The organism is Erwinia sp. PPS120, from assembly GCF_047918655.1.
Classification (GTDB): Bacteria; Pseudomonadota; Gammaproteobacteria; order Enterobacterales; family Enterobacteriaceae; genus Erwinia; species Erwinia tasmaniensis_A.
Genome location: NZ_JBLREF010000003.1, coordinates 57088 through 97954, shown reverse-complemented (window position 1 = coordinate 97954; position 40867 = coordinate 57088). Strand labels below are relative to the sequence as shown.

Genomic DNA, 40867 nt, shown 5'->3' with positions numbered 1-40867 from the left:
CGAGCCCCGTCCGTTCCGCCACTTATCATTAGGCCCTGAGTCATCTGACTCAGGGCTTTTTTGTGTGCGAAAAAAAGCCATCACAATACAGAGAGAAGCTTTTCATCAATATTTGTTTACTGACAATCCAGTCTTATTAGCATGCTCCGATTGAAACTAAGCCCCAAAGCCCTTATAACATCTTTACGGCATATATTATTTAGCAGTCATTAAACCAGGCGGGTAGCGTGCGTAAAAAGACCTATGCCATGAGATATGTAGCAGGACAGCCAGCGGAGCGTATATTCCCGCCTGGTGCCATGCTGCATGTCGGAAAGGCATTACCGCCGGGCGCGCCTCTGACCGCAGACTCTTCGCTGCGCGTACTGGTATGGAACATCTTTAAACAGCAGCGCGCTGACTGGCTTTCGGTTCTGCAGAATTTCGGTAAAGATGCCCACCTTGTACTTTTGCAGGAAGCCCAGACCACCCCGGAGCTGGTGCGCTTTGCTACCAGTAATTACCTGGCTGCCGATCAGGTCCCTGCCGTTTCTCTGCCACAGCATCCCTCGGGCGTAATGACGCTGGCATCAGCGCACGCGGTTTACTGCTGCCCACTGCGTGAACGTGAACCTTTACTCCGCTTATCAAAGTCAGCGCTGGTCACCGCTTACCCCTTGCCTGATGAGCAAATGCTGATGGTGGTAAATATACATGCCGTTAACTTCAGCTTAGGTGTGGATGTTTACAGCAAGCAGCTGGGCCCGATAGGTGAACAAATCATCCACCATAAGGGGCCTGTCATCATGGCGGGTGATTTTAATGCCTGGAGCCGTCAGCGTATTTACGCATTGTATAATTTCGCCAGGGACATGGGGCTGAAAGAGGTCAGTTTTACCGACGATCACCGGCGCAAAGCCTTTGGTCGGCCATTAGACTTCGTTTTCTACCGCGACATGAGAGTGACGGAAGCCACTGTGCTGGTCACCCGCGCCTCCGATCATAATCCGCTACTCGTTGAATTCACTCCCAGCAGGCCTGTACTTCTTTAAACGTTCTGCCTGCTATCCGGGAAGGCTCCTACCCGCGTTCTGTCCATCATTCCAAAAATAAAAAGGAAACCCGCTTCATGGCAAAACAGCATCACGATCGCGTCGAAAAGCAATTTGGCGATCAGGCCAGCGCCTATCTGACAAGCACTGTACATGCGAGCGGTAGCGATCTGATCAGGCTTGGTGAACGTTTGTCCGCTGCAGAAAATGCCTCAGTGCTTGATTTAGGCTGTGGTGGTGGGCATGCGAGCTATGCCGCCGCCCGGCATGTTTCAAGCGTGGTTGCTTACGACCTCTCAGAAAAAATGCTTGCGGTGGTAAATGAGGCAGCGAAGGAGCAGGGCTTAACGAACTTAACCACTCAGTGGGGGTATGCAGAACGGCTCCCCTTTGAGGACGAACAGTTTGATATTGTCATCAGTCGCTACTCTGCACATCACTGGCACGACGCAGGAAGTGCAATGCGCGAAGTGAAGCGCGTACTTAAGCCCGGCGGGAAGGTGATCTTTATGGACGTCAGCGCGCCGGGGAACGCCGTACTGGATATCTGGCTGCAAACCGTTGAGGCTCTGCGCGATACGTCTCATGTGCGGGATTACGCGCCGGGGGAGTGGCTCACGATGTTCACCGAGGCTGGCCTTGCTATCACAGCAGTTAGCCATGACCGACTGGAGCTTGAGTTTTCAAGCTGGACAGAACGAATGCGCACGCCGCCGTTGATGATTGAAGCCATCCGCGCTTATCAGCAATCGGCTTCTGAAGATGTGCAGCGCTATTACGCGCTGAAGCCAGATGGAAGCTTCAGCACTGATACTCTCTTTATCGAGGCAGTGAAGCGGTAGTTCAAAGGGCAGGGACCTGGAATCTGTAGCCAGGGAGCAGGAATAAAAAAAAGCCAATCATCAGATTGGCTTTTTTATTGTTGAGTGAGCTTAGCTGTCAGGCGTGGCGCTGTTATTAACAAACAGCGTCAGCTTATCGCCGGGCTGAATGTTTTTACTGCCGCTGCTATTCCAGCGCATCACATCCTGCATTTCAACGCCATGGCGCTTTGCAATGCTGGCCAGAGAATCACCTTTGCGAACCTGATAGGTGATGCTGTTGCCATTATCGGCCAGTTTAGCTGCGTTTCCGCTGCTGCCCAGGCTTAGCGTTTGTCCCGGCTTAATGTTGCCGCCACGGATGTTATTAGCACGCTGTAGGTCCGCCATCGACACGTTCAGGCGCTTTGCAATACCCGACAGGGTATCGCCACTGCGGACTTTGTACGACGCTGTCGTAGTGTTGCTTGCCAGCGCAACGTTCTGAACTGCGGCAATATCGCCGGTTGCCAGAGAGTTACGCAGCTGCGCCACGTTCGATTTTGGCACCATAATATAGTGAGGGCCAGTTGGTCCCGTACTACCGCGCTTATAACCCGCGTTGAAGCTTTTCAACTTACTCAGTGACATGCCAGCCATTTCGGCCGCCTGCGTCAGCTCTATCGGCTGCCCAACGTCAACCCGTGCCAGCGCACGCGTTTCGTTCGGCTTAGGCAACTGGATACCGTACCGCTTATTGTTTTTGAGCAACTCGCCGAGCGCCAGCATTTTAGGCACGTAGATTGTCGTTTCCCTTGGCAGAGAGAGAGACCAGAAATCCGTTGGCTTCCCTCGGGATTTGTTGGCTTTCATCGCCTTCAGAACGCGACCTTCACCACTGTTATAAGCAGCAATGGTCAGTAACCAGTCGCCGCCAAACATGCGGTTCATCCGCTCCATCATATCCAGCGCCACTTTGGTTGAGGCAACGACATCACGTCGTCCATCATACCACTGTGTCTGCTTCAATCCGTAGTTACGCCCCGTCTGCGGTACTATCTGCCAGATGCCCGCGGCATTAGCAGTTGAAGTTGCATGGGGATCAAAAGCGCTCTCCACTATGGGTAGTAGTACCAGTTCCATCGGCATTTTACGTTGCTTAATCTGCTCGACAATCCAGTACATATACGGCTCTGCCCGTAATGTTACATCGTGGAGATAGCTCTTGTTTCTTAAGTATTTTTGTTTTTGTTCGCGTATCCGGGGATTATCCGGAACCTTCATCTTCAGCTCGTCGCCAATGAAATTCCATAGATCCTGATCTTGCGTAAGGCGGGTCCCATCGTCCTGCCAGCGCGGTGATAAAAGTCGATCTGCATCATTTGAATTATCATTCTGACCCGCTGAAGACAAACTCTGTGCATGCTGTTCCGGTACGTTGGCGTCATGCTGTGACGCCTGGCACCCCACCAGCAAGACCGAGGCGAAAAATATCGCTATAGCCTTCATGTGTGTGTCAATTTGTCGCTTAAAAGACGAGCAACTATACGTGCATGGTTAAACCAATACAACCCGAAAATCAAAAATTGTCTTTCTTCTCGCGTAGAGTCGCAAAAACCTGCCATTCATGTTGTGGAGATGTTTCATAACCAATACTTCTTTGTAAATCATTATCTTGAGTGCGTAGAAAAATATTTATTTTCCTCTCATTAGCCAGCGTTACAGGCAAGGTTACCCTGTTTTTCGCCCGTAACTCCTTAATTTGCTGGTAATAGCGACCTATTTCAACATCGTGAGGCAAAACGGTATGCGCAAACTTCATATTAGATAAAGTATACTCATGTGCGCAACATATTTGTGTGTCTTCGGGGAGGTTTTTAAGCTTTTGAAAAGATTCAAACATTTGTTTTGGTGTGCCTTCGAAAAGCCGTCCACAGCCGCCGGAAAATAGTGTGTCCCCACAAAAAAGATAAGGATTGCTGAAGTATGAGATATGTCCTAAAGTATGACCCGGGGTATGATAAACACTAAATTCGCAGCCCAAAATAGCGACCTTATCACCCTCTTCAACCAGCACATTTGCCCCTTTATCCTTCGTTTCCTGTGGACCATACACCAGCAGATCGGGGTATTTTGCCAGGAGTTCTTTTACGCCGCCAACGTGGTCGTAGTGATGATGGGTTAAAAAAATGGCGACTGGCTGCCAGCGGTTTTTTTCCAGCGCCGCCACTACGGGTGCCGCTTCGCCAGGATCCACAATCAGACACTGACCTTCATTGTTACTTAATGACCAGATGTAGTTGTCCTGTAATGCCGGAATGCTGGTAAGATTCATCATCGCCTCGTTTAATGGCCGAAATGGAAAGAAGATGGTAAAGCATGAAGCCTGCTAAAACACGCCAAATTCGTCATGTGCCACACTCCTGGGCGGAAATGCCCTGGGGAGAATTTTATCGTGATGCGCTCACTTCACACCTCCAGCCTTGTCTGGCGCGGATATACGGCTTCCATTTATTAAAGGTGGGCGATCTCAGCGCAGAAATCGATACGAGCCACTGTGCGATATCCCATCAGGTTAATGTCGGAACCTGTGGTGAGCAGCTACAGGTACAGGCCGACCCGATGAGTCTGCCATTTGAATCTAAATCTGTGGATGCCTGTCTGCTGGCGCACTGCCTGGCGTGGAGTCGCGATCCGCACCGCGTTCTGCGGGAGGTGGACAGGGTACTGATTGATGACGGCTGGATAATTATCAGCGGTTTTAACCCGTTCAGCGTGCTGGGCATTGGGAAACTCGTCCCCGGTCTTAGCCGTCGCATTCCCTGGAACAGCCGCATGTTTACACAGGTGCGGCTGATGGACTGGCTAAGCCTGCTGAATTATGAGGTGGTTCAGCGGACGCGGTTCCAGGTACTCCCATGGAACCGTCAGGGAGGAAAAACCATCAGTACGCATTTTCCTGCGCTGGGCTGTTTAAGCATTATCGTGGCGCGCAAGCGCACCTTTCCACTGACGCTGAATCCGGCGAAAAAAGCCGCGGCGGCACGGCGTATCAGCGCCGCTGTCGGGGCAACCCGGCAGTTCCACTCGCGGCATCGCGATCAGGATCCTGACTGATAGCCGATATCCTCGAAGGCCGGACTACCGGCTGCCGCACGCGCCAGTTCATCACAGCGTTCATTTTCGATATGGCCGGCGTGGCCCTTGACCCATTCCCATTTAATCTGGTGATGGCTTAACGCGGCGTCGAGCCTTTTCCACAGATCAACGTTTTTGACCGGCTTTTTATCCGTGGTCTTCCAGCCGCGCTTTTTCCAGTTATGGATCCAACTGGTGATCCCCTGGCGAACATACTGACTGTCCGTACTGAGCACCACTTCACACTGCTCGCTGAGGGCTTCAAGCGCGACGATAGCCGCCATCAACTCCATGCGGTTATTAGTGGTTAAAAAATATCCTGAGCTGAAGGTTTTTTCGTGCTTACCGTAGCGTAAAATAGCGCCATAACCACCCGGGCCGGGGTTGCCCAGGCACGACCCATCGGTGAAAATTTCTACCTGCTTAGGCATCTCTGGTAGACTCCCTGCTGAAAAATGCTAAGTCTGACATAAACGGGTCCTATGAGCACAGTAAATACAACGCGTCAGATCGTTCTCGATACTGAAACCACCGGTATGAACATGATTGGGGTGCACTATGAAGGGCATCGCATCATTGAAATCGGTGCCGTTGAGGTAGTGAACCGTCGTCTTACCGGTAATAACTATCATGTTTACCTCAAGCCGGACCGGCTGGTCGATCCTGAGGCCTTTGGCGTTCACGGTATTGCGGATGAATTCCTCGCCGATAAACCCGCGTTTGCGGATATTGCGGATGAATTCCTCGCCTATATTGATGGCACGGAGCTGGTCATTCATAACGCCTCGTTCGATATCGGCTTTATGGACTATGAGTTTTCAAAGCTTGGCCGCGATATCCCGAAGACCAATACTTTCTGTAAGGTCACGGATAGCCTGGCGATGGCGCGCAAGCTGTTCCCCGGTAAGCGAAACAGCCTTGATGCCCTCTGTTCACGCTATGAAATAGACAATACCCGGCGAACGCTTCACGGCGCACTGCTGGATGCCGAAATTCTCGCCGAAGTCTTCCTGACCATGACCGGCGGGCAGACGTCGCTGACCTTCTCTATGGAAGGAGAGCGTCAGCAGCAGGCCAGCGGCGACACCATCCACCGTATTGCGCGTCCTGCTTCCGGGCTGCGAGTCGTGGCCGCCACGGATGAAGAGATCGCCGCCCATGAGGCGCGTCTCGATTTGGTGATGAAGAAGGGCGGAAGCTGTCTCTGGCGGGCCTGACGCAGGCTAAAAAATTATGCTTGAAAAACGCGCAGTCAGTGGCAGGCCTGTTGAAAAAGCGTTGACGACCGTCGCGCCTCACCGTAATATTCGCTCCGTTCCCGACGGGGAACAAAGCGCGGAGCGGTAGTTCAGTTGGTTAGAATACCTGCCTGTCACGCAGGGGGTCGCGGGTTCGAGCCCCGTCCGTTCCGCCAAGTATCCAGAAAGCCTGATTCAGTAATGAATCAGGCTTTCGTCGTTATAACTGCCCGCTAATGAGTTACTTCTTACCGACGGCAACCTGGCCAGAAAACCCCTCAGCCTGTGATATACGATCTTCACGTGCCAGCCAGCGATAACATCCGGCTGACAGCAGCGCGCCAATAAACCAGCTAAAGTTTGCCGCTTCGTGCAGCGCGGGCGTAAAGCCTATCGCCAGACCTGTCAGCACGGAAGGTATCAGCGCCGCAATGGCTTTCGGATTAAAGCCGCCGCGATACCAGTACTTTCCCTGCGGAGAGTCATCAAACAGATCATCCACCGAAATCTCACCACGCTTAATCACATAGAAATCGCAGAGCAGAATACCAAACAGCGGGCCGATAAAGGCGCCCAGCACGTCCAGCGTATAGTGGATAAGCTCCGGCGACTGAAAAAGGTTCCACGGCGTCAGCAGCACAGATCCTACCGCTGCGATCATTCCACCGGTGCGGAAGCTAATTTTCTGCGGGGAGCAATTGGAGAAATCAAAAGCGGGCGAGACAAAGTTAGCGACAATGTTAATACCAATGGTGGCGGTGATCATCGTGAGCAGCCCAATCGCAACGGCTAAATCGCTACCCACCCGGCTGACGGTTTCGATGGGATCGGTGATCATGCGGCCAAACAGCGACTGGGTGCCGGAGACGATAACCACGGTCACCACCGAGAACAGCAGGAAATTAAACGGCAGACCCCAGCGATTGCCCCGACGGATCTCACCCATACTTTTGCCGTAACGGGAGAAATCACCAAAATTCAGCAGTGGGCCGGAGAAATAGGAAACGACCAGCGCGCTGGCGGTAATCATCTGCCACACCTGTTCACCGACAGAAAGCGGCTTACTCGCGAGCGTCAGCGTAATGCCACTAAAGCCGGTCTTGTACACAATCCAGCCAGCCAGCGACAGCATAACGATATAGACCGCAGGACCGGCGATATCAATGAAGCGCTTAATCGCGCTCATACCGTGCCAGAAGACCAGTGCCTGAGCGAGCCACATAATGCCGAAGCAGCACCAGCCCAGCGTGGAAAGGCCCAGCCAGGCAGTATGGGTTAGCGAGGCCAGAGAAGGCCAGAACTTAAGCGTAACCAGCATCAGGGCATTCGCCGCCAGCCAGGTCTGGATCCCATACCAGGCGAAAGCGATCAGCCCTCGGATCACGGCCGGGATATTCGCGCCGAATACGCCGAAGGCCTGGCGACAAATGACCGCATAGGGTACGCCTGCCATCTGGCTGGGGCGGGCCACCAGGTTGGCAAAAATCTGCACAACGCAAATCCCCACCAGCAGGCATAGCAGCACCTGCCAGCTTGCCAGGCCAAGCGTGAAGAAGCTGGCGGCCACCACATAGCCTCCCATGCTATGCACATCCGACATCCAGAAAGAAAAAATATTGTACCAGCTCCAGTTTTGATCGCGGGTCGGGGCCAGATCTTCGTTACACAGGCGTGGGCTGTAATGCGCCGGACCTGTCGCGCTGGATGTCTTCGTTGCGTTCTGATCGGTTATTGGCATGAAAGCTGCTCCTCTTTATTCGCTCTGCATGTAATCGGAATGAAGAGGTCATTGCAGCTTTCGGGCCAAAGGTGATTTTTGTATACAAAATTTCTTGTAGATGTGTACGATAATTAGCACTGTTTAAAATCTGATGGAGTTGTAAATGAAGAGTGATAGCGGCCTGGAAATAGCCACGGAGCAGCAGGATAAGGATGAATTTATCTATCAGGCGCTGATGTCGGCGATGGTTGAACACCAGCTGCCGCCGGGAAGCAAACTGCCGGAAGAGGCACTTTCAGCGGTTTTTGGCGTCAGCCGTACCGGTATCCGTAAAGTGCTCCAGCGCCTTGCGGCAGTGCATATGATTGTACTGACGCCCCGGCGTGGTGCACAGGTCGTATTACCCTCGGCGGAGGAAGCGAAAGAGATTCTGCGTACGCGATCGCTCATTGAGTGTGCCAATCTGCCTGCGGTACTGGAGCACTGCCAGTCAACGCATCTGGTGGCGCTGGAGAGGATCAATCATGCTGAACAGCAGGCGCATAAGGATCGCGACGGCCCGGCTGCCATTCGTTTTTCCGCTGACTTTCATATTCAGCTACAGGCTATCTCAGGAAATCAGGTACTGACAGACATGGTCACCCGGCTGACTCAGCGATCGTCGCTGGTTATCGCCGCCTGGGGTGCGCCCTGGCAGCAGGGATGCCGCTGCGACGATCACGATCGGCTGATTGAGCTGATGAGGAAAAAAGCGCTGGCTCCGCTTACTGACGCACTACAGCAACATTTTTCGCATATTCTGGACAGCCTGCGCTTTGCGCCCGCGAGCGAAGCGATACTGGATTTCGCCAAAATATTCTCAGTGAAAGGGGATAAATAATGGCGGCACAGCAGATTATCCAGGTTATTAACCCCAATACCAGCGCAGCCATGACCCACACCATCGCTCAGGCTGCAAGGGCAGTAGCGGCTCCTGAGACCACTATTGTAGCGGTTTGCCCCTCGCAGGGCGTGCCTTCGATTGAGGGACATTTTGATGAAGCCGTGGCAGCCATTGGGGTGCTTGAGCAGATCAAAGCTGGCCGCGAACAGGGGGTTTCCGGACACGTAATTGCCTGTTTTGGCGATCCGGGACTGCTGGCCGCACGGGAGCTGGCAAGCGGGCCCGTGGTGGGGATTGCCGAAGCGTCGATGCATATGGCAACGCTGGTCGCCACGCGCTTTTCAATTGTGACGACGCTGCCGAGAACCGTCATTATCGCGCGACATTTGCTGCGTCAGTACGGGTTTGAGCATCACTGTAGCGCGGTGCACGCCATCGATCTGCCGGTCCTCACGCTTGAAGACGGCAGCGGACTTGCGCAGGAAAAGGTGCGTGAACGTTGTATACAGGCGATGCAGCAGGACGGTAGTGGCGCCATTGTGCTGGGCTGCGGCGGCATGAGCAACCTCGCACAGACGCTGACGCGTGAACTGGGGATACCGGTTATCGACGGCGTCAGCGCAGCCGTAAAAATGGTGGAATCGCTGGTGGCACTGGGACTCTCAACCAGCAAACATGGTGATTTAGACTATCCGGTTCAGAAAAACCTGTCGGGTCAGTTTCAGCATCTAAACTAGTTTTACGTCAGCCCGATAACAGGACTCCGACTATGAGTGATGTCAGCGATAAAAAAGAGTACGGTTTTAATAAAAACTATCCTCGCGACCTGCGCGGCTATGCGGGCCATCCTCCGCATGCGGCCTGGCCGGATCAGGCAAAGATCGCCGTACAGTTTGTGCTGAACTACGAAGAAGGCGCGGAAAATAACGTACTGCACGGCGACACCGGTTCCGAGCAGTTTCTCTCGGATATTATTGGTGCGGCGAGCTATCCGGAGCGCCATATGTCGATGGACTCACTTTACGAATATGGCTCACGCGCGGGTTTCTGGCGCATCCATAATGAGTTCCAAAAGCGCGGCCTTCCGCTGACGATATTCGGCGTGGCGATGGCGCTGGCGCGACATCCAGAAATTGTAGAAGCCATCAGGCAGGCGGATTACGACGTGGTCAGCCATGGCTGGCGCTGGATCCATTATCAGGCGATGGATGCCAAAACTGAACGCCAGCATATGCAACAGGCGGTCGAGACGCTGATCGATCTGTTTGGCAAGGCGCCTACCGGCTGGTATACCGGGCGCGACAGCCCCAATACGCGCAGGCTGGTGGTTGAGCAGGGCTGTTTTACCTATGACAGTGATTATTACGGAGACGATCTGCCGTTCTGGACTCAGGTCACCTGCCAGGATGGTACCGTAAAACCCCACCTGGTCATTCCCTATACCCTGGAAACCAATGATATGCGTTTTGCCACGCCGCAGGGATTCAATACGGCAGAACAGTTCTATACCTATCTTAAGGACAGCTTCGATGTGCTGTACGAAGAGGGTGAGACGTCGCCAAAGATGCTCTCCATCGGTATGCACTGTCGCCTGCTGGGGCGGCCCGGGCGCTTCAAAGCGCTACAGCGTTTCCTGGACTATATTCAGCAGCATGAAAGGGTATGGATTTGCACCCGACAGCAGATTGCCGAACACTGGATAACCACGCATCCTCAGCCCTGACTGGCCGCAGCATGGCGAAGCCGCCTGACAATCCGCGACCGATGAGTGCACCCTGTTAACCCCCGATTCCCCCGGCGCCACTTATCGTGCCGGGGAGCAGCAATGCTGGGTGCATACCATTGCACTTAAATTGCATAAATAGGGATTACGGAAAGGTTTTTATTTTGAATGTTTATTAAAGTGTCTTTTAATCAATAGATTGCATCACGACGCATCCGTTACTGAATGCAACCCTATGCTTGAACCTGTAAACGAAAAGTGCCATCATTACGCTAACCCTGTTATCCATCACCATCTGCTCCGGAGGCCCCGCCATGAAAGGTCTTATGCTGAATTCCAGCATCACAACACCTCATTCACCATCATGTGCGTGCCGTTTCGTGAGTCACCCTGCGTTACACACCTCGCTCACCATGCGGTGAAGCTTTTACACGCCTGACTACGGCCATCAGTAAAAACAGGCGTGACCTGATTTTACTCATGTCTGTGGGCCGAAGCGGGATCCGTTCTGCTGACAACCGACCTGACACCTTCGCCGGGCGAAGGCCTTTGCCTTTTCCTATTGCTGTGCCTCTGGCACCCACTCATCCTTGACCCCCGGGGATTTGTGTTATGACACCACTGAAAATTGCTGCCAGCACGACTGTGGCTATTCACCTCCAGACCGGACGCGAAGTCATCACCCTGGATAATACTGACTTTACCGACGTGGCTGCGGTGGTCGTCTCCGTTTCCGATTCGCGCAGCGGCGTGCTGAATCTGCTTAAGCTTACCGGCTTTAACCTGCCGGTATTTATTGCGCTGGATGATGCCGGACAGGCGCAGGATATGCCCGACGTCACGGGTCTTCTTACCGGGGCGGACACCGATGCGTCGCTGCTGGAAGCGGCCGCTGCGGATTATCAGGCACGACTGCTGCCGCCTTTTTTCCAGACGCTGACCAAATATGTCGCGATGGATAACACCACCTTTGCCTGCCCTGGCCATCAGGGCGGCGCATTCTTTAAAAAACACCCCGCAGGACGCCAGTTCTATGACTTTTTCGGCGAAAATCTCTTCCGCGCCGATATGTGCAACGCCGATGTGAAGCTCGGCGATCTGCTGATCCACGAAGGGTCGGCCAAGCATGCGCAGAAGTTTGCCGCCCGCGTATTTAACGCGGATAAAACTTACTTCGTGTTAAACGGCACCTCCAGCGCCAATAAAGTGGTGACCAATGCACTGCTGACCCGGGGCGATTTGGTGCTGTTCGATCGTAATAATCATAAATCGAACCATCATGGTGCGCTGATTCAGGCTGGTGCGACACCGGTATATCTTGAAACGGCCCGCAATCCGTTTGGCTTTATTGGCGGTATTGATGCGCACTGCTTCAGTGAAGACTATCTGCGCAGGCAGATCAAAGAGGCTGCGCCGGAGCGGGAAAATGACGCGCGTCCTTTCCGCCTGGCGGTGATCCAGCTGGGCACCTATGATGGCACCGTTTACAACGCCAGGAAGGTGATCGACAGCATTGGCCACCTGTGCGACTACATCCTTTTCGACTCAGCCTGGGTAGGGTATGAGCAGTTTATTCCGGTTATGGCGGCCTGTTCACCGCTGCTGCTTGAACTGAACGAAAACGATCCCGGCATTTTTGTCACTCAGTCCGTGCATAAACAGCAGGCGGGCTTTTCTCAGACCTCACAGATCCATAAAAAAGATAATCACATTCGCGGGCAGCAGCGCTTTTGCAGCCATAAGCGCCTGAACAATGCCTTTATGCTTCATGCCTCTACCAGCCCATTTTACCCACTGTTTGCGGCGCTGGATATCAATGCAAAAATGCATCAGGGTGAAGCAGGGCGTCGGTTATGGCACGAATGCGTGACGCTGGGGATTGAGGCGCGTAAGGCGATTCTTGCCAGCTGCGAGATGATAAAACCTTTTATTCCCGATGAAGTGGACGGGCGGCCCTGGCAGGATGCACCGACGGAAATCATCGCTAAAGACGTGCGCTATTTTAGCTTTGCACCGCGCGCTGCCTGGCATGGGTTTATGGGATACGAGAAAGATCAGTATCTGGTCGATCCCTGTAAGCTGCTGCTTACTACGCCGGGGATTGACGCCGCCAGCGGGCGCTACGCTGCCTTTGGTATACCCGCCACGATCCTGGCTAACTATCTGCGTGAAAACGGCGTGGTGCCGGAGAAATGCGATCTCAATTCAATTCTGTTTCTGCTTACCCCGGCGGAGAGCCGCGAGAAAATGGCGCGGCTGGTTGCAAAACTGGTGCAGTTTGAACAGCATATCAGGGAGGATGCGCTGCTGCGGGACGTACTGCCGACTATCTACCGTAAAAATGCCGCCCGTTATGAAGGGTATACGCTGCGTCGCCTGTGTCAGGAGATGCACGCGCTTTACGTAAGCCATGAGGTGAAGGACCTGCAGAAAGCCATGTTCCGCCAGGAGAGTCTGCCTGAGGTGGTAATGAATCCGCAGGATGCCAACAGAGAGTTCATTCGCGGCAACGTTGAGCTGGTGCCGATTACCCAGGCCGCAGGGCGAATCGCCGCAGAAGGCGCACTCCCTTATCCCCCGGGGGTGCTGTGTGTCGTTCCGGGCGAGGTGTGGGGTGGGGCGGTACAGCGTTACTTCCTGGCGCTTCAGGAAGGGCTGAATTTACTGCCGGGCTTTTCGCCCGAGCTACAGGGGGTCTATGCTGAAGCGGACGAGCAGGGCATTAAGCATCTTTATGGCTATATGATAAACGCCTGACGTATTAACAGGAGCTGGCTTTACCGGCTCCTGTTACGCGTTAAGAGGCCGTCAGCGTGCCGGATTCTTCGCGTGCCTGGCGGACAATAGCTTTGGCAATCCATTTGCCAATGTCCTCCAGCTGCTTATCATCGCAGCCCCATATGTCCTTCATCACCAGAAAGATCTCCGATCCATAAACCAGCGACAGCGCCTGAATCACGCGCTCCACCATCTCGGGTGGCAGCTCGTCGTTAAGGGGTTCGACCACGTGTGCCAAAAGTGCCTTGCGATTGCCCCTGACCAGCTTCTCCTTGCCAGGCTTGCTGAATGACTGTGACTGCGCCCACTGCGTTAGTGAAAGATGCAGGGCCGCGCGCAGCGTTCCTTCATGCTGTAACATCCGGGGAAAGGCGAAGGTCAGCAATTCATCAATACGCTCGCTGGCTTCCGTACGCGTGGGACGCCAGCTTTTCATCGGACTCAGCGTTTCAGTCACGATGGCCGACACCAGCGCACTCTGCGTCGGAAAATAGCGATAGGCGGTCGCGCGGGAGAGCTGGGCCTCCTGCGCCACTTCCGTAATGGATGGAAAAGCGCCGTTGTCGAACATTCTCATGGCTGTTTCGATTAATAAGCGACGCGTTCTGGCACGTGTGGCGGTCAATGACTTAACACCAGCGGGATCCCTTTGCTCCACAAAAAACCTCATATTTACGGTTAATTCTGCTTGTTATTCAAGCAATTGACAAGAGACGTGCCGGGTATCGACCTCATCTCCCACCTGACCCAGAATACAGGCCCGTTAGTAGTTTAGCTAACATCTTCGTGAGACGCACATTCCATTCAATTGATTTACCATTGATTTAAGTGATACTGTTATCTCATAGCGGCGAATATAACCCTATCTTAGTGGTTATATTCGTTAAATTGTCCTTTAATCAAGTCTTTAATTGAAGTGATAACAGGGTGTTGTTACGACTATGAATAAAATATCAGGTTTTGTCTATGCCGTAGCGACGGCAGATACTAAAGGAAGGGAACTGTTTTACGTCAGCAGGGCCGTGGCTAAAACCGGTGTTAAAGTGGTTACAGTAGATTTGTCGACGCAAACGGGTCATGCCCCGTCGACCGCTGATTTCCCGCCGGAGCTGATTGCTGATTTTCATCCCGATGGCCGGGATGCCGTTTTCTGCGGCGATCGGGGAAAAGCCATAGATGCAATGGCACTGGCATTTACTCGTTTTCTCAGCAAGCGCAGCGACCTGCTGGGCGTTATTGGTCTGGGAGGATCGGGAGGGACGGCATTAATCACGCCGGCGATGCAATCTTTGCCTGTGGGGGTGCCTAAAGTAATGGTCTCCACCATGGCTTCCGGCGATGTCTCTGGCTATATCGGGTCCAGCGACATCAGCATGCTCTATTCGGTTACCGATGTGGCGGGGCTGAACCGCATTTCACGTCGGGTGCTGAGTAATGCCGCCCATCAGATAGCCGGAGCCGTGCTGTTTGATGAAGAGGAGGAGAATGCAGGCAAACCCGCGCTTGGGCTGACGATGTTCGGCGTAACCACCGGGTGTATACAGCAGGTAAGTGATGAGCTGGAGTCGGACTATGATTGTCTGGTTTTCCATGCAACCGGCAGCGGCGGCAATGCGATGGAAAAACTGACCGACAGCCGTATGCTCTCGGGCCTTCTCGATCTGACCACCACCGAAGTGTGCGACCTGCTATTCGGAGGAGTACTGGCGTGTGCCCCGACGCGTTTTGATGCACTGATAAAAACCGGTGTCCCCTGCGTTATGTCCTGTGGGGCACTGGATATGGTTAACTTTGGGCCGGCCCCGACGGTGCCAGACAAATACGCCGACCGGCTTTTTTATCACCATAACGCCCAGGTTACGCTAATGCGTACCACGCCTGCGGAAAACGTGGCGATGGCGAAATGGATCGCGGCGAAATTAAACCGCTGTCAGGGCGATCTGACGTTCCTGATCCCGGCAGGCGGCTTTTCTGCGCTGGATCGGGAAGGAGAGCCGTTCTGGTCTCCGGGGGCCGATCTGGCCTTTACCACGACCCTGGAATCGGAGCTGCAGCAGAATGAACGCCGCAGAATTATCCATCTTCCATGGAATATTAACGATCCACAATTTGCCCGGGCCGCGGTTAAATATTTTCGCGCGCTCTCTGAAAAGGAGTTCTGAGTATGGCTTTTACCCGACAGGAAATACTCACAAAGTTTAACGATATGATTGCGCGCCGCGAGCCAATAGTGGGCGGGGGCGCGGGAACGGGATTATCAGCCAAGTGCGAAGAGGCGGGTGGCATTGATCTGATCGTTATTTACAACTCTGGCCGTTATCGCATGGCCGGGCGGGGTTCGCTGGCGGGCCTGCTTGCGTATGGAAATGCCAATGAGATCGTGGTCGACATGGCGAAGGAGGTCCTGCCGGTGGTGAAGAAAACCCCTGTGCTGGCCGGCGTGAACGGCACCGATCCCTTCTGTCAGTTCGATCGTTTCCTGGACGAGCTGAAGGCGTTGGGCTTTTCAGGTGTACAGAACTTCCCCACCGTCGGCCTGATTGACGGCAACTTTCGCGCTAATCTTGAAGAGACGGGCATGGGTTACGGGCTGGAAGTGGAGATGATCCGCCTTGCGCATCAGAAGGGGATGCTGACCACGCCCTATATCTTCAGCGCGGACGATGCGAGAGCAATGACCGGGGCGGGGGCCGACATTGTGGTTGCCCATATGGGGCTGACGACCGGTGGGAATATCGGCGCGGAAACGGCCTTTACCTTAGCGGACTGCGTACCACTGATTAATCAGTGGGCCGAGGCCGCAAAAGCGGTCAGGCAGGACGTTATCCTGCTGTGTCACGGTGGGCCTATTGCCACGCCTGAGGATGCACAGTACATTCTGCAAAACTGCCCGCAGTGCGACGGTTTTTACGGGGCCAGCTCAATGGAGCGTCTGCCAACAGAAGTGGCGCTGACTGAAACCACCAGGAAATTTAAAGAGCTGGTTCGGTAAGCTTTCGACGTCGGAAACTACGCGGCGGGTGCAAACCACACCGCCGCGCATGTTAGTAGCGGTGATAACCCTTCTGCGCGTTGCTAACCTTATAGAGGTAGCGGCGGGACTCAGCAGAGGGATGATTCGTCGCCAGCGTCTGGTAAACCTGGGAAGGCGACATGCTATTAATCGCGCTGAACGCCCGATTTTTGTCGCTTGAAAATACCCGCAGCACGCTTCCTGCGCCGCCGTTGTAAGCGGTAATCACCGCATAGCGTCGCGAAACAGGATCGTTAATTCCCGCCAGATAGCTTCCCTGTAGCAGCGACAGATAGGCCGTACCGGCATCAATATTGTTCTCCGGATCCAGCAGGTAGCTGCGGCTTGGCTTGCCCCATTTACCCTTCATGCGGAACACGTCCACCCCGGCGGTATGCTGTACTACCTGCATCAGGCCAAGCGCATCAGCGTGGCTCACGGCGTAGGGGTTAAAGCTCGATTCAATCTGCATGATCGCCAGGATCAGCGACTGATCGACGCCATATTTCGCGGCGGCTTCACGCACCAGCGGGAGATATTTGTGCGCGCGCTTATCCAGATGGTTAGGCACCATCGGGATGGTGACCGACCAGATCACATGCAGGCCGGAAGTGCGGCGCTGAAGCTTATTCTGGATCAGGTAGTCGGCGAAGCTGGCTGCGCGTCCCTGCCAGCGTATGGCCTGCCCGGTGTTGTCCAGCACCTGCCCGTAGAGCAGCGGCTCTTTACCGAGCTGAATGTCATTCGCGTCAGAGTAGAGATCGACATTACCCGGATCTTCACCGATCAACAGCGTGGTGATAATTGCCTGACGCAGGCTGGCCATCGGATCGGTTCCGGCGATGGTCTCAATGGTGATGGAACCGGCGTCAAAGTTAATATGGCTGCGCGTGTAATATTGATCGCTGTATTTTACGTAATCCTTTGGACCGGCGATCAGTACCTCGTTAATGCCCCAAATATTTTCAATATTATGGGCAAACTGGCCCATTAAAATATCGAATCCATTCGTGTCCTTAACCCACTCCTCATGAAAAATGGGCTTTTTGTTGCTGGAGCAGGAAATCAACAACGGTGCAAGCACCAGCAGGCCGATCAGTTTCTTATTCATTTTGTCGTGCTACGCCCAAATTGAGAGGGCCTCATCTTTGAGGCCCAACGATTATTCTTCTGGCGGGGTATAACCTTCGATATGCACATCGTGCCCCTCGAACAGGAATTTAACCATCTCCTGCTCAAGCTGCTTGCGGTCTTCCGGGTTCATCATGCTGAGTTTTTTCTCGTTGATCAGCATCGTTTGTTTGCTCATCCACTGCGCCCAGGCTTCTTTAGAAATCTCATTATAAATGCGCTTACCCAGCTCACCCGGATAGAGCTGGAAATCCTGTCCCTCGGCGTCTCGTTGCAGGAACGTACAAAAAATGGTTCTGCTCATTACTCTTCCTCTTCTGTCGCGCGAATGCTCAGCGCTGTGTGTTGTGGCTGACGCAGCTGCTGTAGCAGGCGTTCCACCGGGGCGGCCAGCCCGACGGACGGCGGCTGCGCTAAGTTATACCAGAGACCTGCGCCTTCATCCATTGCTGCGCCTGTGGATGTCACCTCCAGCCATACCGGTACGATATCCAGATGAAAATGGCTGAAGGTGTGGCGGAAGGCGATGCCCTGTTGCAGCCCGCTGCCATCAATGCGGCGTTCGCTCAGCCAGCGCTCCAGCTCGGAGAGCGTGGTAAATTGTGGAAAGCAAAAAAGCCCTCCCCACAGCCCCACCGGCGGGCGCTGCTCAAGCCAGACGCCGCTGCCGCGCTGCATCATTAGCATCCAGCCGGTTCTTTCCGGCAGCGTCTGTTTGGGTTTCTTCCCGGGGTAGCTTGCCCAGCTGCCGTTGGCATACGCCACGCAGCTGAGGTTCAGCGGGCAGATCTCGCATTTAGGTCGCGAGCGGGTGCAGACCGTTGCGCCCAGGTCCATCATCGCCTGATTGAACTGGCTCACTCCTTCCGCTGGCGTGACCTCCTCACTGATCTGCCACAGGCGCTTCTCCACCTCTTTTTTACCCGGCCAGCCCGCAACGGCATAGCAGCGTGCCAGCACGCGCTTGACGTTGCCGTCCAGAATCGGGAAATGTAAACCCAGCGCCAGCGAAAGAATTGCCCCGGCAGTGGAGCGCCCAACGCCGGGCAGCGCCGCGACCTCCTCAAAGGTTTCAGGGAACACGCCCGCGTGCTTTTCTGCCACCATATTGGCGGCTTTGTGCAGGTTTCTGGCTCGCGCATAATAACCGAGGCCGGTCCACAGATGCAGGACTTCATCAAGCGGCGCGTGGGCAAGGTCGGTAATTGTCGGGAAACGCGCCATAAATCGCTGAAAGTACGGGATGACCGTCGCGACCTGGGTCTGCTGTAGCATCACTTCTGAAAGCCACACTTTATAGGGCGTCTTTTCCAGCTGCCACGGCAACGTTTTACGTCCAAAGCGCTGATACCAGTCCAGTACCCTTCGCTCGAACTGCGGCGCTTGCATCATGTTTAACAGTTTTCCCGGATAAGTGAATTCAGGCTGGGATTCCAGCACAGACCAACTATGCTGTAAACCGGAAGTTACCGGGGCTTGCTTAAAGCCTGTAACTTTGCATAATGCCCGTTTTCCAGATATTGCAGACCAGCAGGCAAAAAGATGAATAATGATGTGATTTCACCGGAGTTTGATGAAAACGGTCGGCCAATGCGCCGTATTCGCAGCTTCGTCCGCCGTCAGGGGCGGCTGACCAAAGGGCAGGAGCACGCGCTGGAACATTTCTGGCCTGTTATGGGCGTGGAATATCAGCCAGAACCTATCGATTTGGTGAGCCTGTTTGGTCGCGAGGCACCGGTGGTACTGGAAATTGGCTTCGGCATGGGTTCTTCGCTGGTCGAGATGGCTAAAGCTAATCCACAACAGAATTTCCTCGGAATTGAGGTTCACTCTCCCGGCGTGGGCGCCTGTCTGAGCAGCGCACATGAAGCGGGCGTAGAGAATCTTCGCGTGATGTGCCACGATGCGGTAGAGGTGCTGGAAAAGATGATCCCGGATAATGCATTGCGTATGGTGCAGCTGTTTTTCCCGGATCCCTGGCATAAAGCCCGGCACAACAAGCGCCGCATCGTTCAGGCACCTTTCGCAGAGCTGGTTATGCGTAAGCTGAAGCTGGGCGGCGTGTTCCATATGGCGACCGACTGGGAAGCCTATGCGGAACACATGCTGGAGGTGATGAACAGCATTGCGGGAAGTAAAAACCAGTCTGCAACGGATAACTTTGTGCCGCGTCCTGAGTCGCGTCCGTTAACAAAATTTGAGCAGCGTGGTCAGCGTCTCGGCCACGGTGTTTGGGATCTGATGTTTGAGAGGATTAAATAATGGCTACCCATCGCAGTCGTCGCTTGCGTAAAAAAATGCATATTGATGAGTTTCAGGAACTGGGCTTCTCTGTAGGATTCACCTTTCCCCAGGGGGCTACCGAGCAAACCATTGACTCGACCGTGGATGCACTGATTGAAGAGGCTATCGATCCCAATGGACTGGCCTTTGACGGCAGTGGTTATCTGCAGTGGGAAGGCTTAGTTTGCCTGCAGCAAACCGGCAAATGTACCGAAGCGCACCGCGAGCTGGTACGCAAATGGCTGGACGATCGCAAGCTTGAAAACATCAAGGTTACCGAACTTTTCGACGTATGGTGGGACTAACCTCTGCAGGCTGAACCGCAGGCGATCATCTGCTGACGGATGTTCGTTGGGGCCATTAAGGCGTGGCCATATCAGTATCAGGAGAGAGCAAGATGCGTAAAGCGATAATAATGGGTGCAATGCTGCTGCTGGCGGGCCAGGCACAGGCGGACTACCAGTGCAGCGTAAACCCTCAGGACGATATCGTTATTTCCCCTCAGAATGTTCAGGTCGTGGGTGCCAGCGGCAATCTGCTTATTTCCCCAACGGGCGACGTGCAGCGAAACGGTCAGGCCGCTACGGTGGATGCCGGTACGCGCCAGAAAGCCATTGATTATCAGGCTGCGCTGCGTCGCGATTTACCCTGGGTCGATCTGGGTGCCCACGAGCGTCTCGAGAAAGGCCGCGTCGCGCTGGATAAGGTCATCGTCGATAAGCTGGGGCAGGACAGTAACGTGCGTAATCGTCTGACCACGCTGGATAAACAGCTTAAGCAGCAGATGGCGCGAATTATTGAACACCGCAGCGACGGACTGACCTTTCATCACAAGGCTATCGCCCAGGTCCGTGAGGATGGTGAAAAGCTGGTACAGAGCGCGATGGGTGGGGTGGTGCAGGACAGCCTGAATGAGATGGGCACCCGGCAGGCGGGTAAAAGTGATAATCCCCTGCAGGCGATTATGGGTAATCTCGGCGGGCTTCAGCAGTCCATTCAGGCCGAATGGAGCAATCAGCAGCAGGACTTTCAGAACTTTGGCCACGAAGTCTGTAACCGTGTGACCACGCTTGAAAGTCAGCGCAAGGCGCTGATCGCCGGACTAAAATAGTCCGGCAGTGGCCCGGCCTGATTAAGACAGGCCGGGCCGTGCGACAGGTGACGCGGATCCTCACCTCGATCTCTGTACTACTCTTCCGTCAGGAACAGCTCCAGTAACGAGTTGAGAAACAGCTTGCCTTTATGGGTTACCTGCCATGCCTGCGCCGTTTCAATCAGGTAACCCTTTTCCAGCGCCTCTTCAATTTGTGGCCGGATAATAGCCTGCTGTAAGCCGGTATAGTGGGTGAACTCTTCTCGCGGCGCAGCCTCAAGCAGCCGGAAGCGATTCATAAAAAATTCAAAGGGCTTCTCGCTATCCGCCACCTCATGCTGGCGGTCCATATAATTACCCTCCATAAACCCACGCGGATGACGCGTTTTGCAGGTGCGGATAATCCGTCCATCGGGCTGGGTCAGCTTGCCGTGCGCGCCACAGCCGATACCCAGATAGTCGCCAAAGCGCCAGTAGTTTAGGTTGTGCTCACAGCGATAGCCGGGTTTGGCGTAGGCGGAGGTTTCATATTGCTGATAGCCCGCCGCCGTCAGCAGCTTGTCGCCCTGCTCGAAAATATCCCACAGGGCATCATCGTCGGGAAGGACCGGTGGGCGTGAGGCGAAAAGGGTATTAGGCTCGATGGTTAGCTGATACCACGACAGGTGCGGCGGATTAAGCTCAATGGCCTGGCGCAGATCGTCAAGCGCCTCCTCCAGCGACTGGTCGGGCAGTCCGTGCATCAGATCGAGATTAAAGCTGCGTAGCCCCAGTCCGGCGGCCAGCCTGGCTGCCCGCTTTGCCTCATCTGCGTCGTGGATGCGGCCCAGACGCGTCAGCTTTTGCGGGCTGAAGCTCTGCACTCCAATCGAAATGCGATTCACCCCGGCGCGCTGGTAGCCGCTAAAGCGCTCAGCTTCGACCGTACCTGGATTGGCCTCCATGGTAATTTCTGCATCCGCCGACAGCGGCAGGCGCTGGCGAACGCCATCCAGCAACATCTGCATCGCTTCACTGCTCAACAGACTCGGGGTGCCGCCGCCAATAAAGAGAGTGCTCACCTCGCGTCCGGCAGTGAGCGGCAGATCGGCATCAAGATCGGCCAGAAGATGCCGTACATACTCTTCATGAGGCACCTCGCCCTTGAGCGCATGCGAGTTGAAATCGCAGTAGGGGCATTTCTGCACACACCAGGGGATGTGAATATAGAGGCTGAGCGGAGGAAGCTTAAGCATCACGCAGGGCATCCAGCAGCAGCCTCAGAGCTTTCCCACGGTGCGAAACGGCGCGTTTTTCGTCCCGGCTCAGCGCCGCAGAGGTTTTACCTGCAGCGGGCACGTAGAAGATCGGATCGTAACCGAAGCCGCCTTCACCTGCGGGCTGGCGGGTAATTTCCCCGGCCCAGCTGCCGTGGAAGACCAGCGGCGTTGGATCCTCAGCGTGGCGAAGATAAACCAGCACGCAGTGAAACTGCGCCTGACGCTCGCCGTCGGCAACGTTTTCCAGCGCGGTCAGCAGCTTTTGCAGGTTTTGCGCATCCGAGGCATTCTCTCCGGCATAGCGAGCCGAGTAAATCCCCGGCGCGCCGCCCAGCGCGTCCACTGCCAGACCGGAATCATCAGCGATGGCGGGTAAACCGGTCACCGCAGAGGCGTGACGCGCTTTAAGGATCGCGTTCTCAATAAACGTCAGACCGGTCTCTTCGACTGAAGTGACGCCCAGGTCGGTTTGCGCGACGATAGCCAGTCCAAATTCAGCCAGCAGATCGGCCAGTTCACGAACTTTTCCGGCATTACCGGTAGCGAGTACAACTTTTTGCATAGCAAATCCTGCATTTACTGCGATGAAAACTTACAGCTGTGACCAGCCAGGGATGAAATCCATACCCAGGAAGTTCAGCATATAGAGGATCAGGATCACCGCCATTGCGGAGAAATCGATCCCGCCCATGGCCGGAATAATACGGCGAATGGGGGCCATCAACGGTTCGGTAAGCTGTAAAAGTACCAAATCAACCGGATTGCGGCCCTGGCTGACCCAGCTCAGTAGCGAACGGATAATAATCACCCAAAATACCAGCATTCCCGCGGCTTTAGCGACAGACACCAGGCCAAAGTAGAGGAAGACCGGATCGAAGATAAAGACCCGGCTCTGTAGGGCAAACAGCAGCGTAAACATCAGCACGCTCAGCACCCATGCCAGCAGCAGTGAGGCGGTATCCAGTGGACCAACCGACGGAATCACGCGCCTCAGCGGCTTGATCACCGGCTGGGTGATTTTTACAACAAACTGCGAAAAGGGGTTATAGAAATCGCATCTCGCCCACTGCATCCAGATGCGTAGCAACAACACTTTGACGTACAGGTTAATTACCGTTGTTACCAAAAAAGTCAACGTCAGCATGGGTTTCCTCAGTTATTGTTGTGAGTGGCGCTGTAATCACGCGCGCCAAAAATAGCGGTGCCGATGCGCACCATGGTACTGCCTGCTGCAATCGCAGCGTCCATATCGTCACTCATCCCCATTGAAAGCGTATCGACGCCGGGATGCTTCTTTTTCAGCTCAGCCAACGCTTCTGCCATCTGCCGACATACCGCCAGCTGACGCGAATAATCCGCTTCCGGAGCCGGGATGGCCATCAGGCCCCGCAGCTTCAGACGCGGCAGCCGGGATACCTCATCAGCCAGCGCTTCCAGCTCTTCCAGCATGATGCCAGATTTACTGTTCTCATCGCTGATGTTTATTTGGATAAGCACGTTCAGCGGCGGTAAAGCGTCAGGACGCTGCTCATTCAGGCGCAGCGCAATTTTTAAACGGTCCAGCGTATGGCACCAGTGAAAATGCTCAGCCACCAGGCGGCTCTTGTTGGATTGCAGGGGGCCGATAAAGTGCCATTCCAGTCCCGGATTCTCTAACGCCTGAATTTTATCAACGCCTTCCTGCACGTAGTTTTCACCAAAGCACAGCTGTCCGGCGGCGGCGGCCTCCCGGACCGCGCTCGCAGGTTTGGTTTTACTGACTGCAAGCAGCGTAATTTCTTTTGGATCGCGCCCGCAGCGCGAAGCAGTCGCTGAGATATGCTCAAGGACAAGGTGTAAGTTGTGCTGAATCGAGGTCATAGTCAGGGAAAAATTATGGATATCGAAGACATTGTGGCCCTTAGTGTAAAGCATAATGCGGGGGATCTGCACCTTTGCAGTGGTCAGCCACCCTTCTGGCGACTGAATGGCCGACTGGAAAAAATAAACGGCTGTGCCGCTATCGGTGCGACAGCGCTGGAATCACTGGCGAGCGCCTGGCTGGACTGCGCCCGGCAGGCGCAGCTGGAAAGCGTCGGACAGGCCGATATTGCACTGACTACCGCGGGTGGAACGCGTTTGCGGGCGCATTTTTTCCAGCAAAGGAGTGGATTATCACTGGCTGTCAGGCTGATTGCGAGTGACTGCCCGGCGCTGGACGTGCTGCGGCTACCGTCCGTTGTCGATGGATTGCTGCAGCAGAAGGAGGGGCTGGTGCTGGTAACCGGTGCGACAGGGAGCGGAAAATCGACCACGCTTGCCGCGCTTGTCGACGCGCTCAACAGAAATCAGGATCGCCATATCATTACGCTGGAAGATCCGATCGAATTCCTTCATCGCAGCCAGATATCGCTGATCCAGCAGCGGGAAATAGGGCTGCACTGTGCCTCTTTTAGCGAGGGATTACGGGGAGCGCTGCGTGAAGATCCGGACGTTATCCTGCTTGGCGAACTGCGGGACCCCGACACTATCCAGCTGGCCCTGACGGCGGCAGAAACCGGGCACCTGGTGCTGGCAACACTCCATACCCGTGGGGCAGCACAGGCGGTTGAGCGACTGGTAGACGCGTTTCCCGGCACGGATAAAAGCCTGATCCGCAGCCAGCTCGCTGGCAGCCTGAAGGCGGTGATCTCCCAGAAGCTGGTGGAGGGAAGTCACGGGGGCAGGGTAGCGCTGTTTGAAGTGCTGGTGAATACCCCGGCGGTGGCGAATATGATCCGCGAGGGGAAAACGCATCAGCTACCGGGTCTGCTGCAGACGGGTATGCAATCCGGCATGCAAAGTTTCGAACAAAGCCTGCATGAAAGACGCAAGATGGGCCTGACGAACTGACGAACTGACGAACTGACGAACTGATCAGCTGATGTGATAACGGATCGCTTATCTGCATAGCTCTGCCTTGAGCGCTATTTGGAAACGCTGTTTAGCGGTTTATTTTCGAATTCATCGCTCGCTTGCAGGTCTGTTGAAAGCGTACTGGTGCGTTGTGAAAAAGAGTCTCAAAATTATTTTTTTATTTGTAACATTGCTTATTTTAGGGTTATATTATGTTTCCGCCAGGATATTGCGCGGTGTTAATAAACTAATTTAGTTAAAGGGAATTATATGAGTAAATTAATCAAGAACACTCTTCTTACTGCTGTCATCGCAACATTATCAGGCTGTAGCGGTAGTGTTTCTAATAAAGAAAAAAACTGCGACTATAATTATCTACTCCACCCAGCCATTTCAATTTCCAAAATCATTGGCGGATGTGGCCCAACAGATAAATAAGCCTGCATCAGTTTATCGCTTTAAAGCCGCCCCTGTAAGGGCGGCTTTTACGCAGGGCTGCCTCGTCGTTCGGACACCTTATGCTGCACATTCTCCCCGGTTCATTACCAGCATCAGGGTAACAGGCTTCAATTTTGTTAATTGTCTGGCTGAATGCAAATATTGAGTGATCCAGTGGAGTAATACAGTGCGGTTGGCTAACAATAATAGACAAGGATAATAATTAATTTGCTAATTATTCAGGTTTCTGAGATTCCCTGCCGCGCCCGTTATTCAGCATAGCGCACAGTGCTGTTGCAGCATTATTCACCCCAACGCAATAAGCAGCGCTAAATAACGTTGGGTCAGTGCGGTAGCATTATACTTATGACCAGGCCTGTTCAAACCAGCTTTCAAGGATAATGACCGCTGACAGTGAGTCGACGCTTCCTTTATTCAGTGCGCGAAAGCCGCCCTGAGCAAATAAATCCGCTCTGGCTTCGACGGTGCTAAGACGCTCGTCGTGCAAATCAACCTGGACGCCAAAACGACCATGCAGCCGGTTAGCAAATTTTCGGGCCCGGACGGTCAGTGGCTGCTCGGTGCCATCCATATTCAACGGCAGCCCGACGACAACGCGATCGGGCTGCCACTCCTTAAGCAGCGCTTCGATTTTGCTCCAGTCGGGAATTCCATCCTGAGCCTTGAGCGCATTGAGGGGGCGGGCGGTGCCGGTCAGCTGCTGTCCAATGGCGACGCCGATACTTTTGGTGCCAAAATCGAACGCCAGCAGGGTCATATGTGTCATCAGGCGTGTCCTGCATCGCTGGTTATATTATGTATGTCCACGCCAATGCTTTTTGCCGCCTCGCGCCAGCGATCGGCGATTGGCGTGGTGAACAGGATATTGCTGTTTGCCGGGGTGGTGAGCCAGGCATTTTCCAGCAGTTCACTCTCCAGCTGATCTTTTTCCCAGGCACAGTAGCCCAGAGCGACCAGCACGTTTTTTGGACGTTCCGGCGTGCCCAGCGTCTCCAGCACATCGCGGGAGGTGGTAATAATGGTGTTATCTGACACGCGAATACTCGAGGCAAAGGTGAGATCAGCAGAGTGTAGAATAAATCCGCGATCCTCTGCCAGTGGGCCACCGGCAAACACCGGCTTATCGAGTTTTGCCGCCGGATCGCGCGGGGCTGGCACGATCTTTAGCTTTTTAAGCATACCCTCTACCGTCAGGTTTTCCATCGGCTTGTTAACGATAAGGCCCATTGCCCCTTCGTCATTATGCTCGCAAATATAGACCACCGAGCGTTTAAACAGCGGATCCTGCAGGGTCGGCATCGCAATCAAAAAATGATGCTGTAAATTCATTATCAGGGTTCTGTATTCGGGTTAACCACCCGCAGCCGGGGCCGCAGATGACGTTAACGGGTTAATTACGGGGCCCGCTGACCCCGTATAAAAAGTTATGCCAGGCGTTTCTCAATGGCATCCATCAGCATACCCGTAATTGAAACAGGGAATGCTGCTTCGATCTCACGCACGCAGGTTGGGCTGGTTACGTTAATCTCGGTCAGCTTATCGCCGATGATATCCAGACCCACAAAAATCAGCCCTTTAGCTTTGAGCGTTGGCGCAACACGGCGGGCGATTTCCCAGTCACTGTCGCTGAGCGGGCGGGCTTCACCGCGTCCACCGGCGGCCAGATTACCGCGCGTCTCGCCGGATTTAGGAATGCGTGCAAGACAGTAAGGCACCGGTTCGCCATCCACTACCAGCACGCGCTTGTCACCCTCTTTAATCGCGGGCAGGTAATTTTGCGCCATGCAGTAAAAGCGGCCGTGCTCGGTCAGCGTTTCAATAATCACCGACAGGTTGGGGTCTTCCTGCTTGATACGAAAAATCGAGGCGCCTCCCATTCCGTCCAGCGGCTTAAGGATGATATCGCCATGCGTCTGCCAGAACTCACGGATCTGCTGTGCATTACGTGTGACCAGCGTATCTGGCGTCAGTTCCGCAAACCAGGCGGTAAACAGCTTTTCATTGCAGTCACGCAGGCTCTGCGGCTTATTGACAATCAGCGTCCCTTTTTCCTCTGCGCGCTCAAGGATGTAAGTGGCATAGATGAATTCGGTATCAAATGGTGGATCCTTACGCATCAGCACCACGTTCAGATCGGCCAGCGCAATATCCTGTTCGCTGCCGAACGCAAACCAGCTTTCAGCGTTCTGTTCCACGCTCAGCAGGCGCGTATGCGCGCGGGCTTTTCCGCCGCGCAGGTAAAGATCGCTCATCTCCATGTAATGAATTTCATAACCACGGCGCTGTGCTTCCAGCAACATGGCGAAGCTGGTGTCTTTCTTAATATTGATGGAGGTAATCGGGTCCATCACAATGCCAAGCTTAATCATTTTTTGCTTCTCCAGTGAGCGGCCATATTTGCATGTGGAACGCAGGTAAGTACCTACCCCAAATCGCCAAAGCGAACCTGTAAGGCGGTAATTGCGGTTAAGGCTGTCGTTTCCGTACGTAATACGCGCGGACCTAAAAGAATATCGGTAAATCCATAGCCTGAGGTCATACTTATTTCGTCGGAGGAAAGCCCCCCTTCGGGGCCAATCAGCAGGCGGACGCGCTCAACGGGCAGCGGCAGCGTATTAATACTCTGGCTGGCGCGTGGATGGAGGTTAAGCTTCAGGCCGTCGTCCTGCTCGGCACACCATGTCGCGAGCGTCATCGCTTCCCGGACCTCTGGCACACTATTTCTGCCGCACTGCTCGCAGGCCGCAATGACGATTTTCTGCCACTGTTGAATTTTCTTCGCCAGTCTTTCCGCGTCCAGCTTTACGCCACAGCGTTCAGAAAACAAGGGGGTAATGGCATTTACGCCCAGCTCGACGGCTTTCTGAATGGTAAACTCCATCTTCTCGCCGCGTGACATAACCTGCCCAAGATGCAGGTAGAGCGGGGATTCACGGCTATCTTCACGACTTTCGCCAGCGCGAACCCGCACGCTTTTTTTGTCGGCGTGCACAATTTCTGCCTGAAAAGTCAGATTATTGCCATTAAAGAGTTCAAGGGGCTGGCCGACCGTCATTCTTAACACGCGGGCAACATGGTTAGCGGCCTCGTCGCTGAGAGCCATTTCGCTGCCCGGCGTTATCGCTTCGGGGTGGAAGATGCGGGGTATGCGCATGGAAGTCCTGCTTAAAAGTGACTGGCCGCACGGTAGCACGGCCATTAAAGAGCTCTAGTTTAGGTCAGTGATTTTACCGCTGGCAAGCCTGCTGTACATAAGGATTATGGTTTCCCTGTGCGCGGGCGATGCGGTTGTCGCGCTCACACTCCCAGGCCGTAACCGGATACTGCTTGTTCCACACCGTCATCAGCTGGGTCTGCTGCGAGGACATGGCTAATTTATAGCGATCGCGCATATAAAACCAGGTGCGGGCGATGGCGCCACGTGCGCGGGCAGGCGGCTCGGCCTGCTTGTTTTTGAAGTCGATTTTCATTTCACACTGGCCATACTGGCGCTCGCTGCCGTTCCACTGACTGTACATAAAATTACCGCGATCGCCGTTCACTTCACCAATCGCTGGCTGCAGATTATGCAGATCCGTCTCAATCTGTCGGTAGCCGGCATCTTTAGCGCACTGTTTTCTCCCGCCCTGCTGCCAGCACTGACGCTGATGGCCGAAAGTCCAGGCGGGCACCACATGCTCCCACTCTATACGATGGGCGCGATTTGCATTTTTACGCACCTGATAGCCGCAGGATGCCAGGTCGGGCACGCCTTTTTTACCCTGCCACTGAATTTTACAGCCGCAGTAGAAGCTGCCGGGCGCATCGGCATTAATCCTGGCGGCCCAGGTTTTGGCCTGGCTAAAGCTATTCTGGTGATAGTTCTCCAGCCCACGCCCGTGGGCGAAAAAAACCGGAAGGAATAAACAGCAGGTAAGAATACTGATAATTTTGCGAAGCATATTCCAGAACGTCAGTAATAAATCAAGGCGGCGAGAGTAACAGATGCCCTGAATATTCGGAAACTGACGGCGATGATTTAGTGGGTTTTTGCCTGTTTATTCATCATTAAATGGAATTTTCAGATTGCTGGAAATCGCCGGGAAGCAGACGATCGCCGCAGCGTACGCAGCGGTACTCACTCTGGCCCCGCAGTACGCGATTATGACGTCGGACGGTAAGCTGGTGCTGCTGGCAGCCGCAGCGATAGGGAAAAGAGCGGCTGCGGACGGTTTCAATCTCAAACTGATGGGTACGTCGTGCAGGAATACCCAGCACGGTTTCCATCATCCACTTCCACTCCTTCCCGTGCGGTGCCACGCGGCCGAAATACTTCCAGACCAGCAGATGAGCAAGCTCATGCGGCACCACCTCGTCAACGAACGCCTGCTGGTTTTCCATCAGCAGCACGGGATTGAGCCGGATTTCCCAGCTTTGTAGCCAGGCCGTTCCGGCAGCCGTGCCACGCTGTTGATAAACTACTTTCGGTTCCGGATAGTCGCGCTCGAGGTGCTGGTTAGCCTGAAGTAATTTTTCGCGCAGCGAGCGCATCACCGCCTGCTGAAGGGCGACGGGAAGTCTGAGGGTTTTCATAAGGCAGAGAATACGATGGGAAAGCGGGGAGATCAATTAATGGCCGGGTTTCCCCGGCCAGAAAGATTTAGTCACGCTGACCGATGTCGCGCAGTTTTTTGCCGCTCAACAGGTTGCGTTCAATGTGCTCAAGAGAAACGTTTTTGGTTTCCGGGATAAGGATAATTGTCAGGATGATGAAGACCACATTCAGACCGGCATACACCCAGAAGGTATTAGCGTTGCCAAGCGAGTTCAGCATGGTCAGGAAGGTTGCGCCCACGATCATATTAGCAATCCAGTTGGTCGCGGTGGACACGGTGATACCGAAATCGCGGCCTTTCAGCGGCTGAATTTCTGAACAGAGTACCCAAATCAACGGACCCGCGCTCATGGCAAAACCAACGATAAACATCATCAGCATGGCAATGGCAAAGTACTGTGCGCCTGAGGAGTGAATGCCCATATGCAGCATCGTACCCAGAATACCCATGCCTGCGGCCATCACCGTGAAGCCCAGCTTCAGCGTTGGCTTACGGCCCCAGCGGTCAACCAGACCGATAGCGATAAAGGTTGCCAGCACGTTGACCAGGCCGACAATTACCGTGCCCCACATCTGCTGAGTGGTATTAGTAAAGCCCGCAATTTCGAAAATCTTCGGCGCGTAGTACATGATAACGTTCATACCAGTGAACTGCTGCATAACCTGTAGCAGAACCCCAAGATAAACTGCACGACGGAAATTACCGTTATCTTTAAACAGGCTCCAGCCGGACTGTTTGATTTTCAGGCTCTCGCGAATTTCGTCCAGCTCACGCTTAGCCTGTTCGCTGGTGTCACGCAGGCGATCAAGCACGCGCTGAGCATCACGGAAGTTACCACGCGCCGCCAGCCAGCGCGGGCTATTCGGCAGGAAGCACACGCCAATCAGGAGCAGCGCAGCGGGTATGGTAATCACACCCAGCATCCAGCGCCATTCGCCGGTGAAGCTAAAGGCGGTGTCGGAGAGGTAGGCGCCCAGGATACCAATGGTAATCATCAGCTGGTAGAGGGAGATCATACTGCCGCGGATCTTCTCTGGTGCAATTTCAGAGAGATAAAGTGGCGCGGTATAAGAGGCCACACCGACGGCAAGGCCCAGCAGAACGCGAGCCACAATCAGCATTTCCGGGTTAGGGGACATTGCCGACCAGAGTGAACCGATAACGAAAAGCACTGCGCCAATCATCAGGCTTTTCTTACGACCCAGGCGTGAAGACATCCAGCCGCTACCGACAGCACCGACGGCGGCACCGAACATCATTGAACTGACAATCCATTCCTGCTGGTGGGCAGTGACGTTAAAGTCTTTCGCAATAAAGGGTAGGGCACCGGCAATAACGCCGATATCCAGACCAAAAAGCAGGCCGGCAAGCGCCGCCAGGAAACACACAAATAAGGTCATGACCTTATTTGAGGTCCTGCTGTGTTTTTTATTATCAGGCATAAAGCCTCCATGTAAGTGGTACTGCATATTGTTGTTATAAATGTTAGAAAACCTTTGGGCACAAGACTGTGCTACAGATCACAACGGTGTAATCGGTTACACACTGGATCTCTGTAAAAGTAGCCTGTTCATGCGCGCTTACGCTTTATAACCAGTTAGTCATAGCACTAAATATTTTCACTTAATTCCCTGATGGTCCTCTATCAGACAGCGCTGAAAATAACGCATTACAGTAGCATTTGTCAGGCCAGTAAATTCTTAATATTAGAAAAAACAGCAAGTTTCATGATGTAATCGTTATCACCCATCGCGTTCTGCGTCACCGAAGTGTAGACAGACAACGATAAACTGCCAGATAGCGGGCAGCAAAAAGGGCACCCTGGGGTGCCCCTTAACCGACGATGACTGGGCTTATTTAAGACCCGCGGCCTCACGCAGCTGGGCTGCCTTGTCGGTTTTTTCCCATGGGAAATGTTCGCGGCCAAAGTGGCCGTATGCAGCCGTTTCACGGTACATCGGGTGCAGCAGATCCAGCATCTGAATCAGGCCGTAAGGGCGCAGATCGAAGAACTCACGCACCAGCAGCGTGAGCTGCTCGGTAGGCACCTTTTCAGTCCCGAAAGTTTCAACCATGATCGAGGTTGGCTCGGCCACGCCGATGGCATAGGAAACCTGAATTTCACACCGATCGGCCAGACCTGCAGCAACGATGTTCTTTGCCACGTAACGGGCGGCGTAGGCCGCTGAACGGTCCACTTTAGAAGGATCTTTCCCTGAGAAAGCACCGCCGCCGTGACGCGCCATGCCGCCGTAGGTATCCACGATAATTTTACGGCCGGTCAGGCCACAGTCGCCCATGGGTCCACCGATAACGAAACGGCCCGTTGGGTTGATGTGGTATTTGGTGCCGGGGTTAATCCACTCTGCTGGCAGAACGGGTTTGATGATCTCTTCCATCACCGCTTCCTGCAGATCCTTCAGGGAAATATCTTCGCTGTGCTGGGTAGAAAGCACTACCGCATCAATACCAACGATTTTACCATCGTCATACTGGAAGGTGATCTGGCTTTTAGCATCCGGACGCAGCCAGGGCAGCGTGCCGTTTTTACGGACTTCTGACTGGCGCTGAACCAGACGGTGCGCATAGGTCACGGGCGCAGGCATCAGAACGTCGGTTTCGTTAGTGGCGTAGCCAAACATCAGGCCCTGGTCGCCCGCACCCTGTTCCAGCGGATCGGCACGATCCACACCCTGGTTGATATCAGGAGACTGCTTGCCAATGGCGTTTAATACGGCACAGGAGTTGGCATCAAAGCCCATATCGGAATGGACATAGCCGATTTCACGCACGGTATTACGGGTGATCTCTTCGATATCGACCCATGCCGTGGTAGTGATCTCACCACCGACCAGCACCATGCCAGTTTTTACATAGGTTTCACAGGCAACGCGCGCCTTAGGATCCTGTGTGAGAATAGCATCGAGCACGGCATCAGAAATCTGGTCGGCAATTTTGTCGGGATGTCCTTCTGATACGGACTCGGATGTAAAAAGGTGTTTAGCCATTTTATTCTTTACCTTACGAATACGGGTTGGAATCGACTGCATAGCGCGAAAGAGTGGGTACCAGTCTGCAATATCAAACGGGCCTTGTGCTCAGCGCCCCCTCAGGCAAAGCCGTGAGCAGTACATAGGTTCTAAGACGCTTAGAAGTTAACCGGTATGGATGGATTAACATCTGGACGGCTATTTTAGGTTACTCGTTAAGCGGATTGCCAGCATTTTTTCATGAAATCAAATTTCACCGGGGATGAAAATAGCAGAAATTGCTAACCGGTCGGGCGTTTCGCACGTTTAGATTTTGCATTTCACCGGATCCGGCTGTATAAAACGCCGCTGCTTAAAGCCTTACAGAAAGGATTGGCGGACTATCCCTCCTTTACGGCCTTTTCAGGCATGCATTCTCCATCGTCTGCACACCGGCAATCGTTTTCCAGTGCGTGCAGGTGGGTATTGTTACGGGTGGCAACCCGGTGCTCTCAGTTACCCTGAGAGGTTTTCGCTATTGACTGTCTGACTCCTGACGGAGGCCGTTACGTGTTTGATGTTATACTTCAGAAACCGACAGGTGCGATGCCGCAGCATTTTATGCTGAATTCCCCGCAAGTCGATGGGTTGTTGTCGCGGGCTTTCCCTGCGATAGTGGTTAACTGTTCCGCATTTTACCAATTTGAGGCTCGCAATGTCTGACGACATCAAGACAATCAAGGGTTCGTCAGCAGGCGAACAGGGTGTACTCCGCTCAATGCAGGAGGTGGCCATGAGCGATCAGGATGCCAGCAAGATGCTGCGCACCTATAATATTGCCTGGTGGGGCAATAACTACTATGACGTGAACGAACTGGGTCATATCAGCGTGTGCCCCGATCCGGACGTGCCGGAAGCGCGCGTCGATCTGGCGAAACTGGTGAAAGAGCGCGAGGCCGATGGTCAGCGTCTTCCTGCCCTGTTCTGTTTCCCCCAAATTCTGCAACATCGCCTGCGTTCTATTAATGCGGCGTTTAAGCGCGCCCGCGAATCCTATGGCTACCGCGGCGACTACTTCCTCGTTTACCCGATCAAGGTTAATCAGCACAAGCGCGTGATTGAATCCCTGATCAACTCCGGCGAGCCGCTGGGGCTGGAAGCGGGTTCAAAGGCCGAGCTGATGGCAGTGCTGGCCCATGCCGGAATGACCCGTTCGGTCATTGTCTGTAACGGCTATAAGGATCGTGAATATATTCGTCTGGCCCTGATCGGGGAGAAGATGGGCCACAAGGTCTATCTGGTCCTTGAGAAAATGACCGAAGTGAAGCTGGTGCTGGAAGAGGCAGAACGCCTTAGCGTCACGCCGCGCCTTGGCATTCGCGCCCGACTTGCTTCTCAGGGCTCCGGCAAATGGCAGTCGAGCGGCGGCGAAAAATCTAAATTCGGCCTTTCCGCAACCCAGGTTCTGAAGCTGGTTGATATCATGCGCGAGGCGGGTCGCCTTGAAAGCCTGCAGCTGCTGCACTTCCACCTGGGTTCGCAGATGGCGAACATTCGTGATATCGCAACCGGCGTACGCGAATCTGCGCGCTTCTACGTTGAGCTGGCGAAGCTGGGCGTTAATATCCAGTGTTTCGACGTTGGCGGCGGTCTGGGCGTTGATTATGAAGGAACCCGTTCGCAGTCCGACTGTTCGGTAAACTATGGCCTGAACGAATACGCTAACAACGTGATTTGGGCGATCGGCGATGCCTGTGAAGAGCATAATCTGCCGCATCCTACGGTGATCACCGAGTCAGGCCGTGCGGTGACCGCGCACCATACCGTGCTGGTGTCTAACATCATTGGCGTGGAGCGTAATGAATTCAGTACGCCGCAGGCACCTTCAGACGATTCACCCCGTCCTATCGTCAGCATGTGGGATACCTGGCAGGAGATGCACGAACCGAGCAACCGTCGCTCGCTGCGTGAATGGCTGCACGACAGCCAGATGGATCTGTTCGATATCCATACCGGCTACTCGCAGGGGACCTATAGTCTGAACCAGCGTGCCTGGGCGGAACAGCTCTATCTGAGCATCTGCAACTACATTCAGCAGCATCTTGATCCGAGTAATCGTGCGCACCGTCCAATTATCGACGAGTTGCAGGAGCGCATGGCGGATAAAATTTACGTCAACTTCTCGCTGTTCCAGTCAATGCCGGACGCGTGGGGTATCGATCAGCTGTTCCCGGTCCTGCCGCTCGAAGGGCTGAACAAGTCGCCGGAGCGCCGTGCGGTGCTGCTGGATATCACCTGCGATTCAGACGGCACTATCGATCACTATGTCGACGGCGACGGGATAGCCACTACCATGCCGATGCCGCAGTACGACGTGGATAATCCCCCGATGCTGGGCTTCTTTATGGTGGGTGCTTACCAGGAAATCCTGGGGAATATGCATAACCTGTTTGGTGATACCGAAGCGGTAGACGTATTCGCCTTTGCGGACGGCAGCGTGGAAGTTCAGCTTTCCGACGAAGGGGACACCGTGGCGGACATGCTGGAATACGTTCAGCTTGATCCTCAGGAGCTGCTGACGCATTTCCGCAAACAGATTAAAGAGAGCGACCTGGATGAGGAGCTGCGCGCGCAGTTTATCGCCGAGTTTGAAGCAGGTCTTTATGGCTATACCTATCTGGAAGACGAATAGTTTTCCCCTCGCGCGGTTTGATAGTAAAAGGACAGAGTATGAATAACACGCTGGGCCACCAGTACGACAACTCGCTGGTGTCTAACGCCTTCGGGTTTATGCGTTTTCCGGTTAATTTTCAGCCCTGGGATAGCGATGCTGAATGGGTAATTACCGGTATTCCTTTCGATGCGGCGACCTCTGGTCGTCCCGGTAGCCGTTTAGGCCCGGGTGCCATCCGCCAGATCTCCACCAACCTGGCGTGGGAAGGGTGCCGCTGGCCGTGGAAGTTTGATTTACGTCAGCATCTGAAGGTGATCGACTGTGGCGATCTGGTCTACGCATTCGGTGATTCTCAGGATCTGAGTGACAAACTCCAGGCGCACGCTGAAAGATTGCTGGAAAGCGGCAAGCGCATGATGACCTTTGGTGGCGATCACTATGTGACGCTGCCGCTGCTGCGCGCCCATGCAAAGCATTTTGGTAAGATGGCGCTGGTGCATTTCGATGCGCACACCGATACCTATTCTAACGGCCCAACGTTCGATCACGGCACGATGTTCCATCACGCGCCGAAAGAGGGGCTTATCGATCCTGCACGTTCGGTACAGATTGGTATTCGCACTGAATTTGATGACACTCTCGGCTTCAACGTGCTGGATGCCGCGCAGGTTAATGAGCGCAGCGTGGACGATATCATTGCCCAGGTGAAGCAGATTGTAGGCGACATGCCGGTTTATCTGACCTTCGATATCGACTGTCTGGATCCTGCCCATGCACCGGGTACCGGCACACCGGTGATCGGTGGGCTGACGACCGATAAAGCCACTAAGCTGGTACGCGGTCTCCAGGGACTGAATATTGTCGGGATGGATCTGGTCGAGGTTGCGCCGGGCTACGATCAGTCCGATCTGACCTCGCTGGCAGCCGCCACGCTGGCGCTGGATATGCTGCACGTTCAGGCCGTCAATAAAGGCATCTGACCACCAGTGTGCTAAAAAAGGGCCTGGCGCATCACTGCGTCAGGCCCTTTTTTTCGCTCAGCGTTTATTTACCTGACGCGATGCGCTCCTTAATATGCTGTGCGCGGGCAGCTGAGGCCGGGTGGGAGTCAAACATTGTGCTCTGATGACTGCCCTCCAGCGTTGCCAGTTTATCAAAGCTGGTGACCAGCCCCTGTGGATCGATACCGCGCTTCTTCAGCAGGTCGTAAGAGTAGTCATCCGCCTGTGACTCCTGCGTCTGCGAGAACTGTGCATTGACCAGTTTTTCCCCCAGATCGCCAAGCTGAGACTGCGACAGCGAGCCCGCAATGCCGCCCGCCGCACCCGCCGCCGTCCGTGCTGCGGTGGTGCTCCAGGCAACCTGCATAGCTTTACGGGTGTGCCCTAAAGCAACGTGGCCCATCTCATGACCCAGTACGCCTTCGACTTCATTATCGGTCATCAAATCCATCAGTCCGCTGTAAACGCGGATGCAGCCATTTGCCATGGCCCAGGCGTTTACGTCCTTAGTGATATAGACCTTATATTCTGCTGGCGTGCCGTTGATATTATCGCCCAGCGCCGCTGCGATTTTGTTCAGTCGCTGCGTGTAAGGGCTATCCGCTGGCGCAATCTGCGCCTCTTTATCCATCTGTTCACAAGACTTAACGCTGAGGGCTTTCACCTGGGCATTGGTGAGAGTCGCAGCCTGAAAAGCCTGTGCGCCGGACTCCATCAGGGCGTTGCTGTCGATATTGGCACAGCCGGAGAGTGCATTGGCGACGGCAAATGCCACCAGAGCAGAACGTAATTTCATTGGGTATATCCATTGAGTAACAAGAGATTAAGGGTAAAAACCTGCCATAAGGACAGGAAAGGAGAGCAAATCTGTCACAGGGCGTTATAAACGCGTTCCGCGCTAATGCATAGTTCACAGAATGAAAAATGCAAGGGCGTACCGGTTATATTGCACGTTACGCCATGTACAGACGATGGGATCTTCATGTACATTGTGGGTCGTCTTTTACAACTTTGCCTGATAACTAATTGATTAAAATAGGTTAAGGACGGCGAAGCGTTTAATCCGACCTGGAGTAGAACATGTCTTCTCGTAAAGAGCTTGCCAACGCCATTCGCGCACTGAGTATGGATGCAGTTCAGAAAGCCAATTCCGGCCACCCCGGCGCACCTATGGGCATGGCGGATATCGCCGAAGTTCTGTGGCGCGACTTTATGAACCACAATCCGAGCAACCCGCAGTGGGCGGACCGCGACCGCTTTGTGCTGTCAAACGGACACGGATCCATGCTGATTTACAGCCTGCTGCACCTTACCGGCTACGATCTTCCGATTGATGAGCTGGCAAATTTCCGTCAGCTGCATTCTAAAACCCCGGGGCATCCTGAGTTTGGCTACACGGCGGGCGTCGAAACCACCACCGGCCCACTGGGGCAGGGCGTGGCGAATGCGGTAGGGATGGCGATTGCTGAACGCACCCTGGCAGCGCAGTTTAACCGTCCGGGCCATGAGATCGTGGACCATAACACCTGGGTGTTTATGGGCGATGGCTGCATGATGGAAGGTATCTCTCATGAAGTCTGCTCACTGGCGGGTACGCTGAAGCTCGGTAAGCTGGTGGCGTTTTATGATGACAACGGCATCTCCATTGACGGTCATATTGACGGCTGGTTCACAGACGATACCGCGAAGCGCTTTGAAGCCTATGGCTGGCACGTCGTGCGCGGCGTGGATGGTCACGATGCAGATGCGATCAAAAAAGCCATCGAAGAAGCGAAAGCGGTCAGCGACAAGCCTTCACTGCTGATGTGCAAAACGGTGATTGGCTTTGGCTCGCCGAATAAAGCCGGCACGCACGATTCACACGGCGCAGCGCTGGGTGATGCTGAAGTTGCACTGACCCGCAAACAGCTGGGTTGGGAACATGCGCCTTTTGTTATCCCAACTGAAATCTATGCGCACTGGGATGCCCGTGAAGCCGGTCAGGCTAAAGAAGCCTCCTGGAACGAGAGGTTCGCCGCCTATGCGAAGGCGCATCCTGAGCTGGCTGCCGAATTCAAACGCCGCATGAGTAACGAACTGCCGGACAACTGGCAGCGTGAGTCACAGGCCTTCATTGAGAAGCTCCAGGCTAACCCGACGAAAATTGCCAGCCGTAAAGCGTCACAGAATACGCTGGAAGCCTTTGGTAAACTGCTGCCGGAGTACCTGGGAGGATCTGCCGATCTGGCCCCCAGCAATCTGACGATGTGGTCGGGTTCTAAGCCCCTCAATGAAGACGCCGCTGGCAACTACATCCACTACGGCGTACGCGAATTTGGCATGACCGCCATTGCGAACGGCATTACGCTGCACGGTGGTTTCCTGCCTTATACCGCCACCTTCCTGATGTTCGTTGAGTATGCGCGCAATGCAGCGCGTATGGCGGCGCTGATGAAAATCCGTCAGGTGCTGGTTTATACCCATGACTCTATCGGTCTGGGAGAAGATGGCCCAACGCATCAGCCAGTTGAGCAGATGGCCAGCCTGCGCGTGACGCCGAATATGAGCCTGTGGCGTCCCTGCGACCAGGTGGAATCCGCGGTCGCCTGGAAATATGCGATTGAGCGTCAGGACGGCCCTACGGCGCTGATCTTCTCCCGTCAGAATCTGGCGCAGCAGGATCGTAACGCAGAGCAGCTGGCTAACGTGGCGCGCGGTGCTTACGTGCTGAAAGAGTGTGAAGGCCAGCCCGAGCTGATTCTGATTGCCACCGGTTCCGAAGTGGAGCTGGCGGTGAGCGCATACGATCGGCTGACCGCCGAAGGACACCAGGTTCGCGTTGTCTCCATGCCGTCTACCGATGCGTTTGACAAGCAGGATGAGGCCTATCGTGAGTCCGTGCTGCCTAAAGCCGTTAGCGCGCGCGTGGCAATTGAGGCCGGTATCGCTGACTACTGGTTTAAATATACCGGTCTGAACGGCGCAATCGTGGGCATGACAACCTTCGGCGAATCAGCGCCAGCCGATAAGCTTTTCGAGATGTTTGGTTTCACCGTTGACAACGTTGTTGCCAAAGCAAAAGCGCTGCTGTAGTCAACAGGAGATTGCCCGATAACCGGGCAATCTCGCAAAGACTGAGCCGCACCCGAACGTGCGGCCGTCGCGCCTGCGAGGAGTTACACCGCAGGCGCCTTATCGCGCCTGTGAGGAGTTACACCGCAGGCGCCTTATCGATTAGCTTTCCTGGCTTTCCCTCCGTGTCCGCCTGCAGTGAGCTCTCTCCCACAGATTTTAACTCCCTGGTCTGTATGCTAACTTTCCCCTCCGTCAGGGGTTTCGACGTGCCGTGGAAGCAGCCCTGCTGGCTGACGGAGAGTGACGCGCACTCAACGGTGCCTTCCATAAAGCCGCTGGCATTAATGACCAGTTCGCGGCTGATACAGCGTCCGGTTAGCGATCCGCTAATCTCGATACGTTTTGCCGCGATCTCGCCGTTTACCTTCGCTTTTGACAGGATGTAAACCGTCTTTTCAGCATAAATTTTACCTTCAAAGGTGCCATTTATTCTGACGTCACTGGCAGCGTGGATCTCCCCGGAAAGGGTACATCCCTCGTGAATGAAGGTGGCATCTGCCTCCTGAGCCGCAACGGCATCAGGGAGGCCTTGGGGGTTATCCTGGGCGTTAGCGGTGTGCTCTGGCGTGGCTTTACGTTTAAACATTGTCATTCCTTTGGTTAAAGCGGCTTTTTCGGACGGGAAGTTAAAGACTGCATAGAGGATAACTAATGCCCCACTATAATATTGCCAGCGTGAAAAGGGGATAACCGGGCCGTACCCATAAATCAGCAGTTCGGACGCCCAGATTAGCCAGATATACCAAAGTAGGTTGTAATTCATCATGCAGCTTGTCTGTACCAGCAGAAAAGTGTGGAGATAAGGAGGGGTATGACCAGACTATCGCCGGTAGCGGTGGCGATATTTGACGCATCCTTCCTGGATGCGAAAGCGGTACAGCCTCTTCCCTGATGTTTATCCGCCAGCCCGTTTGGCTAAGCCAAAATACGTCCTGGGGGATGACAGTCTACTTGAGGTGGTTTCAATCGCGTATTTATTCACGCAATTCATTTATCGAATGTGATCTATGTCAGAATTTCTGCGTCGTGATTGATCTAACGCATTCCAATTATTCTCAGCACTCTTTATTCTGGCTGAACCGTTTCAGTTA

At 54.2% G+C, this 40867-nt stretch carries 41 protein-coding genes and 1 tRNA gene; 20 read left to right on the top strand and 22 right to left on the bottom strand.

What is annotated here, in order from left to right; translation table 11 throughout:
* The first annotated feature begins 227 nt into the window (after positions 1 to 227).
* Positions 228 to 1031, top strand: coding sequence for an endonuclease/exonuclease/phosphatase family protein (locus tag ACLRGG_RS01840; protein WP_416248153.1), 804 nt, complete (start codon positions 228 to 230; stop codon positions 1029 to 1031).
* A 77-nt stretch (positions 1032 to 1108) separates the two neighbouring features.
* Positions 1109 to 1873 carry a class I SAM-dependent methyltransferase gene (locus ACLRGG_RS01835; RefSeq protein ID WP_416248152.1) on the top strand — a complete coding sequence of 255 codons (765 nt, stop codon included), beginning with the start codon at positions 1109 to 1111 and terminating at the stop codon, positions 1871 to 1873.
* 90 nt (positions 1874 to 1963) lie between these two features.
* Here the strand turns inward: ACLRGG_RS01835 and mltD are convergent, their stop codons facing one another.
* Both mltD and gloB read right to left on the bottom strand, forming a co-directional pair.
* A complete protein-coding gene (gene mltD, locus ACLRGG_RS01830; RefSeq protein WP_416248151.1) occupies positions 1964 to 3340 on the bottom strand; it encodes a murein transglycosylase D in 1377 nt (458 codons plus the stop codon).
* A 70-nt stretch (positions 3341 to 3410) separates the two neighbouring features.
* On the bottom strand, positions 3411 to 4166 hold the full coding sequence (gloB, locus tag ACLRGG_RS01825; RefSeq protein WP_416248160.1) for a hydroxyacylglutathione hydrolase: 756 nt from the start codon (positions 4164 to 4166) through the stop codon (positions 3411 to 3413).
* A gap of 44 nt (positions 4167 to 4210) precedes the next feature.
* Between gloB and ACLRGG_RS01820 the strand changes: the two genes are divergently transcribed.
* On the top strand, positions 4211 to 4948 hold the full coding sequence (locus ACLRGG_RS01820) for a class I SAM-dependent methyltransferase (RefSeq protein ID WP_416248150.1): 738 nt from the start codon (positions 4211 to 4213) through the stop codon (positions 4946 to 4948).
* Here the strand turns inward: ACLRGG_RS01820 and rnhA are convergent.
* Positions 4933 to 5400 carry a ribonuclease HI gene (gene rnhA / locus ACLRGG_RS01815; RefSeq protein ID WP_503369204.1) on the bottom strand — a complete coding sequence of 156 codons (468 nt, stop codon included), beginning with the start codon at positions 5398 to 5400 and terminating at the stop codon, positions 4933 to 4935. The genes ACLRGG_RS01820 and rnhA overlap by 16 nt on opposite strands.
* 51 nt (positions 5401 to 5451) lie before the next feature.
* On the opposite strand from rnhA, the gene dnaQ reads away from it, so the two are divergent.
* Together dnaQ and ACLRGG_RS01805 are read left to right on the top strand one after the other, a co-directional pair.
* Positions 5452 to 6186, top strand: coding sequence for a DNA polymerase III subunit epsilon (dnaQ, locus tag ACLRGG_RS01810; RefSeq protein ID WP_416248149.1), 735 nt, complete (start codon positions 5452 to 5454; stop codon positions 6184 to 6186).
* Between the two features lie 120 nt (positions 6187 to 6306).
* Positions 6307 to 6383 (top strand) — tRNA-Asp (locus ACLRGG_RS01805).
* A gap of 65 nt (positions 6384 to 6448) precedes the next feature.
* On the opposite strand, the gene ACLRGG_RS01800 is transcribed toward ACLRGG_RS01805, so the two are convergent.
* Positions 6449 to 7945 (bottom strand): NCS1 family nucleobase:cation symporter-1, encoded by a 1497-nt coding sequence (locus ACLRGG_RS01800; RefSeq protein ID WP_416248148.1) that lies wholly within the window; start codon positions 7943 to 7945, stop codon positions 6449 to 6451.
* 145 nt (positions 7946 to 8090) lie between these two features.
* On the opposite strand from ACLRGG_RS01800, the gene ACLRGG_RS01795 reads away from it, so the two are divergent.
* From ACLRGG_RS01795 to ACLRGG_RS01780, 4 genes are all read left to right on the top strand, one after another.
* A complete protein-coding gene (locus ACLRGG_RS01795) occupies positions 8091 to 8807 on the top strand; it encodes a GntR family transcriptional regulator (RefSeq protein ID WP_416248147.1) in 717 nt (238 codons plus the stop codon).
* Entirely contained in the window at positions 8807 to 9547 is a 741-nt protein-coding gene (hpxA, locus tag ACLRGG_RS01790; RefSeq protein WP_416248146.1) for an allantoin racemase, read from the top strand. The genes ACLRGG_RS01795 and hpxA overlap by 1 nt, the downstream gene beginning before the upstream one ends.
* A 32-nt stretch (positions 9548 to 9579) precedes the next feature.
* Positions 9580 to 10533 (top strand): allantoinase PuuE, encoded by a 954-nt coding sequence (gene puuE / locus ACLRGG_RS01785; RefSeq protein WP_416248145.1) that lies wholly within the window; start codon positions 9580 to 9582, stop codon positions 10531 to 10533.
* Positions 10534 to 11145: 612 nt separating this feature from the next.
* Positions 11146 to 13290 (top strand): ornithine decarboxylase, encoded by a 2145-nt coding sequence (locus ACLRGG_RS01780; RefSeq protein ID WP_416248144.1) that lies wholly within the window; start codon positions 11146 to 11148, stop codon positions 13288 to 13290.
* A 40-nt stretch (positions 13291 to 13330) separates the two neighbouring features.
* On the opposite strand, the gene ACLRGG_RS01775 is transcribed toward ACLRGG_RS01780, so the two are convergent.
* Positions 13331 to 13981: a TetR/AcrR family transcriptional regulator gene (locus ACLRGG_RS01775; protein ID WP_416248143.1), complete on the bottom strand. Its 651-nt coding sequence runs from the start codon at positions 13979 to 13981 to the stop codon at positions 13331 to 13333.
* A 280-nt stretch (positions 13982 to 14261) separates the two neighbouring features.
* Between ACLRGG_RS01775 and ACLRGG_RS01770 the strand changes: the two genes are divergently transcribed.
* Both ACLRGG_RS01770 and ACLRGG_RS01765 read left to right on the top strand, forming a co-directional pair.
* Positions 14262 to 15473, top strand: a complete 1212-nt coding sequence (locus tag ACLRGG_RS01770; RefSeq protein WP_416248159.1) for a Tm-1-like ATP-binding domain-containing protein — start codon at positions 14262 to 14264, stop codon at positions 15471 to 15473.
* A 2-nt stretch (positions 15474 to 15475) separates the two neighbouring features.
* Positions 15476 to 16303 carry a phosphoenolpyruvate hydrolase family protein gene (locus ACLRGG_RS01765; protein ID WP_416248141.1) on the top strand — a complete coding sequence of 276 codons (828 nt, stop codon included), beginning with the start codon at positions 15476 to 15478 and terminating at the stop codon, positions 16301 to 16303.
* Between the two features lie 52 nt (positions 16304 to 16355).
* Here ACLRGG_RS01765 and mltC read toward each other — a convergent pair whose 3' ends face one another.
* Genes mltC through mutY form a run of 3 tightly spaced genes read right to left on the bottom strand, consistent with a single transcriptional unit; the run spans position 16356 to position 18847 of the window.
* Entirely contained in the window at positions 16356 to 17435 is a 1080-nt protein-coding gene (gene mltC / locus ACLRGG_RS01760) for a membrane-bound lytic murein transglycosylase MltC (RefSeq protein ID WP_416248140.1), read from the bottom strand.
* Positions 17436 to 17486: 51 nt separating this feature from the next.
* Positions 17487 to 17759, bottom strand: a complete 273-nt coding sequence (locus tag ACLRGG_RS01755) for an oxidative damage protection protein (RefSeq protein WP_416248139.1) — start codon at positions 17757 to 17759, stop codon at positions 17487 to 17489.
* Positions 17759 to 18847 carry an A/G-specific adenine glycosylase gene (gene mutY / locus ACLRGG_RS01750; RefSeq protein ID WP_416248138.1) on the bottom strand — a complete coding sequence of 363 codons (1089 nt, stop codon included), beginning with the start codon at positions 18845 to 18847 and terminating at the stop codon, positions 17759 to 17761. Before mutY ends, ACLRGG_RS01755 begins: the two co-directional genes overlap by 1 nt.
* Before the next feature lie 150 nt (positions 18848 to 18997).
* Here mutY and trmB point away from each other — a divergent pair, with 150 nt between their 5' ends.
* The 3 genes from trmB (at position 18998) to ACLRGG_RS01735 (ending at position 20849) form a co-directional block, all read left to right on the top strand.
* Positions 18998 to 19717 carry a tRNA (guanosine(46)-N7)-methyltransferase TrmB gene (gene trmB / locus ACLRGG_RS01745; protein ID WP_416248137.1) on the top strand — a complete coding sequence of 240 codons (720 nt, stop codon included), beginning with the start codon at positions 18998 to 19000 and terminating at the stop codon, positions 19715 to 19717.
* On the top strand, positions 19717 to 20043 hold the full coding sequence (locus tag ACLRGG_RS01740; RefSeq protein WP_416248136.1) for a YggL family protein: 327 nt from the start codon (positions 19717 to 19719) through the stop codon (positions 20041 to 20043). Before trmB ends, ACLRGG_RS01740 begins: the two co-directional genes overlap by 1 nt.
* 92 nt (positions 20044 to 20135) lie before the next feature.
* Positions 20136 to 20849: a YggN family protein gene (locus ACLRGG_RS01735; protein WP_416248135.1), complete on the top strand. Its 714-nt coding sequence runs from the start codon at positions 20136 to 20138 to the stop codon at positions 20847 to 20849.
* 77 nt (positions 20850 to 20926) lie between these two features.
* On the opposite strand, the gene hemW is transcribed toward ACLRGG_RS01735, so the two are convergent.
* Genes hemW through ACLRGG_RS01715 form a run of 4 tightly spaced genes read right to left on the bottom strand, consistent with a single transcriptional unit; the run spans position 20927 to position 23950 of the window.
* Positions 20927 to 22066: a radical SAM family heme chaperone HemW gene (gene hemW / locus ACLRGG_RS01730; protein ID WP_416248158.1), complete on the bottom strand. Its 1140-nt coding sequence runs from the start codon at positions 22064 to 22066 to the stop codon at positions 20927 to 20929.
* On the bottom strand, positions 22059 to 22652 hold the full coding sequence (locus tag ACLRGG_RS01725; RefSeq protein ID WP_416248134.1) for an XTP/dITP diphosphatase: 594 nt from the start codon (positions 22650 to 22652) through the stop codon (positions 22059 to 22061). Before ACLRGG_RS01725 ends, hemW begins: the two co-directional genes overlap by 8 nt.
* A 30-nt stretch (positions 22653 to 22682) precedes the next feature.
* Positions 22683 to 23234 carry a YggT family protein gene (locus ACLRGG_RS01720; RefSeq protein ID WP_416248133.1) on the bottom strand — a complete coding sequence of 184 codons (552 nt, stop codon included), beginning with the start codon at positions 23232 to 23234 and terminating at the stop codon, positions 22683 to 22685.
* An 8-nt stretch (positions 23235 to 23242) separates the two neighbouring features.
* The gene (locus ACLRGG_RS01715) at positions 23243 to 23950 is read right to left on the bottom strand and encodes a YggS family pyridoxal phosphate-dependent enzyme (RefSeq protein WP_416248157.1); all 708 of its coding nucleotides are present in this window, start codon (positions 23948 to 23950) and stop codon (positions 23243 to 23245) included.
* 15 nt (positions 23951 to 23965) lie between these two features.
* On the opposite strand from ACLRGG_RS01715, the gene ACLRGG_RS01710 reads away from it, so the two are divergent.
* Both ACLRGG_RS01710 and ACLRGG_RS01705 read left to right on the top strand, forming a co-directional pair.
* Positions 23966 to 24961, top strand: a complete 996-nt coding sequence (locus tag ACLRGG_RS01710; protein WP_416248132.1) for a type IV pilus twitching motility protein PilT — start codon at positions 23966 to 23968, stop codon at positions 24959 to 24961.
* Between the two features lie 273 nt (positions 24962 to 25234).
* Positions 25235 to 25402 (top strand): YhfL family protein, encoded by a 168-nt coding sequence (locus ACLRGG_RS01705; RefSeq protein WP_416248131.1) that lies wholly within the window; start codon positions 25235 to 25237, stop codon positions 25400 to 25402.
* A 364-nt stretch (positions 25403 to 25766) separates the two neighbouring features.
* Here ACLRGG_RS01705 and ruvX read toward each other — a convergent pair whose 3' ends face one another.
* The 8 genes from ruvX to metK all read right to left on the bottom strand — a co-directional run bounded on the left by ruvX (position 25767) and on the right by metK (position 33026).
* Positions 25767 to 26189 (bottom strand): Holliday junction resolvase RuvX, encoded by a 423-nt coding sequence (gene ruvX / locus ACLRGG_RS01700; RefSeq protein WP_416248129.1) that lies wholly within the window; start codon positions 26187 to 26189, stop codon positions 25767 to 25769.
* Positions 26189 to 26752, bottom strand: a complete 564-nt coding sequence (locus ACLRGG_RS01695; RefSeq protein ID WP_416248128.1) for a YqgE/AlgH family protein — start codon at positions 26750 to 26752, stop codon at positions 26189 to 26191. Before ACLRGG_RS01695 ends, ruvX begins: the two co-directional genes overlap by 1 nt.
* 95 nt (positions 26753 to 26847) lie before the next feature.
* Positions 26848 to 27792: a glutathione synthase gene (gene gshB / locus ACLRGG_RS01690; protein ID WP_416248127.1), complete on the bottom strand. Its 945-nt coding sequence runs from the start codon at positions 27790 to 27792 to the stop codon at positions 26848 to 26850.
* Positions 27793 to 27845: 53 nt separating this feature from the next.
* Positions 27846 to 28577, bottom strand: coding sequence for a 16S rRNA (uracil(1498)-N(3))-methyltransferase (gene rsmE / locus ACLRGG_RS01685; RefSeq protein ID WP_416248126.1), 732 nt, complete (start codon positions 28575 to 28577; stop codon positions 27846 to 27848).
* A gap of 73 nt (positions 28578 to 28650) precedes the next feature.
* Positions 28651 to 29364, bottom strand: coding sequence for a deoxyribonuclease I (gene endA, locus ACLRGG_RS01680; RefSeq protein ID WP_416248125.1), 714 nt, complete (start codon positions 29362 to 29364; stop codon positions 28651 to 28653).
* 106 nt (positions 29365 to 29470) lie between these two features.
* Positions 29471 to 29995, bottom strand: coding sequence for a SprT family zinc-dependent metalloprotease (locus ACLRGG_RS01675; RefSeq protein WP_416248124.1), 525 nt, complete (start codon positions 29993 to 29995; stop codon positions 29471 to 29473).
* A gap of 67 nt (positions 29996 to 30062) precedes the next feature.
* Positions 30063 to 31460: a sugar porter family MFS transporter gene (locus ACLRGG_RS01670; protein ID WP_416248123.1), complete on the bottom strand. Its 1398-nt coding sequence runs from the start codon at positions 31458 to 31460 to the stop codon at positions 30063 to 30065.
* A gap of 411 nt (positions 31461 to 31871) precedes the next feature.
* Positions 31872 to 33026 (bottom strand): methionine adenosyltransferase, encoded by a 1155-nt coding sequence (metK, locus tag ACLRGG_RS01665; protein ID WP_416248122.1) that lies wholly within the window; start codon positions 33024 to 33026, stop codon positions 31872 to 31874.
* Between the two features lie 567 nt (positions 33027 to 33593).
* Between metK and ACLRGG_RS01660 the strand changes: the two genes are divergently transcribed.
* Genes ACLRGG_RS01660 through speB form a run of 3 tightly spaced genes read left to right on the top strand, consistent with a single transcriptional unit; the run spans position 33594 to position 36641 of the window.
* Positions 33594 to 33710 carry a virulence promoting factor gene (locus tag ACLRGG_RS01660; protein WP_416248156.1) on the top strand — a complete coding sequence of 39 codons (117 nt, stop codon included), beginning with the start codon at positions 33594 to 33596 and terminating at the stop codon, positions 33708 to 33710.
* Positions 33703 to 35679, top strand: a complete 1977-nt coding sequence (gene speA, locus ACLRGG_RS01655) for a biosynthetic arginine decarboxylase (protein ID WP_416248121.1) — start codon at positions 33703 to 33705, stop codon at positions 35677 to 35679. The genes ACLRGG_RS01660 and speA overlap by 8 nt, the downstream gene beginning before the upstream one ends.
* A gap of 38 nt (positions 35680 to 35717) precedes the next feature.
* The gene (gene speB / locus ACLRGG_RS01650) at positions 35718 to 36641 is read left to right on the top strand and encodes an agmatinase (protein ID WP_416248120.1); all 924 of its coding nucleotides are present in this window, start codon (positions 35718 to 35720) and stop codon (positions 36639 to 36641) included.
* A gap of 64 nt (positions 36642 to 36705) precedes the next feature.
* Here the strand turns inward: speB and loiP are convergent, their stop codons facing one another.
* A complete protein-coding gene (gene loiP / locus ACLRGG_RS01645; protein WP_416248118.1) occupies positions 36706 to 37458 on the bottom strand; it encodes a metalloprotease LoiP in 753 nt (250 codons plus the stop codon).
* Positions 37459 to 37742: 284 nt separating this feature from the next.
* Here loiP and tkt point away from each other — a divergent pair, with 284 nt between their 5' ends.
* A complete protein-coding gene (gene tkt / locus ACLRGG_RS01640) occupies positions 37743 to 39734 on the top strand; it encodes a transketolase (RefSeq protein WP_416248117.1) in 1992 nt (663 codons plus the stop codon).
* 118 nt (positions 39735 to 39852) lie between these two features.
* Here the strand turns inward: tkt and ACLRGG_RS01635 are convergent, their stop codons facing one another.
* Complete coding sequence (locus tag ACLRGG_RS01635; RefSeq protein ID WP_416248116.1) at positions 39853 to 40362, bottom strand: bactofilin family protein; 510 nt, start codon at positions 40360 to 40362, stop codon at positions 39853 to 39855.
* Between the last annotated feature and the right edge of the window lie 505 nt (positions 40363 to 40867).

Excerpts from the sequence above, each read along its gene's own strand:
- ACLRGG_RS01835 (WP_416248152.1), top strand. The coding sequence starts at position 1,109 with ATGGCAAAACAGCATCACGATCGCGTCGAAAAGCAATTTGGCGATCAG.
- mltD (WP_416248151.1), bottom strand. The coding sequence starts at position 3,340 with ATGAAGGCTATAGCGATATTTTTCGCCTCGGTCTTGCTGGTGGGGTGC.
- gloB (WP_416248160.1), bottom strand. The coding sequence starts at position 4,166 with ATGAATCTTACCAGCATTCCGGCATTACAGGACAACTACATCTGGTCA.
- ACLRGG_RS01820 (WP_416248150.1), top strand. The coding sequence starts at position 4,211 with ATGAAGCCTGCTAAAACACGCCAAATTCGTCATGTGCCACACTCCTGG.
- rnhA (WP_503369204.1), bottom strand. The coding sequence starts at position 5,400 with ATGCCTAAGCAGGTAGAAATTTTCACCGATGGGTCGTGCCTGGGCAAC.
- dnaQ (WP_416248149.1), top strand. The coding sequence starts at position 5,452 with ATGAGCACAGTAAATACAACGCGTCAGATCGTTCTCGATACTGAAACC.
- ACLRGG_RS01800 (WP_416248148.1), bottom strand. The coding sequence starts at position 7,945 with ATGCCAATAACCGATCAGAACGCAACGAAGACATCCAGCGCGACAGGT.
- ACLRGG_RS01795 (WP_416248147.1), top strand. The coding sequence starts at position 8,091 with ATGAAGAGTGATAGCGGCCTGGAAATAGCCACGGAGCAGCAGGATAAG.
- hpxA (WP_416248146.1), top strand. The coding sequence starts at position 8,807 with ATGGCGGCACAGCAGATTATCCAGGTTATTAACCCCAATACCAGCGCA.
- puuE (WP_416248145.1), top strand. The coding sequence starts at position 9,580 with ATGAGTGATGTCAGCGATAAAAAAGAGTACGGTTTTAATAAAAACTAT.
- ACLRGG_RS01780 (WP_416248144.1), top strand. The coding sequence starts at position 11,146 with ATGACACCACTGAAAATTGCTGCCAGCACGACTGTGGCTATTCACCTC.
- ACLRGG_RS01775 (WP_416248143.1), bottom strand. The coding sequence starts at position 13,981 with ATGAGGTTTTTTGTGGAGCAAAGGGATCCCGCTGGTGTTAAGTCATTG.
- ACLRGG_RS01765 (WP_416248141.1), top strand. The coding sequence starts at position 15,476 with ATGGCTTTTACCCGACAGGAAATACTCACAAAGTTTAACGATATGATT.
- mltC (WP_416248140.1), bottom strand. The coding sequence starts at position 17,435 with ATGAATAAGAAACTGATCGGCCTGCTGGTGCTTGCACCGTTGTTGATT.
- ACLRGG_RS01755 (WP_416248139.1), bottom strand. The coding sequence starts at position 17,759 with ATGAGCAGAACCATTTTTTGTACGTTCCTGCAACGAGACGCCGAGGGA.
- mutY (WP_416248138.1), bottom strand. The coding sequence starts at position 18,847 with ATGATGCAAGCGCCGCAGTTCGAGCGAAGGGTACTGGACTGGTATCAG.
- trmB (WP_416248137.1), top strand. The coding sequence starts at position 18,998 with ATGAATAATGATGTGATTTCACCGGAGTTTGATGAAAACGGTCGGCCA.
- ACLRGG_RS01740 (WP_416248136.1), top strand. The coding sequence starts at position 19,717 with ATGGCTACCCATCGCAGTCGTCGCTTGCGTAAAAAAATGCATATTGAT.
- ACLRGG_RS01735 (WP_416248135.1), top strand. The coding sequence starts at position 20,136 with ATGCGTAAAGCGATAATAATGGGTGCAATGCTGCTGCTGGCGGGCCAG.
- hemW (WP_416248158.1), bottom strand. The coding sequence starts at position 22,066 with ATGCTTAAGCTTCCTCCGCTCAGCCTCTATATTCACATCCCCTGGTGT.
- ACLRGG_RS01725 (WP_416248134.1), bottom strand. The coding sequence starts at position 22,652 with ATGCAAAAAGTTGTACTCGCTACCGGTAATGCCGGAAAAGTTCGTGAA.
- ACLRGG_RS01720 (WP_416248133.1), bottom strand. The coding sequence starts at position 23,234 with ATGCTGACGTTGACTTTTTTGGTAACAACGGTAATTAACCTGTACGTC.
- ACLRGG_RS01715 (WP_416248157.1), bottom strand. The coding sequence starts at position 23,950 with ATGACCTCGATTCAGCACAACTTACACCTTGTCCTTGAGCATATCTCA.
- ACLRGG_RS01710 (WP_416248132.1), top strand. The coding sequence starts at position 23,966 with ATGGATATCGAAGACATTGTGGCCCTTAGTGTAAAGCATAATGCGGGG.
- ACLRGG_RS01705 (WP_416248131.1), top strand. The coding sequence starts at position 25,235 with ATGAGTAAATTAATCAAGAACACTCTTCTTACTGCTGTCATCGCAACA.
- ruvX (WP_416248129.1), bottom strand. The coding sequence starts at position 26,189 with ATGACACATATGACCCTGCTGGCGTTCGATTTTGGCACCAAAAGTATC.
- ACLRGG_RS01695 (WP_416248128.1), bottom strand. The coding sequence starts at position 26,752 with ATGAATTTACAGCATCATTTTTTGATTGCGATGCCGACCCTGCAGGAT.
- gshB (WP_416248127.1), bottom strand. The coding sequence starts at position 27,792 with ATGATTAAGCTTGGCATTGTGATGGACCCGATTACCTCCATCAATATT.
- rsmE (WP_416248126.1), bottom strand. The coding sequence starts at position 28,577 with ATGCGCATACCCCGCATCTTCCACCCCGAAGCGATAACGCCGGGCAGC.
- endA (WP_416248125.1), bottom strand. The coding sequence starts at position 29,364 with ATGCTTCGCAAAATTATCAGTATTCTTACCTGCTGTTTATTCCTTCCG.
- ACLRGG_RS01675 (WP_416248124.1), bottom strand. The coding sequence starts at position 29,995 with ATGAAAACCCTCAGACTTCCCGTCGCCCTTCAGCAGGCGGTGATGCGC.
- ACLRGG_RS01670 (WP_416248123.1), bottom strand. The coding sequence starts at position 31,460 with ATGCCTGATAATAAAAAACACAGCAGGACCTCAAATAAGGTCATGACC.
- metK (WP_416248122.1), bottom strand. The coding sequence starts at position 33,026 with ATGGCTAAACACCTTTTTACATCCGAGTCCGTATCAGAAGGACATCCC.
- ACLRGG_RS01660 (WP_416248156.1), top strand. The coding sequence starts at position 33,594 with ATGCCGCAGCATTTTATGCTGAATTCCCCGCAAGTCGATGGGTTGTTG.
- speA (WP_416248121.1), top strand. The coding sequence starts at position 33,703 with ATGTCTGACGACATCAAGACAATCAAGGGTTCGTCAGCAGGCGAACAG.
- speB (WP_416248120.1), top strand. The coding sequence starts at position 35,718 with ATGAATAACACGCTGGGCCACCAGTACGACAACTCGCTGGTGTCTAAC.
- loiP (WP_416248118.1), bottom strand. The coding sequence starts at position 37,458 with ATGAAATTACGTTCTGCTCTGGTGGCATTTGCCGTCGCCAATGCACTC.
- tkt (WP_416248117.1), top strand. The coding sequence starts at position 37,743 with ATGTCTTCTCGTAAAGAGCTTGCCAACGCCATTCGCGCACTGAGTATG.
- ACLRGG_RS01635 (WP_416248116.1), bottom strand. The coding sequence starts at position 40,362 with ATGTTTAAACGTAAAGCCACGCCAGAGCACACCGCTAACGCCCAGGAT.